Genomic DNA, 57,671 nt, shown 5'->3' with positions numbered 1-57,671 from the left:
GCTCCAGTCGGCGGTTCTGGCCTTCCATGGGGTAGAGCACCAGGCTGCCGTCGGCATGGCTGCTCCACCAGTTGTTGGGGAAGATCGAGTCGGGCGTATGAGGCGCCGGCGTGTCCTGCACCACCAGCACCTCCACGCCATGCTGGCGCAGGGTGTCGACATAACCGTCGAACTCCTCCAGCGCTTTGTGCTGTGCACTGAGCGGGTCCAGCGACGGGCGTTGGAAACGGTTGTTGATCGCGGTATCCGGGTTGAAGGCAAAGCGCGCCGGGCGGATCATCAGGACGGTGTTGGTGGTTTGCATGGGGGCACGGGTCCGTTGGGGATCTTGTGCCGCTATTGTGTGCGTTGCGGGGAAAGGATCCCGGCTGAAACGGCGGGGTGGCTCAGCCAAGAAAGCTGAAAACGGGGGTGGCGCAGCCGAATCGGCTGCCAGATTGAAATACGATCAACCTGTGGGAGCAGGCAAGCCAGCTCCCACATTGGTATTGTGGTGATTGTTATCGTTGTGTCAGCCAGGAGGAACCATGTCTACCGCTGTTCGCCTTGCCCAACCTTCAGATGCCGAGGGCATCAGCCAGGTCATCCTGGCTGCGCTGCACAGCAGCAACGCACGTGATTACCCAGCAGATGTGATTGCGCGGGTTGCCAGCAATTTCACCCCCGACGCGGTAATGGCGTTACTCCAGCGGCGTGTGGTGTTGGTGGCGACTCAGGATCAACTGATCGCTGCTACGGCCGCACTGGACGGCAACGTGGTGCGCTCGGTGTTCGTCAACCCGGCGCTGCAAGGGCAGGGCATTGGCCGATTGTTGATGATCGAGATCGAGCTGCGCGCCCGTGAAGCCGGCGTGACGGTGCTGAGCGTGCCGTCCTCGCTGACGGCGCAAGCCTTCTACGCCAAGCTGGGTTTTCACAACGTGCGTGACGTGTACCACGGCAACGAGCGCACGTTGGTGATGGAAAAGGCGCTGTTGTCCCGCCACCCCATCGGGCCGTATCGCGACCGTCAACACCGTGCCCAGGTGATTGAGTTATGGCAGCAGGCGTTTGGCTATGACACCGCGCATAACCTGCCGAGCCTGGCGATTGATAAGAAACTGGCGGTCAATGACGGGTTGTTCTTCGTTGCCACCGACAACAAAGCCGTGATCGGTACCATCCTCGCCGGCTATGACGGGCATCGTGGCTGGTTGTATTCGGTGGCGGTGCATACCGACTATCGGCGCCATGGCCTGGGGTCGTCGCTGGTGCGCTATGCCGAACAGGCGTTGACAGCGCTGGGTTGCATGAAAATTAACCTGCAGATCACCGGCGGCAATGACCTGGTGGTGGGGTTTTATGAGGCGTTGGGGTATGGGGTGGAGCCGAGGATCAGTATGGGCAAGAAGATTGCCGAGAATATTACGCCACGCTCATGAAGGTGCAGAAACCAGTGTGGGAGCTGGCTTGCCTGCGATAGCGATAGGCCTTTGATCGTTCCCACGCTCTGCGTGGGAATGCCGCCTGGGATGCCCCGCGTCCCGCCGGACAACAGGTGACGCGGAGCGTCAGGGGATGCATTGCATTCCCACGCGGAGCGTGGGAACGATCAAGCGGAGCGTGGGAACGATCAACCAGCCAGCTCCCACAGGGTTTTGTGGTGTCGCTGGCTTTTGTGGCTGTCAGACCTTGACGATCCAACCCGCTGGCGCTTCCACGTCACCGGTCTGCACACCGGTCAGCTCTTTGTAGAGCTTCTGGGTGATCGGGCCGACTTCGGTCTCGCTGTGGAACACGTGCAGCTTGCCGTTGTACTGGATGCCGCCGATAGGCGAGATCACCGCAGCGGTACCGCAGGCGCCTGCTTCCTTGAATTGGTCCAGCTTGTCGATGAACACTTCGCCTTCAACCACTTCCAGGCCCAGGCGGGTCTGCGCCAGTTCGATCAGCGACAGGCGTGTGATGCCTGGCAATACCGAAGGCGACTTCGGCGTGATGAACTGGTTGTCGTGGGTGATCCCGAAGAAGTTGGCGGAGCCGACTTCTTCGATTTTCGAATGGGTCATCGGGTCCAGGTAGATCGCGTCGGCGAAGCCGGATTTCTTCGCTTCCGAACCCGGCATCAGGCTGGCGGCGTAGTTGCCACCGACCTTGGCGGCACCGGTGCCTTGCGGCGCGGCGCGGTCGTAGCCGGAGATCTGGAAGTTGTGCGGCACCAGGCCGCCCTTGAAGTAGGCACCGACCGGGATGCAGAACACCGAGAAGATGAACTCCGGCGCGGTACGCACGCCGATGTTGTCACCGGTGCCGATCACGAACGGGCGCAGGTACAGCGCGCCGCCACTGCCGTACGGCGGGATGAAGCGCTCGTTGGCCTTGACCACTTGTTTGCAGGCGTCGATGAACGCGTCGGTCGGCACTTGTGGCATCAGCAGGCGGCCACAGCTGCGCTGCATGCGGGCGGCGTTCTGGTCCGGGCGGAACAGGTTGATCGAACCGTCCTTGCAACGGTAGGCCTTCAGGCCCTCGAAGCATTGCTGGCCATAATGCAGGGCAGTGGAGCCCTCGCTGATGTGCAGCACATTGTCGTCGGTCAGGGTGCCAGCTTGCCATTCGCCGTTCTTCCAGACCTGGAGAAACCGCTTGTCGGTCTTGATGTAGTCAAAACCCAGCTTGTCCCAATTGATGCTCTCGTTACCCATGACACCCTCTATCTCTGGTCAAGTCGGATTTTTTTCTGGATGGCGCAACAATACTGCATTCTTGGCCGGTGTGGGAGCAGGGCGGTGGACCATTCAACTCTGCATTGGCTGATCCACCGCTATCGCGGGCAAGCCCGGCTCCCACATTGGAATGCATTCCAAGTGTGGGAGCTGGCTTGCCTGCGATAGCCACGCCACGGTTTTACAGGTGCAACGCGTGCCCCAATGCCCGCAGCGCGGCTTCCTGCACCGCTTCACCCAGGGTCGGATGGGCATGAATGGTGCCGGCCACATCCTCCAGGCGCGCGCCCATTTCCAGGCTCAGGCCAAACGCAGTGGAGAGTTCCGAAACCCCAGCCCCCACCGCTTGCCAGCCAACAATCAAGTGATTGTCACGCCGCGCCACCACCCGCACGAAGCCGGCCTTGGACTCCAGCGTCATGGCCCGGCCATTGGCGGCGAACGGGAAGCTCGACACAATGCAATCCAGGCCAGCAGCCTTGGCCTCGTCCGGGGTCTTGCCGACCACCACCAGTTCCGGGTCGGTAAAGCACACCGCCGGAATTGCCGCCGGGTTGAATTCGCGGGCCTTGCCGCTGATCAGTTCGGCAACCATTTCGCCCTGGGCCATGGCCCGGTGCGCCAGCATCGGCTCGCCACTGAGGTCGCCAATGGCGTACACGTTGCGCATGCTGGTCTGGCAGCGGCTGTCGATCTTGATCGCCGCGCCGTTCATGTCCAGGTTCAGCGCTTCGAGGTTCCAGCCTTGGGTGTTGGGTTTGCGCCCCACGGCGACCAGCACCTGGTCGGTGTCCAGCGCCAGGGTGTCGCCATTGGGTGCACGTATTTGCAGCTTGTTGTCGGCAAAGCCGGTGACGCTGTGTTCCAGGTACAGCTTCACGCCGAGTTTCTTCAGGGATTCAGCCACCGGCAGGGTCAGCTCGGCGTCGTAGGCCGGCAGGATGTGCGCCTGGGCCTCGACCACGCTGACGTCGGCACCCAGCTTGCGGTAGGCAATCCCCAGTTCCAGGCCGATATAACCACCGCCCACCACGATCAAACGTTTGGGTACATGGGTCGGTGCCAGGGCTTCGGTGGACGAGATAATCGGCCCGCCAATCGGCAGCATCGGCAGGTTGACGCTTGTCGAGCCGGTGGCCAACAGCAGGTGTTCGCACTGGATGCGTTGCTCGCCCACCTCGACGGTCTTGCCGTCGATGACTTTGGCCCAGCCATGGATCACCTGCACCTTGTGTTTTTTCAGCAGTGCGGCGACGCCGGTGGTCAGGCGGTCAACGATGCCGTCTTTCCATTCCACGCTCTTGCGGATGTCCAAAGTCGGTACATCCACCTCAATGCCCAACTGCGAGCCCTGGCTATGGTGCACGGTTTGCTGGAACTGCTCGGCCACATGGATCAGCGCCTTAGAGGGAATGCAGCCAATGTTCAGGCAGGTGCCGCCCAGTGCTTGGCCTTCCACCAGAATGGTGGGGATGCCCAGTTGGCCTGCGCGAATCGCCGCGACATAACCGCCGGGGCCGCCGCCGATAATCAGCAGCGTGGTGTGCAATGTCTGAGTCATGCCCTTACTCCAGGAACAGGCTGGCGGGTTGTTCGAGCAGGCCGCGAATGGCCTGGATGAATTGCGCCGCGTCCATGCCATCGACCACGCGGTGATCGAAAGAGCTGGAGAGGTTCATCATCTTGCGCACCACAATCTGGCCCTTGATCACCATCGGCCGCTCAACGATGCGGTTGACGCCGACGATGGCCACTTCCGGCAGGTTCAGCACTGGCGTACTGACGATGCCGCCCAGGGCGCCAAGGCTGGTCAGGGTAATGGTCGAACCGGACAGCTCTTCACGGCTGGCCTTGCCTGTGCGTGCGGCATTGGCCAAACGCGCGATTTCTTCGGCAGTGCCCCACAGGCTGCGGGCTTCGGCGTGGCGCACCACCGGCACCATCAGGCCCACGTCGCTCTGGGTGGCGACGCCCACGTGCACGGCACCAAGGCGAGTGATGACCTGGGCTTCGTCGTCGTAACGCGCATTGATCTGCGGGAAGTCGCGCAAGGCTACCACCATGGCCCGCACGATAAACGGCAGCAGGGTCAGCTTGCCGCGTGTCGCACCGTGCTTCTCGTTGAGGTGCACGCGCAACTCGTCGAGGGAGGTGACGTCGATCTCTTCCACGTAGCTGAAATGCGCGGCGCGGCGGGTGGCGTCCTGCATGCGCTGGGCGATCTTGCGGCGCATGCCGATCACCGGGATCTGGTGTTCGTCAGTGCGCTCGGCATACGGGTTGGCGGCGCTGGCGCCCGTTGTCGGGCCCTGGCGCAAGTAAGCCTCCAGGTCTTCATGCAGAATCCGGCCCGCAGGCCCTGTGCCCTGGACCAGGCGCAGTTGAATCCCGGCATCCAGCGCGTGTTTGCGCACGGCAGGCGAGGCCAACGGGCGTTCGCTGGCTTCACGGGCCACGGGCGCTTGCGGCGCTTTCACTACTGCAGCGGGCTTGCTTTCTACCGGCGCCTGTACCGGTTTGGCTTCGGCCACAGGTGGCGCGGCCTTCGCCGGCTCGGCAACCTCCGGCATATCCTTGGTATTGCCTGCGCCTTCCACTTCAATGCTGATCAAAATGCTGCCCACTGCCATGACCTCACCCGGCTCGCCGCCGAGGGAAATCACCTTGCCGTGGACCGGCGAGGGAATATCCACCATCGCCTTGTCGGTCATCACATCCGCCAGCACCTGGTCTTCAACCACCAGGTCGCCGACCTTTACATGCCATACCGATAATTCAACTTCCGCGATGCCTTCGCCAATGTCCGGCATCTTGATAACGTGCGTGCCCATTCAGACCTCCATGACCCGTTTCAACGCCGCGCCCACTCGGGACGGCCCTGGGAAATACGCCCACTCCTGCGCGTGCGGGTAGGGAGTGTCCCAACCAGTGACGCGTTCGATCGGCGCTTCCAGGTGGTGGAAGCAATGCTCTTGCACCAGCGAGACCAACTCGGCACCAAAGCCGCAGGTGCGCGTGGCTTCATGCACCACCACGCAACGGCCGGTCTTTTTCACCGACTTGACGATGGTCTCCAGGTCCAGCGGCCACAGGCTGCGCAGGTCAATGACCTCGGCGTCGATGCCGGTTTCTTCAGCGGCGACTTGCGACACATACACGGTGGTGCCATAGGTCAGCACGGTCACGGCCGAGCCTGGGCGCACGATGGCGGCTACGTCCAGGGGCACGGTGTAGTAACCGTCCGGCACCTGGGCTTGGGGGTGTTTGGACCACGGCGTTACCGGGCGGTCGTGGTGGCCGTCGAACGGGCCGTTGTACAGGCGCTTGGGCTCCAGGAAGATTACCGGGTCATCGTTCTCGATGGAGGCGATCAGCAGGCCCTTGGCGTCATAGGGGTTGGACGGCATCACCGTGCGCAGGCCGCAGACCTGGGTGAACACCGCTTCGATACTCTGGCTGTGGGTCTGGCCGCCATAGATGCCGCCGCCGCAGGGCATGCGCATGGTCAAGGGCGCAGTGAACTGGCCGGCCGAGCGATAACGCAGGCGTGCCGCTTCGGAAATGATCTGGTCGGTGGCGGGGTAGACGTAGTCGGCGAACTGGATTTCCGCTACCGGGCGCAGGCCGTAAGCGCCCATGCCCACGGCCACGCCGACGATGCCGCTTTCCGAGATCGGCGCGTCAAACACCCGCGAGCTACCGTACTTGGTCTGCAAGCCTTCGGTGCAACGGAACACGCCGCCGAAGTAGCCGACGTCCTGGCCGAACACCACCACGTTGTCGTCACGCTCAAGCATCACATCCATGGCCGAGCGCAGGGCCTGGATCATGGTCATGGTGGTGGTGGTCATGGCGGTTTCCAGTTCGATGCTGTTGTTGTGGTCGTTCATGTCACACCCCCAACTCTTGACGCTGGCGCTTCAAGTGCTCCGGCATCTCTTTATAGACATCCTCGAACATGGTCGCGGCGCTTGGAATCTGGCCACCGGCCAGGGTGCCGTACTGTTCGGCTTCTTTCTGCGCCTTGACCACTTCGGCTTCAAGTTCTGCACTAACCGCCGCGTGTTCCTCTTCGGACCACTGGCCAATCTTGATCAGGTGCTGCTTGAGGCGGGCAATCGGGTCGCCCAGGGGGAAGTGGCTCCAGTCGTCGGCGGGACGGTACTTGGATGGGTCATCGGAGGTGGAATGCGGGCCGGCGCGGTAGGTGACCCACTCGATCAGGGTGGGCCCCAGGTTACGGCGCGCACGTTCGGCGGCCCAGGCCGAGGCGGCGTACACGGCGATAAAGTCATTGCCGTCCACGCGCAGGGAAGCGATGCCGCACCCGACGCCGCGTCCGGCGAAGGTGGTGGCTTCACCGCCAGCGATGGCCTGGAAGGTGGAAATCGCCCACTGGTTGTTGACCACGTTGAGGATCACTGGCGCGCGGTACACGTGGGCGAAGGTGAGGGCGGTGTGGAAGTCCGATTCAGCAGTGGCGCCGTCGCCGATCCAGGCCGAGGCGATCTTGGTATCGCCCTTGATCGCCGAGGCCATGCCCCAACCCACGCCCTGCACGAATTGGGTGGCAAGGTTGCCGGAAATAGTGAAGAAGCCCGCCTCCTTGACCGAATACATGATCGGCAATTGGCGGCCCTTGAGCGGGTCGCGCTCGTTGGACAGCAGTTGGCAGATCAGGTCCACCAGCGGCACCTCGCGGGCCATCAGGATGCTTTGCTGGCGATAGGTGGGGAAGCACATGTCGTCGATATTCAAGGCCAGGGCCTGGGCGCTGCCGATGGCTTCTTCGCCAAGGCTTTGCATGTAGAACGACATTTTTTTCTGACGCTGGGCGACCACCATGCGGTTGTCGAAAATGCGCGTCTTGAGCATGGCGCGCATGCCTTTGCGCATGATCTCGGTGGAGACGCCTTCGGCCCACGGGCCCAGGGCCTGGCCCTGATCGTCGAGCACGCGGATCAGGCCCTTGGCCAGGTCGGCGGTGTCGGCCGGTTCTACGTCGATGGCGGGTTTGCGTACCAGGCCGGCGTCGGTCAAACGCAGGTAGGTGAAGTCGGTCTTGCAGCCTGGGCGGCCCGAGGGTTCGGGAACGTGCAGGCGCAGCGGTGCATACGGCTGGGTCATGGCTTTCTACGCTCTATCTTGTGAATTTCTTGTAGTGGGCGCGCTAGCTGACAGTCAGTCTTCGGGTAGAAGAAATCTTGTCCTACAACAATCATAGGCGTGGCGTAGAAGAATATTTATCTCTGTTTCATTGCGTCGCCGGCCATTTGCGGATAAAAAAACTGCATAAACATAATAAACAGGTGATTTTGTCTCATGCGCAAACTGGACCGTACCGATATCGGCATTCTCAACGCCCTGCAGGAGAATGCCCGGATCACCAATGCCGACCTGGCCCGCTCGGTCAACCTGTCGCCCACTCCGTGTTTCAACCGGGTCAAGGCGATGGAAGAACTGGGGCTGATTCGTGAGCAGGTCACGCTGCTGGATGCTGATCTGCTGGGGCTGCACGTCAATGTGTTCATCCACGTGAGCCTGGAAAAACAGAACGAGCTGGCGCTGCAGCAATTCGAAGGGGCGATCTCGGATCGGCCTGAGGTGATGGAGTGCTACCTGATGGCCGGCGACCCGGACTATTTGATCCGCGTGTTGGTGCCGACGATCCAGTCGCTGGAGCGTTTCATGATGGACTTTCTGACCAAGGTGCCGGGGGTGGCGAACATTCGCTCCAGCTTTGCCTTGAAGCAAGTGCGCTACAAAACCGCGCTGCCGTTGCCGGCCAACGGCATCAGCCTCGGTTCCTGATTCAACGCGGAACAATGTGGGGCTTGCCTGGGATGACGGCCTGCCAGCCGACGCCAATCTACCTGACACCCAACGATCCAACTGTGGGAGCTGGCTTGCCTGCGATGGCGGCCTGACAGCCGACGATTACCTACCTGACACCCTAACGATCCAACTGTGGGAGCTGGCTTGCCTGCGAAGACGGCCTCACAGTCAACGTAGCTGGATTGTGTACATATCCATTCCTGCGGTAACGGCCACTTAGGGTTCCGCTTTTACAGCGGCTTACTTTTGAAAAGAGCCCAAAAGTAAGCAAAACGCTCTTGCCCCACCACTCGGCACCTCGCTTGGGCTCGGTGTGCCCGTAATCCGCCAGTGATTTGGGGGGCCGCCGCCACGCGCCATCCATGGCGCGGGGCGGCTAAACCGGCATCCCTGCCGGTTTACCCCCCAAATCCCTGTCGAATTCCGGCCAGCGTGGTTTAACGGGGCGCCTGAGATCAAGATCACAAGCAGAGCAAGAGCAAGAGCAAGAGCAAGAGCAAGAGCAAGAGCAAGAGCAAGAGCGGCTCGCTTCGCATCGTGGTTACTGTTGGTCGTTATAGAGCTGTATATCGGGCGAATGGGCCAACTGACCCACCGCTATCGCAGCCAGCTCCCACAGGGGATCGGTGCTTCTAAAGTTGGTTGAGGGGGATTTTCAGGTACGTCACGCCGTTCTCTTCCGCCGGCGGCATATTCCCCGCCCGCACATTCACCTGGATCGCCGGCAGCAACAAGGTCGGCATTCCCAACCCGGCATCACGCTGGGTGCGCATCTCTACAAACGCCGCTTCATCCACGCCGTCATGCACATGGATATTGCCCGCCCGCTGTTCCGCCACGGTGGTCTGGCATTTGGCTTCTCGACCCTCGGGCGGGTAGTCATGACACACGTACAACTTGGTGTCCGAAGGGAACGCCAACAGCTTGCGCATCGATGCGTACAACTGCCGCGCATCGCCGCCGGGGAAGTCGCAGCGCGCGGTGCCGACGTCGGGCATGAACAGGGTGTCGCCCACCAGGATCAAGCGGCCGTCGATCAAATAGGCCATGTCGGCGGGGGTGTGTCCAGGCACATGCAACGCCTGGGCCTTCAAGTTGCCGATATGAAAGACTTCATCCGGCGCAAACAGGTGATCGAACTGCGAGCCGTCCACGCGAAATTCCGGCTCCAGGTTGAACAGGTTCTTGAACACGCCCTGCACCTTGCTGATCGATTCGCCTATCGCGATCTTGCCGCCCAAGGTGCGGCGCAGGTAGGGCGCGGCGGACAGGTGGTCGGCATGGGCGTGGGTTTCCAGCAGCCACTGCACGTGCAGGCCATGCTCGCGCACAAAGGCAATCACCTTGTCGGCTTGTGCCGTATCGGTGCGCCCCGAAGCCGGGTCGTAATTGAGCACCGAGTCGACGATGGCGCAGGGGCCGCCATCGGCCTCATAGACGATATAGGTGTAGGTCGACGATGCGTCATCCAGAAAGGCTTGAATCAACGCTGGCATGGCGGCTGTCTCTGCTGAAGAAAAAAGTGGTTACAATCAGTTTACGTTTACACATAATGTTTTGAGCTTAAGTGACATAAAGGACCCGAGGCAAATGGAATCTACGTTGAGTGAGGGCGAGGTCGCCCAGTTGCGTGCATCGGCGTCCAAGGCCTGTGCCTTGCTCAAGGCCCTGGCCAACGAAGATCGCTTGTTGATCCTGTGCCAGTTGACCCAGGGCGAGCGCAACGTCGGCGAGCTGGAAGCCCTGACCGGCGTACGCCAGCCCACCCTGTCACAACAGTTGGGCATCCTGCGCGATGAAGGGCTGGTCGCCACCCGTCGGGAAGGCAAATACATTTTCTACGGGCTGGCCAGCCACGAAGTGATTCAAGTGATGAAAACCCTGTCCGGGCTGTATTGCGGCGCGGTCATAAAAAGCTGGGCGTGACGCCATCCGGCAGCGACCCTTGTGTGCATTGACTCAAAAAGGCAGTAGACAATGACCGAACAACACTGGGGACCCACCATCAGTGGCGATATCGTAGTCATCGGCGGCGGCTCGGCAGGCATCGGCCTGCTGGCCAGCCTGCTCAAGCGTGACCCGCAACTGAACATCATCCTGATTGAACCCAACGACTACCACTGCTACCAACCGGCCTGGACCCTGGTCGGCGGCGGCGCCTACGACCTGCACAAGACCCGCCGGCCCCTGGCCGATGTGCTGCCCAATGGCGTCAGCTGGGTGCAGGCCGCCGTCAGCGAACTGTTGCCCGATGAAAACACCCTGGTGCTCGACAGCGGCCAGCGCGTCACCTGGAAGAACCTTATCGTCTGCCCTGGCCTGCGCCTGGCCTGGGAAAAAATCGAAGGCCTGCAAGACACCCTTGGCCAGCACGGTGTCACGTCCAACTACAGCTACGAGCATGCCGCGTACACCTGGCAGTTGGTGCAGCAGCTCAAGGGTGGCAAGGCGTTGTTCACCCAGCCGGCGATGCCGATCAAATGTGCCGGCGCGCCGCAAAAAGCCATGTACCTGTCCTGCGACCACTGGCTCAAGCAGGGCGACCTCAAACACATCGACGTCGAGTTCAACCTGGCCGGTGCGGCGTTGTTCGGTGTGCCAACCTTTGTGCCGCCGCTGATGAAGTACGTCGAAAAATACAACGCTCGCCTGGCGTTCAACTCCAACCTGGTGAAAGTCGACGGCCCGGCGCGCAAAGCCTGGTTTGAAGTCAAAGACGCCGAAGGCAACGCGACGGTCGAAGAGAAAACCTTCGACATGCTCCACGTCGTACCGCCGCAGTTATCCCCGGACTTTATCCGCCAGAGCCCGCTGGCCGACGCCGCCGGCTGGTGCGAAGTGAACCCCCATAGCCTGCAACACCTGCGCTACCCGCATATCTTCGGCCTGGGCGATGTGTGCGGCACCACCAACGCCAAGACAGCGGCAGCGGTGCGCAAGCAAATTGTGGTGGTGGCCGAAAACCTGCTGGCCCTGCGCAAGCAGGCACCTTTGCCGCTCAAATATGACGGCTATGGTTCCTGCCCACTGACGGTGGAGAAGGGCAAGGTGGTGCTGGCCGAGTTCGGCTATGGCGGCAAGTTGCTGCCGACCTTTCCCCTTGATCCCACGCAGGCACGCCGTTCGATGTGGTTCCTCAAGGCCACGCTGCTGCCGTGGTTCTACTGGAATGGCATGCTCAAGGGCCGCGAGTGGCTGACCCGTCTGAGCAAGGTGGACTGAATGCTGCTGGCCAGTGTGTTAGGTGTATTGATGGGCCTGGTCATGGGCCTGACTGGCGCGGGCGGCGGCATCCTTGGGGTGCCGGCGCTGGTGCTGGGGCTGGGCTTGACCATGACCCAGGCAGCGCCGGTGTCGTTGCTGGCGGTGGGCGCAGCGGCAGCGGTGGGTGCCATTGATGGCTTGCGTCATGGCTTGGTGCGTTACCGTGCGGCGTTACTGATCGCCTTGCTCGGCGCGCTGTTTTCGCCGTTGGGCGTGTTTGTCGCCCACCAACTGTCGGAACCGGTGCTAATGGGGCTGTTCAGTGCGCTGATGGTGCTGGTGGCCTGGCGCATGCTGCAACGGGAAAAGCGCGAGGCTGGGCCGAGTGACCATGGTGCGGCGTCGTGGGGCCAGAAAAACTGCATGCTCAACCAGCAGACCGGTCGCCTGGCCTGGACCGCCAAATGCAGCGCCACCCTGGCGGCGTTGGGAGCGGTGACCGGCGCCGTTTCAGGTTTGCTGGGCGTGGGCGGCGGCTTCCTGATCGTGCCGGCGTTCAAGCAACTGACCGACGTGCAGATGCGCGGGATCGTCGCCACGTCGTTAATGGTGGTCAGCCTGCTGTCGCTGATCGGCGTGGCCGGTGCGTTTCATGCGGGCGTGAGCATCGAGCCGGTGGGCTGGGTGTTTATTGGTGCGAGCGTCGTCGGCATGTTGGCGGGAAGGCGGTTGTGTTCGGTGATCCCCGCGCGGGTGTTGCAAGTGGGGTTCGCCAGCCTGTGTGGGTTGGTGGCGATTGGGATGCTAGCCAGCGCGTTGCTCTGACGCTGTACCTGTGCGCTGTCACGAAATCTTGTACTTGGTCAGGAACCTCCTCATTGAGCGCTGACACTCAGTGAACGGCCGCAAGCGCCGAAACGCGCTTTTGCCTGGATGATTCTTCGACTATGCACAGGCGCTTTATGACAATTACCGCAGCACATACGCATTTTTCGCTTCCCTTGGCAGCAGCTGAAAAACGGCCACCGCTTGTGGCCGATGACCTTGAACCGTCGTTGACGCCCCAGCGTCCCAGCCAGAATTTGCCATTGCCCAACAGTCCTGTCTTCTCACTGGGCCATTTGGGCGGGGCATTATCCTGGCCAAATCCCTTGAGTGCAGACGAGCAGCGGCGCTTGCGCCTTGCGACGATGAATTACGCACACCCTTTGGGCGACCAACCGCTGGTGATGCAAACCAAGGGTGGCGTACTGGAGTTTCTGCGGTATCGCCAGCCGCTGCCGGCAGAAGTGGGGAGCGACCCGGCCAAAATACTCGAAGCGCTGGTCAATTCCCCGCAAGGGCAACGGATGGGCAACGCGCTGCAGCAAACAATGCAGGGCATTGACAGCGAAAGCAGCGCGAGCGATTACCTACTGGCCGCTATCGCACTGCAGATGGACCCTGAGTCGATCACCGCACCCGATTGCAACAGCGTCGCCGGGTTTGATCTGGGCGGTGACACGCATGGGGGACACCACGCAGCCACGGTAGTGGCTGGCTTGGCCGAACATTTGAGTCGTACTGGCAAAACCAGCGCTGCACTGGCAAGTGTCGGCGCGTACCTGTTGCTGGCCAAGTCGGCGCCGCAGTTTCTGATCAAAGACATTCCTGCGACGGTGAAAGTCGGCAGCCAGGCATGGGCCAGCCTGGCGATTGCTGCGATGACGATTGAGGCGCAGACGCCGGGCAAAGTCCCCGGCATGACGTTTGCCCAGGTCATGAGCGAGGCGCAAGAAGCACGGCGGGTTGACCCAGGAGTTACCCAAGCGGCAGAGACGGTGGCATTGCTGGACTGGGCCGTGGCCAGTGGCGTTCTCACAAAAAGACAGAATGGCGACTATCCACCCGCGCAACTTGAATCGGCAAGGGCCGCATTCAACGCGCAGATGGACACCCGGCTCACTGCCTCCCATGCACTGGATAAGGCATTGCCCACGCGAAAAGAGATCGCCCTGACCAAGCTCAAGGAGCGATTTGGCGACCTTGGCGCGTTTTTCGAGGAGAAAGTATTTGCTGTCGATCAGCACTACGTGAAGATTGAAGGGGGAGGTATTTCGCTCTTGGATGTCGCCATGGACGACTGGCTGGAGTCCCGGCCTTTCAAGGCGCACGAACCCAGCAGCTCACTCAAGGGCAACGACCTGCAAAGGGTACTAACGAGTTTGAACGCCAATCGGCAATTTGGCGTGCCGGCAGAATTCGAACGGCAGTTCAGCCGTGCAATGGAGGAAAAAAAGGCCGCCGTCAATACAACGGTCAGGCACATGATCTCGCAACTGCCCTTACAGGATCGCAAGCATTTCGAGTTTGGAAAGGTCAGTTTTTTCCAGGAAGGCTCATACGTCATGGATGGGCATTTCAATAATACGTATGCTCAAAATGAACCAGGGCTGCTGGTCAAGACCGAGCTGCAAGGCACGTCGCACGCCTACGTCATCGACTTCAACAAAGGCACGATTGAAAAGACGAGCCTTTACAGTACAAAGGTTAAGGAAGACAGGGATGGCAACAAGGTTTCGACGACCAAAGTATTCACGCCCAGCCATAAAGCCGATGATCTGGGACGTGAGCGACCGCTGAATAACGCGCCTTGGGATAGCTTTACCAGCGCTCGATCCCATGGGATTGCCACGGCGTTTGTCGAACACTTGGACCTCGACGATCCCGCTATCAAACAGCAGGCCCGTGGGCAAACCGCCTTGGACAAGGCGAACACACAGCTGAGCGAGTTTTTGTTGAACCTGATCCCGTTCAGGTCCGCCATTGTCAATTTTCAGAACGGGCAGTATGGCGCGGGTGCTTTTGACCTCTTGCTGGATGTATTCGGTTTTCTTACCGCCGGCACCTCCACCGCAGGAAAGTTGCTCAAGGTCGGCCGTTCTGCGTTGTCTGCCGGGGCCAAGGCATTGCGGGCGGTGAAGGTCATCGGCGTGGCGGCCATTGACGTACTCAACCCCGTCGGCGGGGTGGGCGATTTGCCCAGGTTGGTGGGTAGCGCTGGTCTCTATGTATTGTCCAAAGGCGTCAAGGCCGTCAACAAGCTCAGGGGCGCCACCGGCAGTTATGACGTGTTGAAGGCGATCAGCAAACAGTACGAAGCCGCCGCAACGGGCACCGTGAAGGTGGCAGGCCAGACGGTGGAGGGGGCCGCGGTGCTCAAGGGTGGCAAGTGGTATGCATTCGATGCCGACGCGATGCGGCCTTATGGCGGCCCGCTCGATGAGTTCAAGGCCGCAACCCAGGCTGTCGACGGTGAGGTGGACACTGCAAGCTTCGATGGGCCAAGTGAGCTGAGCCATGAGCTGTTCGGGCACTTCAAAGTGCCTGAATCCAAAATCGCAGGGCTCACACGCAACAGCCAGGGCGTATATGTGGCAGCCGATGGGCACTCCTCGCACATACGCCATACCGACAGCAACGGTGACACAGCGGTGTATGAGGTGCGCCAGGTGTCGCGCACGGAAGACGGCACCGTGCAGGCCCGGGTTTATCACAACAACCGGCAAACCGAGTTGTTGGTCCAGCATGTACAGGGCGACGAATGGCAACGCCTGGGGGCACCCGGCGGCGGGCAGATCACTGCTGAGCACTTGAAGGCCTGGGAGGCCTTGTCGCCGCAGGAGCAGATAAGGCTGACCCGAAAGGGCTTTGCCAAGCAGAATAAACTCACACAGAAAACCTTTGAGTTTTTCGTAAAGCCAGACGGTCAGTTAACCGATAGCGGCGTGCTCGTGCGTGATCGCCCTGCCAACGCATTCACCGCAAAGGTGACCGAAACGCATGTGCGTGATTGGAAAAACATGACCCAGGCGCAGCGTGACGAAATGACCCAGGAGGGGTTTGCTGTTCTTCATAACCTTCGGCCGGGTACGTTCAAAACGTATGCGCGCAAGGACGGTACCCTGATGACCCGCGGGGAAACGCTGATCAACTCCTCTGTTCCCACCAAAAGTAACCAGATTACCGATGATCATTTACGCCAGTGGGATGAGCTTTTCAGGCAACCAGGCAACTCATTGACGTCAGCGCAGTTCGTGAGCCAGCACGGGCTCAGCCAACGTAGCTGGGCGCAGTACGTCAACGCGGATGGCTCATTGAAGGGGGCGGGCGCGCAGCGTCTGGAACGCGCACTGCAAAGCGCCGCACGGGCGTCCGCTGTTCAGGCCCAGACCCCCATGGCCGATCATTTGCGCGCTTGGCAGGCGTTATCATTGGAGCAGCAGCAAAGCCTTACCCCCGCAGGCTTCGCCCGGCAGCAACATCTGCACCCGAAAGTGTTCAATCGCTATGTAAAACCAGATGGTCAGTTGACCGCTATCGGCGTGGCGGTGCGCGACCGTGCACCCAATACGCCATTTTATACCGTGACTGAAACCCATATCCGTGATTGGCAAGACATGCCACAGACGGAGCGTGACGAAATGACGCTCGAGGGGTTTGCCGAGCTTTATCACGTTAATCCAGGCTCGTTCAAAACCCATGTGCGGCGAGACGGTACATTGGGGCCGGTCGGTAGAGAACTGATGGACAGGGTGGTCGGTATTGCCCCTAACAAGATTACCGACGACCACCTTCGCCAGTGGAAAGCCTATTTCGAGGACCCGAATAATGCGATCACGCAAGCGCAGTTCACAAGCGAGAACGGGCTCCATCCAGCCACTTGGAGAGACTGGGTCAACGCTGATGGCTCCTTGAAAAAGACCGCCAGCGAACGCCTTGAGCGCGCCGCACTGGGCCCGATCACCCATGTTCCCAGGGCGCGCATGGAGTTGATCACGGCTGGGCATTTGCGCGAGTGGGAGGCGTTGCCGCCCGCGCAGCAACGAAGCCTTACACGCAGGGGCTTTGCTCGCCAGAAACATCTATCCCCGAGAACCTTTGAGTATTACGTGCAACCTGACGGCAAATTGAGCCCTGCCGGTGTGACGGTGCGCGACCGCTCTGCCAACATGGCGGCGGGCAGGGTGACCGAAACGCATATCGATAGGTGGCAAAAGCTGACGCAGCAGGCGCGTGAGACCATGACCATGGAGGGGTTCGCCGTTCAGCATAACCTGAGTGTGCATTCGTTCAGAGCGTATGTCCGTCCTGATGGTGGCCTGTCGGCGGCCGGCGAAGCCCTGATGAAGAATGTAACCGATGGCGCCTATCGCAGGATTACCGGTGACCTTTTGCGCCAGTGGCAAGCGCTTGCCGAGAGCGCAGACAACTCCGTCACGCAGGCGCAGTTTGTGCAACAGCACAGGCTTAGTCCAGACCTCTGGAGTAAGTACGTGAGAGCGGACGGCTCGTTTACAGCGAACGCCTCGCAACGTCTGGGACGGTTACAGCAAGGCACTGGGCCGCGCCCCGTTCCTGGGCAATCGGTTACGGATAGTCCACGAAAACGCCCCGCATCAGAGCCCTTGGACCCGCCACCATCAAAGGTCGGCGCCGGCACAACGCAAGGCCTGGAGGCCCCAGCCCCCGCTTCGACAGTCCCGCCCGTGGTGATCAAGGTTGAACCCAGCGATTTCCCGACATTGCCTCGTCATCAGATCGACAACACGCTGCCGATTCTGCAGGACCCGGTGAACCCCAGAATCAGCTTGACCCAATCACTCGAAGGCCCGATCGATGACATCCGCATCTCCCACTGGAATGGCGTGCTCGATGGGCTTGATAGCCCGACTAAGGCGAGGGTTTCAGCACAGATCAAGGCGTCGATCAAAGACTGGCTGCGCACCGAAGGCCAGCATCAGACTCGATTTGACGATGCCCTGGAGGTGGTCACGCCGTTGGACGATGGGGGGCCGGCTCGCGGCGCTTCGGTATGGGCGCGGCGCGATATCCCCCAATATGAAGTGCTTGGCCCTTATGCAGGCAAATACCATGCAGACGAAGCGTCACTGTTCGAGGAGCAGCGCAAGCAAGGTTCGCGGGCTGTAATGACTTACCTGTTCGGTACGCGCTCGGGTACCCGGACGGTGAGCGGCCTGCACACTGGCAACACCTTGAGCCTGATCAATACCTCGCAACTGGGCGAGGGGCCTGCGTGGATGTCCAACAATGTCGTGTCCATCGCGGTCGGGAAAAACCTGACGTTCTATGTGGCGCTCAAGGACATCAAGAGAGGCGAGGAGCTACTGCTGGACTATGGACCGTTCTATAAGCCGGTGCCTGATGTAGCGATCAAGCCGGACCCTGATCGCTGAGTTCAAGCGCTGGGCGAAGGGGCAAGACAAATGATGCCGGGCAGTGGGCGCCATTTGACTGTGCCCCATTGACGATCAATTGCGTCCTCAAGATGGCAACATGAACGCCTCTCAGGTTACTGTTCCTCTGTGTAACGGATTCACCGGCCTTGCACCCCGGCTTACCAAGGTCACCGAATGGATAAATACACCCCCCACACCTGGCAACCCCACGAGCGGCCGAGCCTGCCTGGCTCGCCGTCGACGCCGCTGCATCCTACGCGTAAGCGCTGGCTTTTCGCGCTGGTCGGCGTGCTGGTGGCAATCACCGGCGGCTTGGGTAACGCCCTGGTCATCGCCAACCTGCAATACCTGCAAGGCGCCCTGGGCGCGACCACCGCGGAAATGGCCTGGCTGCCCGCCGCCTATGTAATGACCAACGTGTGCATGAACCTGCTGCTGGTAAAGTTTCGCCAGCAGTTCGGCCTGCGCGCGTTTACCGAGGTGTTCCTGGTGCTCTACGCGCTGGTGACCTTCGGCCACTTGTTCGTCAATGACCTCAGTTCGGCGATTGCGGTACGGGCCGCCCATGGCATGGTGGGTGCGGCGCTGAGTTCGTTAGGCTTGTACTACATGATCCAGGCATTCCCGGCCAAGTGGCGGTTGAAAGCTTTGGTGTTGGGGCTGGGTACCGCACAATTGGCGCTGCCCCTGGCGCGGCTGTTCTCCGAAGACTTGCTGCAAATCGCTGAATGGCGCGGGCTGTATTTGTTCGAACTGGGCCTGGCGCTGATCTGCCTGGGCTGCGTGTTCCTGCTCAAGCTGCCGCCGGGCGATCGCTTCAAGACCTTTGAAAAACTCGACTTCCTCACCTTCGCCATCCTCGCCAGCGGCGTGGCGTTGCTCTGTGCGGTGCTGTCCCTTGGGCGCATCGATTGGTGGCTGGAAGCGCCGTGGATCGGCGTGGCCTCCGCCTGTTCCCTGGTGCTGATCATGGCGGGGCTCGCCATCGAGCATAACCGCAGCAACCCGATGCTGATGACGCGCTGGCTGGGCAGCGGCGTGATGATCCGCCTGGCGTTGGCGGTGGTGCTGATTCGCATGGTGCTGTCCGAGCAATCCACCGGTGCGGTGGGGTTCATGCAGATGTTGAACATGAGCTACCAGCAGATGCACACCCTGTACGTGGTGATGCTGGCCGGGGCGATTGCCGGGCTGGTGGTCAGCGCGCTGACGATCAACCCGGCGCATTTGCTGATGCCGCTGATCATTTCCCTGGCGCTGATGGCGACAGGTTCGGTGATGGACAGTTTTTCCAGCAACCTGACCCGTCCGCAGAACCTCTATATCAGCCAGTTCCTGCTAGGCTTCGGCGGTACGTTCTTCCTGGGGCCGACCATGGTGCTGGGCACCAAAAACGTACTGACCAACCCGCGCAACCTGGTGAGCTTCTCGGTGATGTTCGGGATCTGCCAGAACCTTGGCGGCCTGATCGGCGCGGCGTTGCTGGGCACCTTCCAGATCGTGCGCGAGAAGTATCATTCGAGCATGATCGTCGAGCACCTGACCCTGATCGATCCGCTTGTGGCGGCGCGGGTGCAGAGTGGTGGGGCGGCCTATGGCAAGATCGTCGCTGACCCGGAACTGCGCAACCTCATGGGCATCCGCAGCCTGGCCACGGCGGCCACCCGTGAGGCGAACGTCATGGCTTACAACGATGTCTTCATGCTGATCGCGATTATCGCGATCCTGACCATGCTGTGGATCTTCACCCGCAGCCTGTGGCTGATGAGCACGACCAAGGCAACTCCTCCTGTTCAACCCAGCGGCGCGACTTCATGACTGAACCTTCAACCACCACCACGACTGCCATTGCCGCCACGCCGGAAGGCAGCACGCCACCGGGCGCGGTGCCCACCCAATTGCGGCCCTTGCGCGTGCGGATCATCTCGTCCCTGGGCTTTGCCGCCATCGCCATCATCGGTGTGCTGATCGTGTTGTACGCCTGGCAACTGCCGCCGTTCAGCAGCGCGGTGGAAACCACCGAAAACGCCCTGGTGCGTGGGCAGGTGACGATTATCGGCCCGCAACTCAGCGGCTATGTGTTCGAAGTGCCGGTGCAGGACTTCCAGTACGTCAAGACCGGCGACCTGCTGGTGCGCCTGGATGACCGTATCTACAAGCAACGCCTCGACCAGGCCCTGGCGCAACTGGCGGTGCAGAAGGCCTCGTTGGCCAACGTGGTGCAGCAACGCAACAGCGCCGAAGCGACCATCAAGCTGCGCCAGGCCGCGCTGGTCGACAGTCAGGCCCAGGCACGCAAGAGCACTGCGGATTTGCGCCGCAATGAAGAACTGATCAGCGATGGCTCGGTGTCCAAACGCGAACTGGACGTGACCCGTGCGGCCAACGCACAGACCATCGCTGCCGTGGCCCAGGCCCAGGCCAGCCTGGAAATCGCCCGCCAGGATTTGCAGACGGTAATCGTCAACCGCGGCTCCCTGGAGGCAGCTGTCGCGAGTGCCGAGGCGGCGGTGGAGTTGGCGCGCATTGACCTGTCCAATACACGCATCACGGCACCACGGGATGGTCAGCTCGGGCAGATCGGCGTGCGCCTGGGCGCCTACGTCAATTCCGGCGCGCAACTGATGGCGCTGGTGCCCAAGCAGTTGTGGGTGATTGCCAATATGAAAGAAACCCAGATGGACAATGTGCAGGTCGGCCAGCCGGTGACGTTCACCGTGGATGCGCTGAACCACCGCAAGTTCCATGGCACGGTGCAGCATATTTCCCCGGCCACTGGTTCCGAGTTCAGCCTGTTGCAGGCGGACAACGCCACCGGCAACTTCGTCAAGATCGCCCAGCGGGTGCCGGTGCGCATCATCGTGGACCCGGACCAGGCCGAGAGTGAGCGCTTGCGACCGGGGTTGTCGGTGGTGGTGAGTATCGATACGGCAGGGCGCCTGAAAAACAGCCCACCCTGACGTTGACGCATCCTCTGACTGTAGGAGCGAGCTTGCTCGCGAAAAACGTCAACGATAACGCGTGTTTTCTGAATGAACGCGGCGCCTGTGAGTTTTTCGCGAGCAAGCTCGCTCCTACAGTTCAGGCATTTGGAGTGCATTTCAGGTTGAATGCCAGGTGGGTTGACTGGCCTTGCTCCAGCAGCTTAAGGCCAGGCTTGCCCGCCAGGTGATGGGCATTCACCGGATGGCTCACCGGCTCGATGCAGAAAAACTCCAACCCCGGCGGGCAGTACAGCAGGAAGTAATCGGCGCCGCTGGCCTGGCATTCGAGGCAGTAGCCAAGCTCCGGTTGTTCGATCACGCAGTGCCCATCCCAGCCGCAAAAGCCGTTGTCCACCAGCCCCTCTGGCAATCCTTTGAGTTGCCGGAAATCCCAGGCTTCGGTAACAGGTTCCAGCCTTGTGGGCAGCTTGGCTGCATCACTCATCCACACTTGCCTAGCCTTGGCCTGCAGCCGCGTACCCGGCCGGCGCGGCAAGTACGGATGCAAGCCCAGCCCATGCCAGGCGGGTTGCTCGGCCAAGTGAGTTACACACAATTGGATATTCAACTCACCGCTGTTCAAGCGAAACCGCTGGCGGGCGTGATAGGCGAAGGGCGTTTCGCAGCGCAGCTCCAACACCACTTCATGTTCTGACTGGCTTGTCACCTGCCATGCCTGCTGCCAGGCCGAACCGTGAATCGGAAAAGGGTCAGTGAGGCTATTGGGTGCCAGTGCCAGCCAGCCATCGGGGTTGTCGAAGCCGCCGTGGGCGATGCGGTTGGACCAGGGCGCTAATGGATAGCAGCCTAGCTTGCCCGGCAGCCCGGTATTGATCGCGTGCTTGTCGCTGTGCCGCAACAGCGGTTGCCCGGTGTCGCGTACCGTCCAGTTGACGAGGCTGCCGCCGATGGCGGGGGCGAGCACCAGATGGGTGAATTGATCCGAAAGCTCAATCACGATTGACCTGCCTAGTGAAGTCAAAACAAACACTGAGGATTCAACTGTGGGAGCTGGCTTGCCTGCGATAGCGGTGTATCAGTCACGAATGCGTTCACTGACAGATCGCTATCGCAGGCAAGCCAGCTCCCACATTGGTTTGCCTTTACAGCACCAAGTGGGGCAACCACAGCGACAACGCCGGAACGTAGGTCACCGCAATCAGCACCAGGAACAACACCGCATAAAACGGCAGCAGGGCCTTTACGGTTTTCTCGATGCTGGTCTTGCCCACCGCCGCGCCGACAAACAGCACCGCGCCCACCGGCGGGGTAATCAGGCCGATGCCCAGGTTCACCAGCATGATCATGCCGAAGTGGACCGGGTCGACGCCGATGCCCAGGATCACCGGCATCAGGATAGGCGTGAGGATAAGAATCAGCGGCGCCATGTCCATCACCGTGCCGAGCAACAACAGCATGACGTTGATGCACATCAGGATCACGTAGCGGTTGTCCGACAGGGTCAGGAACAGCGTGGTGATCTTCGCCGGGATCTGCATCAGGGTCATGATGTAGCCGAAGCTGGCGGCGAAGGCGATCAGGATCATCACGATGGAAATGGTGCGCACCGTGCGATGCATCAGCTTGGGCAGCTCGCGCCATTTGTAGTCGCGGTAGATGAACATGGTCACGAAGAATGCCCACAACACCGCAATCGCCGCCGACTCGGTGGCGGTGAAGATGCCCGAGAGGATGCCGCCCAGGATGATCACCATGGCCATCAAGCCCCAGAGCGCATCGGCGGCGATCTTCAGCGCCTGCTTCAAGGGGATGACTTCGCCTTTGGGGTAGTCGCGCTTTTTCGCGAAGATCAGGCAGAGCACCATCAGGCACGCGCTCATTAACAGGCCTGGCACCACACCGGCCATGAACAGCGAGGCGATGGAGACGGTACCGCCTGCCGCCAGGGAGTACAGCACCGAGTTATGGCTGGGCGGCGTCAGCAGCGCCTGCACCGAACCGCTGACGGTCACGGCGGTGGCGAATTCGCGCGGATAACCCCGCCGTTCCATTTCCGGAATCAGCACCGAGCCGACCGAGGCGGTATCGGCCACGGATGAGCCGGAAATCGCGCCAAAAAACGTCGAAGCCATGATGTTGACCAGGGACAACCCGCCACGCACAAAGCCCACCAGCACCCCGGCAAAGGCCACCAGGCGCCGCGACATACCGCCCTCGGCCATGATCGCCCCGGCCAGCACGAAGAACGGAATCGCCATCAGCGAAAACTTGTTCACCCCACCGGCAATCTGAATCATCAGGGCCTGGAACGGGATGTCGATCCACCACGCGCCAATCAGTGCCGACAGCCCCAATGCATAGGCCACCGGCATGCCGATCAGAATCAATACAACAAAGCTGCCCAACAGAATCAATGCGTCCATATCAGGCGGCCCCTTCGTTTTCTTCAACCAGATCGAAACGCACCACCTTGCGGTTGCTCTGATCACCGAGCAGCAGCTTTTCGACCACGAACACCAGGGTCAGCACGCCGCCAATCGGGATCGGCATATAGGTGATGCCTACGCGCAGGGTAGGGATGGCGCTCATGAATTGGTTCCAGGTGGACAGGCACAGCTTGGTGCCCCAAATCGTCATGAACACGCAGATGGTGCCCATCAGCAGTTGCGAGAGGATGCCGACGAGGCGGCGTTGGACAGGCGGCAAGCGGTCAGTGATCATCGCTACCGACATGTGCGCACCGGCACGATAACTGGCAGCGGCGCCGATAAAGGTGAACACCAGCATCAGCAGGATGGCGGTGGGCTCCGGCCAGCTGGAACCGGTGCCGAGGGCGTAGCGGGTGAAGATACCCCAGGGAATGATCAAGGCGACCCCCAGGACGGAAAGACCGGCTACCCAGATGCAGGTCATGTAAAGGCGGTCATTGAAGCGCAGCAGTAAAGTCTTCATGGCGTTCACCGTGACCGGGCGCGTCGATGCCGACCGCGCCGGGCCTTATGCAGGGGCAGGGGAGGTTATTGAACCGCGTCGATGCGCTTGATCATGTCCGCATACGGCGCACCGTATTTGGCACGCACCGCCGCAGTGGCCTCATAGAAGGGCTTTTTGTCGACAGTGATGAACTCCACGCCGGCCTTCTTGAGTTTCTCTTCACTGCTGGCGGACTTGGCGTCCCAGAGCACGCGCTCATCAGCCTGGGCGGCCTTGGCGGCGGCCTTGACCATGTTCTGCTGGGCGGGGTCGAGCTTGTTCCAGGTGATTTTCGACATCACGATGGGTTCAGGCAGGATCAGGTGTTCGGTGAGGGTGTAGTACTTGGCGTTCTGGAAGTGGTTGTGTTCCAGCAAGGTCGGCGGGTTGTTTTCCGCGCCGTCGATGACCCCGGTCTGCAGGGCGCTGAAGATCTCGCCGGTGTCCATGGCAATGCCGTTGGCGCCCATGGCGTTGAAGGCTTCGATGAAAATCGGGTTGCCTTGCACGCGGATCTTCATGCCCTTGAGGTCTTCGATCTTGCGCACCGGTTTCTTGGTATAGAGATTGCGCGTGCCGCCATCCATCCAGGCCAGGGCCACCAGGCCGAACTCGGAGTTGGTGATCTTGGCGAGGATCTCGTCGCCAATCTCGCCATCGATGACCTTGCGCATATGCGCCTGGTCGCGGAATACGAACGGCAGGTTGAACACGTTCACGTCCGGCACCACCGGGCCGACGATGCCGAGGCTGACGCGGGTCATTTGCACGGCGCCGACCTGGGCCTGTTCGACCACTTCCTTCTCGGAGCCCAGCACACCGCCGGGGAAATACTTGAAGGTCAGCTCGCCGTTGCTCGCCTTGGTCAGGGCCTTGCCCATGTTTTCTTCTGCGACAACGGTGGGGTAGCCAGCGGGGTGGATGTCGGCGAACTTGATTTCCAGCGCGTGGGCTGCGCTGCTGAGGGTGAAGATTGCAGCGGCGAGCAAGGTGCGTTTGAAGTCCATGGAAGTCACTCCTGTCTTGTTATTGTTGTATTCAAGGCACAGCGATTAAACGATGAAGCGGGGTTCGGGCAGTCCTTGGACGCCGGGGTTGAGGGCGAACACGCCACCAGACAGCGACTGTTCACTCGGGTCGTCGCGGATGGAGGTGACGTACAGAGTGTCCAGGCGGCTGCCACCGAAGGCGCACATGGTGGGTTTTTTCACGGGCACGCTCAGGGAGCGGTCCAGGCGACCGTCGGGGGTGAAACGGTGGACCAACCCGGCGTCGTTGGCGCAGATCCAGTAACCGCCCTCGGCGTCCACCGCTGCACCGTCGGGACGTCCGGGGAAGTCGTTCATATCAATGAACAGGCGGCGATTGGACGGCGTGCCGGTCTCGATGTCGTAGTCGAACGCCCAGACCTTTTGTACCTTCGGGTGCGAATCGGAAGCGTACATCGTGCGACCATCGGGGCTGAAAGCCAGGCCGTTGAGGGTGATGAACCCCTCCAGTAGCGCGTGGGGCGCAGCCCCGGACCCATAGCGATAAAGGACGCCCTCGGCGGCGTTCAAGCCCATGTCCAGCACCATGCTGCCGGCCCAGAAACGGCCCTGGCGATCGCAGCGGCCATCGTTCAAACGCATGTCCTTGCGTGAATGCTCGATGCTGGCCAGCGGCACGGTGTCGAGGCTGCCGTCGTTGTGGGGCGTGAGTTGGAAGAAGCCGGTTTGCATGCCAGCGACCCAATTGCCTGCCTGGGTGCGCGCAATACAGGCGAGCATCTCTGGGGCTTTCCACGCCGCCAGATGGCCGGTGGCGGCGTTCCAGCGTTGCAGGCCGCCGTTGGGGATATCTACCCAATACAGGGCGTTTTCTTCGGGCACCCACACCGGGCATTCGCCCACCGCATTGCGGGCATCGACAATCAGTTCAGCAGTCATGGTCATTCCCTTGGGTTGCGGGGCACTCAGTCACCGAACGGCCCCGCCGCGCAGAACGCACCGCCCTGGTAGACCTTGGCCGGGTCATCGGCGGCCACGGGCGGTTGGGTTTCGACCTGGGCGCGGAACACTTCGGAGCTGTCTTTGGGGGCAAAGCCCAGGTGCGCGGCGTAGCGGTTGTCCCACCAGGTGTCGAGGTTGGCCGACATGCCGTACACCACGGTATGGCCGACGTTGGGCGTGTACAGCGCGCGTTCGAGCAGTTGGGTCAGGTCGTCGAAACTCAGCCAGGTGTGCATCATCCGGCGGTTCTGCGGTTGCGGGAACGAAGAGCCGATACGGATGCTCACGGTCTCGATGCCATAACGGTCGAAGTAGAAACTGGCCATGTCTTCGCCGTAGGACTTGGACAGGCCGTAGTAACTGTCCGGGCGGCGCGGGGAATGGGCGTCGAGTTGCACGCCCTGTTTGTAGAAACCAATCACGTGATTGGAACTGGCGAAGATCACCCGCTTGACCCCGTGGCGGCGGGCCGCTTCGTAGATATGGAAAATGCCGCTGATGTTCGCGCCCAGCACCTCTTCGAACGAGCGCTCCACCGAAACGCCGCCAAAGTGCAGGATGGCGTCGACGCCCTCTACCAACTGATGCACGGCGTGTTTGTCGGCCAGGTCGCAGATGTGTACCTCTTCGCGAGCGTCAGTGGCGGGGGCCATTTCAGCGATATCCGAAAGGCGCAGCACCTGGGCATAAGGACGCATGCGTTCACGCAGGACCTTGCCCAGGCCGCCGGCGGCACCAGTGAGCAACAGACGGTTGAAGGGAGCGGGGGTGGTGGTGGTCATGGGCCTTCCAGATTTTTGTTGTAGGTTGTCGTATGACTATGGGGAAATAGTGTTAGGGATTCCTGGTGTTGTCAACGTCCTTCCAGGCACATGAGATCAAAGGTGGGAGCTGGCTTGCCTGCGATAGCGGTGAGTCTGAAAAGGATGTGGTAACTGACCCACCGCTATCGCAGGCAAGCCAGCTCCCACATGGATAGGTGGCACCTTAGAGATCGGATTTGCCTTTGGAACTACAACAACGAAATCGGATAGCTGATAAAAATCCGGTTCTCATCGAACTCGTTATTGCTGAAATCCCGACGCATGGTCGAGTTGCGCCACTTCACATTGAGGTTCTTCAGCGCACCGCTCTGCACCGTGTAGGCCAACTCCGACTCACGCCCCCACTCCTTGCCGTCGGTGATCGCCCCGGTGTGTACATTGCTGCCGCTGATATAGCGGTTCATCAGGGTCAGCCCCGGAACGCCGAGCACCACAAAGTTGAAGTCGTGGCGCACCTGCCAGGACTTTTCCTTGGCGTTGTCGTAGCTGGCGTTGTAGCTGTCGTTGGCCAGAGTGCCGCCGCTGGTGCCGTTGATGCGCATCCAGGCGCTGTCGCCGCTGAGTTTTTGCAGGCCAACATAGAAGGTATGGCCGTTGTATCTGGCCGAGAGCAGGGCGAACAGGGTCTTGTTATCGAGGTCGCCGGCCAGGGCGCTGCCGTCTTCCTTGCCGTTGAAGAACCCGAGGTTGGCGCCCAGGGTCCAGTCTCCCAGCGGCTGGCTGTGGGTGAGGTTGAGGTACTGCTGTTGGTAGATATCAGTCAGTTCGGCGTACCACAGGCCGACCTGGGTACGTTTGTCGTTGAAAGTGTATTCGCCGCCGCCGAAGTTGAAACGGTCCGAAGTGAACGCGGCTTTACCGTTCATGAACATGTCTTCCATGCTCGCGTCGTTGCGTGGGCTGTTGCCCCGAAACTGGCCACCGTAGAGCGTCAGGCCGGCGATTTCATTGGAGGTGACCTGGCCGCCACGAAAGGTCTGGGGCAGGGAGCGGCCATCATCGGAACGCAAGATCGGCAGCACCGGCATCCATTCGCCAACCTTCAACTCGGTCTTCGACAGCCTGGTTTTCAGCGCGACACCCAGACGCCCGAAATTGTCGGCGGGGCGGCCATCGTCATGCACCGGCAACAGTTGGGTACCGGCGGTGCCTTTGCCGCCATCAAGCTTTTGCGAATACAGGCCCAGCACGTCAATCCCGAAACCGACCGTGCCCTGGGTAAAGCCGGACTTGGCATCAAGGATAAAATTCTGCGTCCACTCTTCGGCCTTGCCCTGGGGGTTGGTCGGGTTGGTGAAGTTGCGATTGAAGTAGGCATTACGCAGGTTGAGCGTGGCCTTGGCGTCGTCGATAAAGCCTTCGGCGTTGGCACCCAGCGGCAGAGTGACGGCCAGGCTGCCGAGACCGAGAAGGCCCAGGCGAGTGCAGGAATGACGGGCGGATTGACTCACAGTGAGGCTCCCTTTGTTTTGTTGTTTTTATTATTTGTCATACGTTGTCGTACAACATTGAGCGCGATATTTGCGAGGTTTTGAGGGCATGTCAAGCAGAAGTTATACGATGACTTGGGTGAAACGATTCAACGCAGCGGCACGGTCGCCCCCTGTAGGAGCGAGCTTGCTCGCGAAAACGTCAACGATAACGCGTGCTTCCTGAATGAACGCGGCGTCTGTGAGTTTTTCGCGAGCAAGCTCGCTCCTACATGGATTGCATTGCAACGCAGGTTTCAGCCAGCCATGACCATCGGCGGCAGGGTGCCAAGCAGGGAAACCGCAGCCACTGCTGCAACGCCCAACAGCCACTCCATCATCACACTGGCTCTCAAACTGCCCAGGCGTTGTTCGCAGCGCTTGATACGCAACCGGTTCAACAGCGCCAACCCCAGCATGCCCAGCACCAGCCCCACCTTGATCAGCAGGATCAAGGCGAAGCCCTCGAACAGCGGCGTGGGCCACAGTTGCCCGGTGAGCACGCGCACGTTGATCAGACCGGTTACCAGCAGGCCGCCGACCAAGCCATATCCCACACCACTGAAGCGACGCAGAATCGGCTCCAGGTGGTGGTCTTGCGCCTGCCGGAGGATCAGCACCAACACCAGCAACCCACCGAGCCAGGCCCCAACGCACAGCAGGTGCACTACCTGGTTAAGGATCAGCAACCGCCCACTCAGCCCGTCGAGCATGGCGCCATGGCCTACGGGGGCCAGGGTCGCCAGCAGCAGGGCGAGCAGCGGCAAGCGCAAGGCCGGCCAGGGCTTGATCAGCACGATCACCAGCAGCAGGTTCAGCAGCAGATGCCAGGCCCATACCTGGCCAAAAAAGGTCTTGCCCAGCACCAACTGCACCGTGGCCGGTTGCAGCGCCGAATCCCAACTGCCGGCCATGCTGGCGGTGATCAACAGCAACCACACAACCCCGGTGAACAGCCCCAAGCCGGCCAGGCCACGGGTGATGCGCAGCAATTGCCGGTCCAGTGTCGGCTGCACATGAGCGCCGAGCAGCCAGGGCCTGAATACCCAGGCCCCGAACATTAGCAACACGACGCAAAAGTGCAGGAAGCGGCACAGCACCAGCAGGGTTGCCATGGGTTATTGGCCGACCTTGAAGCTGTAAGTGCCTTCGCTTTTGTGAGTGTCGACGGACACTGCATGCCATTCGACTTTATAGGTGCCGTTTGCCAGCGCAGCGGCAGGCGTGACCACCAGTGTCTTCTTGTCGGCGTCCGGAGTTTCCAGGCCCTTGATGGCGATTTCGGTGCCGTCCTTGCTCAGGGAGACCTTGGTGAAGGTGGCTTCGACGCCTTCGCTGAAGGTCAGGCGCAGGTCTTTGGGTGCGGCGACTTTGCTGTCAGCCGCAGGCTCCGCGCTCTTGAGGTGGGCGTGGGCAAACGCCGTGGAGGCGCCCAGCAGGGCAGTGAACAGGACAGCAGCGGTCAGGGACTTCTTGAGCAACATTGTTCAATACCGATCAGAGGATAGGAGCCGGCAGTGTACGAAGTTTCGGCTTGGCCTGTCGCCCCGATCTAGAGCCGGTGGTAGTCTTTAGGCCGTGTTGTTGTCAGGGAGCCCTTATGGGCAATCACAAGATCGGAATTCGTCGGGTCAACGTCGAGAAAATCCTGCTGGCGGCGGAGAAGGTCTTCGCCAACAAAGGCTATGGCAGCACCGCCATGGCCGACATCGCCGAAGAAGCGCAACTGCCGCGCTCCAACCTGCATTACTACTTCACCACCAAAAGCGAGCTGTACAGCGCGGTGCTGTTCGACCTGCTGGAGTTGTGGAAGCAGGACGCCCTGAGCTTTGAAACCTTCGACGACCCTCGGGTGGTGCTCAGCAGCTACATCCGCGCCAAGATGCAGCGCTCGCGCACGCGCCCATATGGCTCCAAGGTCTGGGCCAATGAAATCATTCACGGCGCGCCCACACTCGGCGAGGCCCTGGATGAAAGCCTGTACGACTGGGCCAAGATGAAGGAAGCGAAGATTCGCCAATGGGTGCAAGACAAACGCATCCTGCCGGTGGAGCCCTCGAGCTTGCTGTACATGATCTGGGCCTCGACCCAGCACTACGCCGACTTCGATCACCAGGTGAAGATTCTGAATGATCACCAGCCGTTGTCGGACAGGCAGTTCGAGAAGGCCATTCAGACCGTGACCGGTGTGATTTTGCGCGGGATTGGGTTGGAGCCTTGAGCTGATCGTTCCCACGCTCCGCGTGGGAATGCCACCCTCGACGCTCCGCGTCCGCTCTTGCCAGCGTGACGCGGAGCGTCACAGGATGCGTTCCCACGCGGAGCGTGGGAACGAGGGGCTAGGGTTACACGGCCTCCCGGTAAGGATTGCGCGGGTCCTGCGTCCAGTTCAAAAACGGCTTGCCGGTATCGATCGGCACCATCTCGATGCAGTCGGCCACCGGGCAGGTGATCTGGCACAGGTTGCAGCCCACGCACTCATCGTCGATCACCTCATACAGATGCGTGCCATCGGCCTGCTTCAAGCTGGCAATGGCCTGGTGCGAGGTGTCCTCGCAGGCAATATGACAACGCCCACAGCCAATGCACGCCGCTTGATCAATCTTGGCGATGACCTGGTAGTTGATGTCCAGGTACTTCCAGTCTGTGGTATTGCCCACCGCCCGCCCGGAAAACGCCTGCAGGTTGGCATGGCCTTGGGTGTCCATCCAGCGCGACAAGCCATCCTTCATTTCTTCAACGATGCGAAACCCATGCAGCATCGCCGCCGTGCACACCTGCACCGCGCCGCAGCCCAGGGCGACGAATTCCGCGGCGTCGCGCCAGGTGCCGATACCGCCGATGCCGCAGATCGGCAGGCCGTTGGTCTGTGGGTCACGGGCGATTTCGGCGACCATGTTCAACGCAATCGGCTTGACCGCCGAGCCGCAGTAACCACCATGGGTGCTCTGGGTACCGACCACTGGCAGGGCGACCATGCGCTCCAGGTCCACGCTGGTGATGGAGTTGATGGTGTTGATCAGCGACACCGCATCGGCGCCGCCGCGATAGGCCGCCCGCGCCGCCACGCGGATGTCGGTGATGTTCGGCGTGAGCTTGACGATCACCGGCAGCGAACAATACGTCTTGCACCAGCGCGTCACTTGCTCCACGTACTCCGGCACCTGGCCGACGGCGGCGCCCATGCCCCGTTCGGGCATGCCATGAGGGCAGCCGAAGTTCAGTTCGATGCCGTCGCAGCCGGTCGCCTCCACCAAGGGCAGGATGTTTTTCCAGGACGCTTCGACACAAGGCACCATGAGCGAGACGATCAGTGCGCGGTCCGGCCAGTCCTTTTTCACCTGGGTGATTTCCCGTAGGTTGATCTCCAGGGAACGGTCGGTGATCAGTTCGATATTGTTGATGCCCAGCACTTCGCGGTTGGCGCCATAGTGCGCGGAGTAACGCGACGACACGTTCACCGCCGCCGGGTCTTCCCCCAGGGTTTTCCACACGACGCCACCCCAGCCGGCCTCGAAGGCGCGCACCACGTTGTAGGCTTTGTCGGTGGGCGGCGCGGAGGCCAGCCAGAACGGATTGGGCGCTTTGATACCGGCGAATACAATCGAGAGATCGGCCATTACGCAGCCTCCACAGTCAGCATGAGTTGGGCATGCATGGCTTCGGCGGCCCGCTTGCCATGTTGTACCGCCTGAACGGTGAGGTCCTGGCCGAGGCTGACGCAATCGCCGCCGGCATACACCCCTGGGATGCTGGTGCGCAGTTGCTCATCGACGAAGATGCGCTCGCCGACGCGATGCAGTTGCTGGGCCAGCGGATCGTGCAGGGCGTCGTTGTCGAAGCCTTGCCCGATCGCCTTGAAGATCGCGTCGGCGGCCAGTTCGAAGGTTTCCCCGGTAGGCAGCAGGCGACCGTTTTCCAGGCAGGTGCGGGCAAAGCGCATGCCGCGTACGCGGCCTTGGTCATCGAGCAGGACCTCGTCGGGTTGCGCCCAGGTCAACAGCCGTACTTGATTGGCCTTGGCGATGTCCTGTTCGTGGTGGGTTGCGCCCATGTCGGCCAGGCCACGGCGGTATACCAGGTTGACATCGCGGGCACCGAGGCGGGCCATCTGCACGGCCATGTCGATGGCGGTGTTGCCGGCGCCGAGCACGATGCAGCGGTCGGCCAGGGGCAGTTGGCTGAGGTCATCGGCCTGGCGCAGTTCGTGGATATAGTCGGTGGCGGCGAGCAGGCCGGGGGCGTCCTCAAAGGGCAGGCCCAGCTGTTTGCTGGCAGCGAGACCCAGGCCGAGGAACACCGAATCGAATTGCTGGTGCAGTTCGCTCAAGGTCAGGTTGTCGCCCAGGCGCTGGCCGTGGCGAACCTCGATGCCGCCAATCTGCAGGAGGAAATCCAGTTCCTTCTGGGCGAAGTCGTCCACCAGTTTGTATTTGGCGATTCCGTATTCATTCAGTCCGCCGGCTTTTTCCCGCGCTTCGAAAATCACCACGTCATGACCGTGCAAGGCGGCGCGGTGAGCGCAGGCCAAACCGGCAGGCCCGGCACCGACCACGGCGATGCGCTTGCCAGTGGGCGCGGCGCGTTGGAACGGGTGTTCGCTGAAGTGCGCGTTGTCGATGGCATAGCGTTGCAACAGGCCGATCAGCACGGGGGCGCATTCTTCGGCGTTATTGCGTACGCAGGCTTGCTGGCAGAGGATTTCCGTCGGGCACACCCGTGCGCAACTGCCACCGAGGATGTTGGCCGAGAGGATTTTCTGCGCGGCCCCTTGCACGTTCTCGGTGTGGATATTGCGAATGAACGAAGGGATGTCGATCTCGCTGGGGCACGCATTCACACAAGGCGCGTCGTAGCAGTACAGGCAGCACGAGGCTTCCAGTTGGGCCTGGCGGGCGTTGAGGGGCGGTGCCAGGTCGGTGAACTGGCTGGCGAGGGTGGCCCCGTCTTCGCGGGGGTGGGGGAGGTGGGTCAGGGTCTGGATCACGGTGTTGGCCTCACGGTTATTGAGGTGCTGCCTCTGATGGGCGATCGTTCCCACGCTCTGCGTGGGAAAGCCTCACTGGACGCTCCGCGTCCGCTTTTTTTGGACTCAGCGGTTCACGGCCACTGGCTTGCAAAGCGCTGCCCGCTTGCTCAACTGCTCGAACACCGAGGGATACGCCGGCCGCTGCACATACCGCCCGGCCCCTCGCTCGGCGCGCAGGTCACCATCGGCCCACACCAGCTTGCCCTGGCTGATGGTGTGGCTGGGCACGCCGCGCACGGTCTTGCCTTCGAAGATGTTGAAGTCCACCTGCTGATGGTGGGTCTTGGCGGAAATGGTCCGCGTGCCCTCGGGGTCCCATAGCACCAGGTCGGCATCGGCGCCTACGCGTATCGCGCCTTTGCGCGGGTAGAGGTTGAAGATCTTCGCGGTGTTGGTGGAGGTCAGCGCGACAAATTCCTGCATCGACAAACGCCCGGTATTGACGCCTTCATGCCACAGCAGCGCCATGCGGTCTTCAATGCCGGCGGTACCGTTGGGGATCTTGCTGAAGTCGTCACGCCCGGCGGCTTTTTGCTCGGCGCAGAAACAGCAGTGATCGGTGGCGGTGGTGTGCAGGTTGCCCGCTTGCAGGCCGTGCCACAGCGCCTCTTGGTGCCCGCGTGGGCGGAATGGCGGGCTCATCACATAGCCGGCGGCGGTCTGCCAGTCGGGGTGCTGGTACACGCTGTCATCGAGCAACAGGTGGCCGGCGAGCACCTCACCGTACACCGCCTGGCCCTTGCCACGGGCATAAGTGATTTCATCCAGGGCTTCCTTTGTCGACACATGCACCAGGTACAGCGGCGTGCCGATGGTCTCGGCAATCCGGATGGCACGGCTGGCCGCTTCGCCTTCCACCTGGGACGGGCGCGACAGCGGATGGGCTTCCGGCCCGGTGATACCCTGGGCCATCAGCTTGCGTTGCAGGTGGTACACCAGCTCGCCATTTTCGGCATGCACCGTGGGCACCGCGCCGAGTTCCAGGCAGCGTTCGAAACTGGCGACCAAGGTGTCATCGGCAGCCATGATCGCGTTCTTGTAGGCCATGAAATGCTTGAAGCTGTTGATGCCGTGATGGCTGACCAGCTCGGCCATTTCCTCGCGTACCTGCTCGCTCCACCAAGTGATCGCTACATGAAACCCGTAGTCGGCGGCAGACTTTTCGGCCCAGCCGCGCCACTGGTGGAAAGCTTCCATCAGCGATTGCTGTGGGTTGGGAATCACGAAGTCGATGATCGACGTGGTACCACCGGCCAAGCCTGCCGCCGTGCCACTGAAAAAGTCTTCACTGGCCACGGTGCCCATGAAGGGCAGTTGCATATGGGTATGGGGGTCAATGCCGCCTGGCATCAAGTATTGGCCGCTGCCATCGAGTATTTCGCAGCCTGCGGGAATATCCAGATTCGTGCCAATGGCGCGAATTAGACCCTCTGCGCATAACACATCGGCGCGGTAACTTTCATCATGGGTAATAACGGTGGCGCCACGGATCAACAGCGACATGTCGAGTTCCTCACAGGCTTGACCGGCTTGTGCCAGTTCTAAGTGTTGTAATGCTGCGTACCGAGGGTCGGTTAATTCCTGTCATCGGTGACAGGAATAGAAACTAGCCCGAGTTTTTCGAATGAGCAAGAAGATTTTTATCAAGCCTTTAATGTTTTTATCTAATTGATTTATAAGGTAAAAATACTATTTTCACCAAAATGAAGCACGCCCACCCTGTTTTGACGCACTTGACAGGTTCTTGATCTGTTCAATATTTCTTATTGCAAATCAGGCGCTTGAGATATGCCGCTTGACGGCGTCGAGAAATAAAAATAATTGTGATGCACCAGTTTGAGACCTGCAGGTTCTGGCAACTTGCGTATTGTTTAGCCTGACGCGTGCGGCAAGTAGCGCAGGCTCAATTGGAAAGCTGATAAACATCAGCAAGTTATACAAGCGGTGCGGGTTCAGAGGGGGGTGTCGGCACGGTTATTGAGTGCACGGGCAGTTGGCCGGAACCCTGGATGTCATGTTGTTGATGCGGTACTCCGGCCACCTGAACCTAGCGTGCAGGTGAGCAACAATAATTTTAAAAAAACCGTGGAGCGGCCATGCAACAGAACAGATCGCAAGTCATCGAGCGCAACGGCCTGTACGAACTCGACGCCGGTCCCGACGTCCTCGACAGCCCTCGCTACAACCACGATATGGCACCTACCAAAGTGCACGAGCGCACCTGGAACAAATGGCACATCACCGCGCTGTGGGTCGGCATGTCGATCTGCGTGCCCACCTACACCCTGGGCGGGGTGCTCACGGCGTATTTCGGGCTGTCGGTGGGGGAGGCGCTGATGGCGATCCTGCTGGCCAATATCGTGGTGTTGATCCCGCTGACCCTCAACGCGTTTCCCGGCACCAAGTACGGCATTCCGTTTCCGGTGCTGTTGCGTTCGTCCTTTGGCATCCTCGGTTCCAACGTACCGTGCCTGATCCGCGCGCTGGTGGCCTGCGGCTGGTTTGGTATCCAGACGATGTTTGGCGGTCTGGCGATCCACCTGTTCCTGGGCTCGATTTTCGACGGCTGGAAAGCCCTCGGCGGTACCGGTGAGGTGATCGGTTTCATGCTGTTCTGGTGCTTGAACCTGTGGGTAGTGCTGCGTGGCGCCGAGTCGATCAAGCGCCTGGAAACCTTGTCGGCGCCGCTGTTGGTCGCCGTAGGAGTTGGTCTGCTGGTATGGGCGATGCCGAACGTGTCCCTCAGCGAGCTCATGGCTATTCCACCCAAGCGCCCCGAAGGCGCCAGCCTCACCGGTTACTTCATGGCGGGGCTTACGGCGATGGTGGGCTTCTGGGCCACCTTGTCACTGAACATTCCCGACTTCAGCCGCTACGCCAACAGCCAGAAAGACCAGATTCTGGGGCAGATCTTCGGCTTGCCGCTGACCATGTTCCTGTTCGCCGCCCTCGGCGTGGTCATGACCGCCGCCTCGGTGAAACTGGTGGGGGTGAGCGTCTCCGATCCGGTGAGCCTGATTGGTCATATCCAGAGCCCGGTGTGGGTGGCCATCGCCATGGCGCTGATCATCGTCGCCACCTTGTCCACCAACACTGCGGCGAACATCGTCTCGCCCACCAACGACTTCCAGAACATCGCGCCCAAGCTGATCAACCGCACTACGGCGGTGATCCTCACCGGCCTGGTAGGGCTGGCGCTGATGGCCCACGAACTGCTGAAAAAACTCGGGCTGATTGTCTCGGACGTCAGCCTGGAAACCGTGTATTCCAATTGGCTGCTGGGCTATTCAAGCCTGCTGGGGCCGATTGCCGGGATCATGGTGGTGGACTATTTCATCACCCGCAGACAACAGTTGGACCTGGCCGGCCTGTACCGCGACGACGTGTACCCGGCCTGGAACTGGAGCGGCTTTGTCGCCTTTGGCGTACCGGTGGTGCTGACGCTGCTGTCGCTGGGCAGCGATGCGTTCAGCTGGTTCTACAGCTACGGCTGGTTCACCGGCTCGGCGTTGGGCGGGGTCTTGTATTACGGGCTCAATGCCAAGCGCGCTAGCAGTCCACTCACCGCCAAATCCCCGTTGTAAACACGGTCCAGGTGGGAGCTGGCTTGCCTGCGATAGCGGACTATCAGTTAAAGCCGTGTCGCCTGACACACCGCTATCGCAGGCAAGCCAGCTCCCACAGTTGACCGCGTTAATTCATAAGAACCTGTAGCCTGAGGAGACCCCCATGAACGCTGCCCTCGACGTTCTGCAATCGACCCATCAGCACATCAACCGCGACCGTCTGTGGCAGTCGCTGATGGACCTGGCCAAACTCGGCGCCACCCCCAAAGGCGGAGTGTGTCGCCTGGCCCTTACCGACCTCGACCGCAAGGCTCGCGATCTCTTCGTGCAGTGGTGTGAAGCGGCGGGTTGCACCGTGACCATCGACGGCATCGGCAATATCTTTGCGCGCCGTCCCGGCCGCAATCCCGACCTGCCACCGGTGATGACCGGCAGCCATATCGACACCCAGCCCACCGGCGGCAAGTTCGACGGTTGCTTCGGCGTGCTGGCCGGTGTGGAAGTGCTGCGCACCCTTAACGACCTGAATGTGGAAACCGAGGCGCCGCTGGAAGTGGTGGTATGGACCAACGAAGAAGGCTCGCGTTTCCCGCCGTGCATGATGGGCTCAGGGGTGTTTGCCGAGAAGTTCACCCTGGCCGATACTCTGGCCAAGGTCGATACGGACGGCGTCAGCGTGGGGGAGGCGTTGAACGCGATTGGTTATGCCGGAACACGGTCGGTCAGCGGGCATAAGGTCGGCGCGTATTTCGAGGCCCATATCGAACAAGGGCCGATTCTGGAGGATGAACACAAAACCATCGGCGTGGTGCTCGGCGCCCTCGGGCAAAAGTGGTTTGACCTGAAGCTGCGCGGTGTTGAAGCCCATGCCGGCCCTACACCCATGCACTTGCGCAAGGATGCCCTGGTAGGCGCGGCAGCGGTGGTGGCCGCCGTGAACGCTGCGGCCTTGGCGCACCAGCCCCATGCATGCGGCACGGTGGGGTGCCTGCAAGCGTATCCGGGATCGCGCAACGTGATTCCCGGTGAGGTGCGCATGACCCTGGATTTTCGTCATCTGGAACCGGCACGGCTGGACTCGATGATTGCCCAGGTGCGTCAGGTGATCGAGGACACCTGCGCCAAACATGGCTTGAGTTTCGACATGCAGCCCACGGCGGACTTCCCGCCGCTGTACTTCGACAAAGGCTGCGTGGAGGCGGTGCGCGATGCCGCCAATGGCTTGGGCTTGTCGAACATGGACATCGTCAGCGGGGCAGGGCACGACGCGATTTTCGTGGCTGAGCTTGGCCCGGCGGGGATGATCTTTGTACCGTGTGAAGGCGGCATCAGCCACAACGAAATCGAAAATGCCGCGCCGGATGACCTGGCGGCAGGGTGTGCGGTGTTGTTGCGCGCGATGGTGGCCGCTTCAGCGGCCATTGCCAGCGGCCAGCTCGCGGCCTGATCGTTCCCACGCTCCGCGTGGGAATGCACCCTGTGACGCTCCGCGTCACGATTTTAGAGGCAGACGCAGAGCGTCCTGAGCGGCGTTCCCACGCAGAGCGTGGGAACGATCAGTGGCTATTAACCCGGCTGCCAGCCGCCGCCGAGTGCGGTCAAAAGTCCCACGCTCGCCTGCAACTGCCGGGTCTGCACCGCCTGCAACGTTCTCTGTGCCTGCAACGCGGCGGTTTGGGCGGTGACCACGTCCAGGTAACTCACCGCCCCGGCCTGATAGCTGTTCATCGCCAAGGCCTGGGTATGTTGCGCCGCCTCTGCGGCCGCTTGTTCGTCCTCGGCTTGCTGCTGCAAATCCCGCAGTTGTGCGAGGTTATCTTCCACCTCGCGCACGGCTTTCAATACGTGGCTACGGTACTGTGCCGAGGCTTCCTCGAATTCGGCCTTGGCCTGGCGCTCGTTGGCGCTCAAGCGTCCGCCATCGAAGATCGGCAGGTTCATCAGCGGCCCCAGTGCCCAATACCGGTTGCCGGCGGACAGCAGGTTGCCAACGCCTTGGGTCTGTCCGCCCAGCACACCGGTCAAACTGAAATCCGGGAACCACGCCGCCTTGGCCACGCCGATCGTTGCGTTGGCCGCAAACACACGACGTTCAGCTGCGGCAATGTCTGGACGACGCTGCAGCAAGTGGCTGGGCAACTGCGCCGGAATGCTTGGCAACGCCATTAGCTGCGGGCTGGGCGGCAATGAAAAATCACTGGCCGTCACGCCCACCAATTCGCCGATGGCATGCTCGGCGAGGTTGCGCTGGCCACGCACTTCGTCCAGCTGCGCCTTGGCTTCGGCCAGTTGGTTTTGCGCGCGGGTCAGGTCCAGTTCCGACGCAATCTGGCCTTCATAACGGCTGCGGGTCAGTTGCAACGCTTGGCTGAAGTCCTGCAACGACGTGTTGAGGATTCGGCCCTGTGCATCCAGCCCATTGAGCTGCACATACAGGCTCGCCAACTGCTGTTGCAGGCTCAGGCGCACCACCGCCAGATCATCAAAGGACGCTTGCGCCTGGGCATCGCCCGCAGCGACCTGGTTGCGGATTCTGCCCCACAGGTCGAGGTCGTAACCCAGGGAGAACCCAGCGGTATTGCTGTTGTACACCGACGGCTGTGTAGTACCGCGTAGCGGTCGTGAATCCGATTGACGTTGGCGCAGCGGTTGCGCGCTGGCGGTGATTTGCGGGAAAAGGCCCGCGTGCAGTTGACTGGCGTAGGCCTGGGACGCATCGAAATGCGCCAGCGCCGCGGCCAGGTCCGGGTTGGCCTTGAGCAGTTGCTGCTGCAGCCCGTTCAGGCGCGAATCGTTGTAAAGCTGCCACCACTGGGGCGCCAGTTGATCCGACGGTTGCGCGCTGTGCCAGGGGCCATCGCTGGTTTGTTCGCGGTAGTGGGCGGGCAGGTCAATCGATGGCACCGTATAGGTGGGCGCCATCGAGCAACCCTGCAACGCCAGCACCATCAGTGCCGCCAGCGGCTTAAGCCTTGGGCGCATGCGTACCTCCCGAGGCGTCGGCCAGTTGCACCGGGTCGCCTTCGCGCAGGGCGTCGGGCGGGTTGTCGATGATGCGGTCAGCAGGCTTCAGGCCTTGGTCGATCACCAGGCGCTCGCCGAGGTCCAGGCCAATATGAATGTCTTGCAGGTGCACATGGTTGCGACCGTCCAGTACCGCAACCTGGGTGCCCTGGGCGCGGAAGATCAAGGCGCTGGCCGGGATGCTCACGCCATGGGTATCGGCCGGAATCGGCAGGGTGACTTCGGCGTAATCGCCTGGCAGCAGTTCGCCGTTGGGGTTGTCGGCAACGAACTGGGCGAGCAGGGTGCCAGAGCGGCGGTCGATGGCAGTGGAGTCACCGATCAGGCGTGCCTTGAAGTGCTCGCCGGGGTGCTCGGGGACGGTCAGTTCGGCCTCAAGGCCCGTATGAATGACCGCTGCATAGTTCTGCGGCACCGGCACGTACAAGCGCAATTGGTGGGTGTCGGCAATGTTGAACAGTTCCGGATCGCTGGCGTTATCGGCCTTGATCAACTGGCCGATGTCCGTGTTGCGGGCAGTGATGGTGCCAGCGAATGGCGCTCGAAGGGTCTTGTAGCTTTCCAGGGCGCACAGTCGTGCGTAGTCGGCTGCCGCGGCTTCGGTGTTGGCCTTGGCGGCTGCGGCGTTGGAGGTTTTCTCATCGGCGTCCTGGCGCGATACCGAATGGCTGGCCAGCAGGTTTTGCCAGCGGGTCGCCGTGGTGGCTGCCAGGCGTGCATTGGCTTGTTGCTGGATCAGGCGGGCATGGGCCTGGGCCAGTTGTTGGTCGAGGTCTGGGCTGTCGATTTCGGCGAGGATTTGCCCGGCCTTGACCTGGGCACCGATGTCGACTTTCCAGTCCTTCAAGTAGCCGCTGACACGCGCATGGATCGCCGCTTTGCTCCATGCCTCCAGGTGGGCGGGCAGGCGCAGGGTTTCACCGCCGGCGTTTGGCTTGGGTTGGAACACCATTACCTGGGGGACGGCGGCGGCTTCGGTCCAGGCGGTGACCGACTGCTCGTGCAGCGTACGCGCGTGCAGGCCGCTGGCGACTAACAGGGCAGCCAACGTCAGGCCACCGACACCCAGGAGCATCAGACGCTTGCGCGAGGGTTTTTGATCAGGCGACATGGGGCGTTTCTCCAGCAGTTGCGCGAGTAGGATGACGACCGTGGACCAGGCTGAAGACCACGGGAACAAACAACAAAGTGGCGATGGTGGCGAAGACCAGGCCACCGATGACCGCCCGGCCGAGCGGGGCGTTCTGCTCCTCGGAAATGGCCAGGGGCAACATGCCGATGATCATTGCCAGGGCAGTCATGCACACCGGGCGAAAGCGCGTATAGCCGGCTTCCAGCGCGGCTTTCAACGCATCGCCATGTTCGGCCAGGCGCTCACGGCAGAAGCTCACCACCAGGATCGAGTTGGCGGTGGCCACGCCCATGCACAAGATGGCGCCGGTGAGTGCTGGCACCGACAACGAGGTGCCACTGAGAAACAGCATCCACACGATGCCCGCCAATGCTGCCGGCAACGCCGTGATGATCACAAAAGGGTCGGCCCACGACTGGAAGTTGACCACGATCAGCAAGTAGATCAGCACCACCGCGCCGAGCAGTCCGAAGCTCAAACCACTGAACGCCTCATGCAGCGCATCGATCTGCCCGTGCAGGCTGATGGTCGCACCTTTGGGGCGCAGGGACGCAGTGTCATCCAGCACCTTTTGCACATCGCGGGCGACGCCGCCCAGGTCGCGGCCTTGCACGTTGGCGTACAGGTCCAGGGTAGGCTCGATGTTGTAGTGAGTCACCACGGCAGGGCTCTGTACCCGGGAGATGGTTGCCACGCCGCCGAGAATTTGCGCCTGCCCATCGGCACCGGTCACTGGCAGCGCTTCCAGGGACGGCAGGCTGTCGAGGCGGTATTGCGGGGTGGCGGCGACGATGGAGTAAGACACGCCGTTGGCCGGGTTGAGCCAGAAGGTCGGCGCGGTTTGCGAGCTGCCGGCGAGGGAGGCGACCATGCTGTTGGTGACGTCACGCTCGGTGATGCCCAGGCCATTGGCGCGCATACGGTCCACGTTTACTTGCAGCGAGGGGTAGCCGGTGGACTGCTGGATGCGCAGGTCGGCAATCCCCGGTACATGTTGCAAGCGCCGTTCAAGCTCGACGGCATAGGCGCGGTTTTCTGCGTCATTGCGCCCGGAGATTTTGACGTCCAGAGGGGCGGGAGCGCCGAAGTTGAGGATCTGGCTGCTGATGTCGGCGGGCAGGAACGCAAAGTGGCTGCCGGGGAAACTTTGCGGCAGGGCTTCACGCAGTTTTTTCACATAGTCGGCGGTGGGCGCGTGGTGCGTTTTCAAGCTGACCTGGATGTCACCGTCCTGCGGGCCGATGGTGCCGCTGCTGCTGTAGGCCATGTCGATGCCGCTGAGCGGAATGCCAATATTGTCGACGATGGTGTCCAGTTCTTCGGCCGGGATAACCTCGCGAATCCGTGCTTCGATGCGATCGAACGCCGCGGCGCTTTCTTCGATGCGCGTGCCCAGTGGCAAGCGCACATGCAGGGCCAAGGCACCCGCATCGGTGGCCGGGAAAAAGTCCTGGCCCAGGCTCGGCAACAGCAGGAACGACGCGAGTACGCAGGCCAGGAACCCGACAATGAAGCGCTTGCGTGCGCCCAGCGCCAGCGTCAGCAGGCCATGGTAGGTGTCGCGGATATTGGAAAAGTGCCGTTCGAATCCCTGTTGAAAATTCAGCACCGATTGCAGCAACGCATTGCGCGGCCTCAAGTGCTGTTCACCCTCGTGGTGATTGATGAATGCATCTTCCGGATGATGCCCCGCGCCTGCCTCCGGCCTATGTGGTTTGAGCAAATACATCGCCAGCGTCGGCACCAGGGTACGCGAGAGAATGAACGAACTGGCCATGGCAAAGATCACCGCCAGCGCCATTGGCCGGAACAGGTAACCGGCGATGCCTTGCAGCAAAAACATCGGCACGAACACGATGCAGATGCACAACAGCGAGACGAAAGCCGGGCCGACGATTTGCGCGGCGCCGTCGAGAATCGCGGCCTTCACCGCCTTGCCTTGCTCCAGGTGCCAGTTGATGTTCTCGATGGTCACCGTGGCGTCGTCCACCAGGATGCCCACCGCCAACGCCAGCCCGCCCAATGTCATCACGTTGAGGGTTTGCCCACTGACGGCCAACAGCGCGATGGCCGACAGCACTGCCAGGGGAATCGACGCGGCGATGATCAAGGTCGAGCGCCAACTGCCGAGAAACAGCAGGATCATCGCACTGGTGAGCAGTGCGGCAATGATGCCTTCCTGGGCCACGCTGCCCACCGACTGCTTGACGAACACCGAGGCATCGCCCAGCAGCGAGGTTTTCAGCGACGGTGGCAAGGTTTCGTTGATGCGCGGCAGCATCTGCCGGATACCGTCGATGATCGACAGCGTGGAGATGCTGCCGTTTTTCAGCGCCGGCATCAGCACGGCGCGATGGCCGTCGACCCGCACGATATTCGTTTGCGGTGGTGAACCGTCGCGCACATGGGCCACTTGGCCGATGGTGATCAGCGCACCGTCGACGGTCTTGATCGGCAAGTCGTTGAGCTCATCAATCGCCTTGGGGCTGTTGTTGAGCAGGATCGTGTATTCGTTGGGGCCGAGCTTGGCGGTGCCCACCGGGATGATCTGGTTCTGCAGCGCCAGGGCGGTGCCCACGTCCTGGGCCGACAAGCCTTTGGCGGCCAGGGCTTGAGGGTCGAGGTCGAGGGTGATCTGCCGTTGCTTGCCACCCATTGGGGTGGGCATGGCCAGGCCGGGCAGGGCGCTCAAGGGCAGGCGGATATTGTTCTGCACCAGGTCGCGAATTTTGGCTTCCGAAAGGCTGGGGCTGGAGAACGCCATTTGCAGGATCGGCACCGTGGAGGCGCTGTAGTTGAGGATCAGCGGCGGGGTGATGCCCGGTGGCATTTGCTTGAGCACGGTTTGTGACACCGCCGTGACCTGGGCATTGGCGGTACGGATATCGACGCCAGGCTGGAAGAAGATCTTGACGATGCCCATGCCGGGCAACGATTGCGACTCGATATGTTCGATGTCGTTGACGGTGGTGCTCAGGGAGCGTTCGTAGGTGTAGATCACCCGGCCGGCCATGGCGTCCGGAGACAGGCCGTTGTACTGCCACACCACGGCGACCACGGGAATGCCGATATCGGGAAAAACATCCGTGGGCGTACGCAGGGCCGCCATCGGCCCGATGATGCAGATGAATATAGCCAGCACGATGAAGGTGTACGGCTTGTGCAGTGCGGTCTTTACCAGCCCGAGCATGCGTGAGTCTCCGAGAAGAGCAGGATTGCAAACCCCGGCAGTCTTGACCGACCCACCTAACACGCACCTTTCAGCCAGGTGAAGGAAGTTTTAGTCAAGGGCTGAAGATACTTTCATAGGGATTCATTTGTTCCAGGAAGGGCGGCTCATCAAGCTTGTCAGCCATCGGATACGAGCTTTTCATTCATGCCCTTTGGAGCCCTGTCATGTCACTCAAACCACTGTTGTTAGTTCCCGTCCTTGGCTTTGTCTGTTTACTGTCGGCCTGCGCCGGCCCGATCCCCAAGGCGGACCCCAGCGAAGCCTGGATCGGCTTGCAGGAAGAAGCGCCGAATGACCTGATGGCCGAGCGTGTCGATGGCAAGCGGGTGGACGATGGGCGCTATTTTGAGGTGACCCCGGGTGACCATCGCCTGGACGTGACTTTATTTGAAGACGAGCCGGGTGATGACAACCAGCAGGACTGCCAGGGCCGCATCGAGTACAAGCATTTCAAGGCAGGTGAGCACTACACCCTGGTGGAGTCGAGCCTGGGCACCACGGTGCGTGCGTCTCTTGAGGACGGCCACGGCAAGGAAATTGCCGCGACCCAGGACTTCAATTGCATGCCTGGCTAGGCGTGATGCGCCGTCGCCTTGTGCGGTTCTGCGGGTGCAGCAGGTTTGACGTGGGGGTGATGATGCCGGCGCGTCACGCGCATGACTCCCCACAGCATGGCGGCGGCGACGGCCAGCCAACCACAGATCAACAGGAAAATCGTTGTCGCAAGGCTCATTCGGGCCTCCTTTCGCCCACTTGGGGCACACACAGTCTTCTCAATGGACAGTCTAGTCAGCTGGCGGTTGCCTGCTATTGACCAATGGTCGAGTCGGTCCAACTTCTTTGCTCTATCAGCGCCGCTTTACTGAGCCAGTGGGCTATACCGGCGGGGCGGGGCGCCCTATGATCGGAGGCCTTTACCGGCAGTTGATCAAGAGAGTGAAAAAATTGCGCTTACGGTCGAACCTTAAAACCTCCTTGCTGCTCGCCGCTGCCCTTGGGCTGGCGGCCTGTGCCAGCAGCACACCATCGAAACTGCCAGGCTTGCCGGAGCGCGTTGAACTCACTGGCGTGCCGACCTTTCGCAGCGAGGCTTATCAGAGCGGTCCTACGGCACTTGCCAGCATGCTGTCGCAACAAGGCATTGTCATGACACCGGGTTTGCTTGATAAACCGCTGCACCTGCCCGGCGCCGAGGCGGACCTTGAGCGCAACATGCAAGTGTTGGCACGTGAATACGGGCTGATGGTGTATCCACTGGAGGCCAAGCTGACCGCCGTGCTGGCGCAGGTGGCGGCGGGTTACCCAGTGATGGCGCGGATCAACGCCAGTTATTGGTCCGGGGCGCGCTATGTCGTGGTGGTGGGGTTCAACCAACAGAAGAGTACGGTGCTGTTGCGCTCTGGCAACGAGCGCCGGCTGATCATGCGCTTCAGCGACTTCGAGTCGGCGTGGGCGAGCGCGGGCCATTGGGCCATTCTGACCCAGCGCCCGAGCCAGTTGCCGGCCAATGTGGACGTGCAGCGCTGGCGCGAAGCGGCCAATGCCACGGGGCAGGCGGGGCAGGAGCAAGCGGCGGCCCAAGCGCTCAAGGTGTTGGCAGAGAAGAAGTGAAGCTCAAATAATGTGGGAGCGGGCAAGCCCGCTCCCACACTAAAACCGTTGCTTATCGACGTACTTCCGTAGCGGTCGCTCGGTTCTTGAGGTTTTTATCGGCCTTGTAACGCAGCGCTACATCAGGCACTGCGCCGCCTTTGCCGGTCTCGACCCAGCTACGAATACGGCTGGCATCGGCAAAATGGGTGAACTTGCCAAAGGCATCCAGAATCACCAGCGACACCGGGCGATTGCCCATGCTCGTCACCAACACCAGGCAATGGCCGGCCTGGTTGGTGAAGCCGGTCTTGGTCAGCTTGATATCCCAGTTGGCGCGGTTGATCAGGTGATCGGTGTTGGAGAAGCCCAAGGTGTAATTAGGCTTGCGGAACGACACGTTCTTTTCCTTGGTGGTGCTCAACTGGCTCAGCATCGGAAACTTGCGCGCATAGGCCAGCAGCTTGCTCAGGTCGCGGGCGGTCGACACGTTATGGATCGACAGGCCGGTGGGCTCCACGTAGTGGGTGCTGGTCATGCCCAGGGACTTGGCCTTGGCGTTCATCGCGGCAATGAAGGCCGCGTAACCGCCTGGATAGTGGTGGGCGAGGCTGGCGGCGGCGCGGTTTTCCGAAGACATCAGCGCGATCAGCAGCATTTCCTTGCGTGGCATCTGGCTGCCGATCTTCACCCGGGAGAACACGCCTTTCATCTCGGGCGTGTCGGTGATGTTGATGTCGATGTACTCGTCCATATTCTGCTTGGCTTCGAGGACGATCAGGCCAGTCATCAGCTTGCTCACCGAGGCGATAGGTACCACCACGTCAGGGTTGCTGGAATAAATGACTTTATTGGTCTGCAAGTCGACCAGCATGGCGCTGCCGGAGGCGATCTGCAGCTTGGAGGCGTCACGCGGGGCCAGGGTGGATTCGGCAGCGTGGGCGAAGGTGCCTGTTATCGCAAAAAACAGGCTGACAATAGAAAGACGAATTTTCACGCGGATGAACTCGCTAAAAAGTAAGGAAATGCCGTTGTAGAACGGGACTTAAGACAAATGACGTTACATTTTAGGAGTATGGATGAAGAACTGTCGAATGTTCTTCTAGAACCAGACGAAAGTGCCTAAAAACTAAGAAAAAACGGTTTTTTTACGGGCAATAAAAAGCCCTGCGCTAAGGCAGGGCTTTTTCATCACCTCTGGTTATTAACCGTGCAGCGTTTCCGCTGCATATAAGGTGTTTTCCAGCAAGCAGGCCCGGGTCATCGGCCCGACACCGCCGGGGACCGGCGTGATCCAGCCTGCTCGGGGCAGGGCGGTTTCATACACCACGTCGCCCACCAACTTGCCGTCTTCCTGGCGGTTGATACCCACGTCAATAACGATGGCGCCTTCCTTGATCCACTCACCCTTGACCAGGCCCGGCTTGCCGGCGGCGACTACCACCAGGTCGGCACGGCCGACGTGGCCGGCGAGGTCCTTGGTGAAGCGATGGGTGACGGTCACGGTGCAGCCGGCCAGCAGCAGCTCCATGGCCATCGGGCGACCGACGATGTTCGATGCGCCCACCACCACAGCGTCAAGGCCGTACAGGTCGACACCGGTGCTTTCCAGCAGCGTCATGATGCCTTTAGGCGTGCATGGGCGCAGCAGGGGAATGCGTTGGGCCAGGCGGCCGACGTTATAAGGGTGGAAACCGTCGACGTCTTTGTCCGGGCGGATGCGCTCAAGCAGTTTGGAGGCGTCCAAATGCTCTGGCAGCGGCAGTTGCAGGAGGATGCCGTCCATGCCCGGGTCATCGTTGAGGCTGTCAATCAGGTCGGTCAGGGCCTGTTGAGTAGTGTCCGAAGGCAAGTCGTAGGCCTTGGAAATAAAGCCGACCTCTTCACAGTCTTTACGCTTGTGCGAGACATAAACCTGAGAGGCAGGATCGCTGCCGACCAGGATCACCGCGAGGCCAGGCGTGCGCAGGCCTTGCTGGCTGCGCTCGGTGACTCGTTTGGCGATCTGCTGGCGCAGGCTGGCGGCGATTGATTTGCCGTCGATAAGTTGTGCAGTCATTACGCGTGATTAACCATCGAGAGGGGGAAGAAAAGTGCGCGCATTCTCGCATGCCAAGGCGCGAGGGCAAAGGCGCTTGGTCTGCAAATTGCCCTAACCCCTTAAATAAAATCAGTTTTTTTCAAAAAAGATTTGACGGGTTTCCAGGGCATCTATACTATTCGTCGCACTTGTCGGGCACAGCCTAGCACTGGTTAAGAAGGTCGAGCAGAATAGTTGTACTGCAAGGCTGGAAGCACTTAGTTTGTAATCCTCCAAGAGTACAGATTAATAAGGCGCCCGTAGCTCAGCTGGATAGAGCATCCGCCTTCTAAGCGGATGGTCGCAGGTTCGAGTCCTGCCGGGTGCGCCATTAGGCAGCTTTGGCACAAGTAGCGCTATATGGTGGGCGTAGCTCAGTTGGTAGAGCACGGGATTGTGACTCCCGTTGTCGAGGGTTCGATCCCCTTCGTCCACCCCATATTCTGAAAGGCGCCAGATTTAACAGTCTGGCGCCTTTGCTTTAAGAGCTTCAAGCGCGGATGTGGTGGAATTGGTAGACACACTGGATTTAGGTTCCAGCGCCGCGAGGCGTAAGAGTTCGAGTCTCTTCATCCGCACCAATTAAAGCTTTTCCCGGTCGTCAGGCGGGGCAGGGCTCAACAAAGAAGTGGTTTGGTTTCTTTGTTAACGCAATATGGTGGGCGTAGCTCAGTTGGTAGAGCACGGGATTGTGACTCCCGTTGTCGAGGGTTCGATCCCCTTCGTCCACCCCATATTCGAAAGGCGCCAGATTTAACAGTCTGGCGCCTTTTTTGGTTTTGGCGGTTTGAGATTGGGTGGTTGCAGGTGCTGGGCTGCCCCGGCAGGGCGTGTCGTCGTATTTATGTATCTCGATGATGCCGCGTTGCTTGCTCGCCTTGTTCGCAGGGCGGGCCGTCAGGGAGATGAATGGTTGTTCCTTCTATATATAGAGAGGGGCGGCGCAGAGCCCTGGCGCAATTTGGCTGTATTTGTCACCGGGGCGAGGTACTTCAGTGCTTTCGTACCGATAAATTGCCGGCTGTTTTTCGCGGTGTTTTCAGTAGGGTGACTTCTTGAGTTTGACCCACTAGAATGCATGCCCTTGATTGGGGTCGGAAATGGCCGGCTAATGTCTGTGCAACGAGGAATATCCATGCAAGTTTCTGTTGAAAATACTACTGCTCTCGAGCGCCGCCTGAGCATCACCGTGCCGGCAGAGCGTATCGAGACTGCGGTCAACAAGCGTCTGCAGCAGACTGCCCAAAAGGCCAAGATCGCTGGTTTCCGTCCAGGCAAAGTGCCTATGAGCGAAATCAAGCGTCGTTTTGGTGCCGATGCGCGCCAGGAAGCTGTAGGTGACGTGATCCAGGCTTCCTTCTACGAAGCCGTTGTCGAGCAGAAGCTGAACCCGGCTGGCTCGCCTTCGATCGAGCCCAAGTCCCTGGAAGCGGGCAAGGACCTGGAATACGTTGCCGTATTCGAAGTGTTCCCGGAATTTGAAGTGGCCGGTTTCGACGGTATCGAAATCGAGCGTCTGAGCGCCGAAGTGGCTGATTCGGACCTGGACAACATGCTGGAAATCCTGCGCAAGCAGAACACTCGTTTTGAAGTGGCCGACCGTGCCGCCCAGAACGAAGACCAACTGAACATCGATTTCGTTGGCAAGGTTGACGGCGAAGTCTTCGCTGGCGGCTCCTCCAAGGGCACTCAGCTGGTGCTGGGTTCCAACCGCATGATCCCTGGTTTCGAAGACGGCCTGGTTGGCGCCAAAGCCGGCGAAGAGCGCGTTCTGAACCTGACTTTCCCTGCTGACTACCAGAACCTGGACCTGGCTGGCAAAGCCGCCGAGTTCACCGTTACCGTCAACAGCGTTTCCGAGCCTAAGCTGCCAGAGCTGAACGAAGAGTTCTTCGCCCAGTTCGGCATCAAGGAAACCGGCATCGAAGGCTTCCGCACCGAAGTTCGCAAGAACATGGAGCGTGAGCTGCGCCAGGCTATCAAGTCCAAGGTCAAGAACCAGGTCATGGACGGTCTGCTGGCCGCCAACCCGATCGAAGTGCCTAAGGCCCTGCTGTCCAACGAAGTGGATCGCCTGCGCGTTCAAGCGGTTCAGCAGTTTGGTGGCAACATCAAGCCTGACCAACTGCCGGCCGAGCTGTTCGAAGAGCAAGCCAAGCGCCGCGTTGTGCTGGGCCTGATCGTGGCCGAGGTGGTCAAGCAGTTTGACCTCAAGCCAGACGAAGACCGCGTTCGCGAAATGATCCAGGAAATGGCTTCGGCCTACCAGGAGCCTGAGCAGGTCGTGGCTTGGTACTACAAGAACGAGCAGCAGATGAACGAAGTACGTTCGGTTGTGCTGGAAGAACAAGTTGTGGATACTGTTCTGCAGAAGGCTAAGGTGACCGATAAAGCGGTCTCTTACGAAGAAGCAGTCAAACCGGCGGAAGCAGCACAAGCCGACTGATTGTCCAACTCGTTGGAAATTCAACCATAAGCCAGCCTCGCGCTGGCTTATGCGTTTTCAAGACATGACTATTTGGGAGTAACTGCAGAGCATGTTCCGTAATTCCTATATTCAGCAGAACTCTGATATCCAGGCCGCAGGCGGCCTGGTCCCGATGGTTGTCGAGCAGTCCGCTCGTGGCGAACGCGCCTACGACATCTACTCGCGCCTGCTCAAGGAGCGAGTGATCTTTCTGGTTGGCCCGGTAGAGGACTACATGGCCAACCTGATTTGTGCGCAATTGCTGTTCCTTGAAGCGGAAAACCCGGACAAGGACATCCATCTCTACATCAACTCACCGGGCGGTTCGGTGACTGCGGGCATGTCGATCTACGACACCATGCAGTTCATCAAGCCAAACGTGTCGACCACCTGTATTGGCCAGGCGTGCAGCATGGGCGCCTTCCTGCTGACCGCGGGTGCCGAAGGCAAGCGTTTCTGCCTGCCGAACTCGCGTGTGATGATTCACCAGCCACTGGGCGGTTTCCAGGGCCAGGCGTCGGACATCGAAATCCACGCCAAGGAAATCCTCTTCATTCGTGAGCGTCTCAACACGCTGATGGCCAAGCACAGCGGGCGCACCCTGGAAGAAATCGAGCGCGATACCAACCGTGACAATTTCATGAGCGCTGAAGCCGCCAAGGAATACGGGTTGATCGACGCAGTGATCGACAAGCGCCCCGCTTAATATAAGCCGCTCAAAATAGGGCTGGTCGGCATGTCCGACCACTGGCGGGCTTGAAAAAGCCCGCATAAGCCTTCATCTTGTGTTGCAAGCCTATCGGATTTGGATCGAACGAATGACTGACACCCGCAACGGCGAGGACAACGGCAAGCTGCTCTATTGCTCCTTCTGTGGCAAAAGCCAGCATGAAGTACGCAAATTGATTGCCGGCCCCTCGGTGTTTATCTGCGACGAATGCGTCGACCTGTGCAATGACATCATCCGTGAGGAGGTGCAGGAAGCCCAGGCCGAGAGCAGTGCGCATAAATTACCTTCGCCTAAAGAAATCAGCGGCATCCTTGACCAGTACGTCATTGGTCAAGAGCGTGCAAAGAAGGTTCTGGCCGTAGCGGTGTACAACCACTACAAGCGCTTGAACCAGCGTGACAAGAAAGGTGACGAGGTTGAACTTGGCAAGAGCAACATCTTGCTGATCGGTCCTACAGGCTCGGGTAAAACCCTGCTTGCAGAAACCCTCGCTCGCCTGTTGAACGTTCCGTTCACCATCGCCGACGCCACCACCCTCACCGAGGCTGGCTACGTGGGTGAAGATGTCGAGAACATCATTCAGAAACTGCTGCAGAAGTGCGACTACGACGTAGAGAAGGCCCAGATGGGTATTGTCTACATCGACGAGATCGACAAGATCTCGCGCAAGTCGGACAACCCGTCGATCACCCGGGACGTTTCCGGTGAAGGCGTGCAGCAGGCCCTGTTGAAACTGATCGAAGGCACGGTTGCTTCCGTTCCGCCACAAGGCGGCCGCAAGCACCCGCAGCAGGAATTCCTTCAGGTTGATACGCGCAACATCCTGTTCATTTGTGGCGGTGCGTTCTCCGGTCTGGAGAAGGTGATTCAGCAGCGTTCCACCCGTGGCGGCATTGGTTTCAGTGCGGAAGTGCGTAGCAAGGAAGAAGGCAAGAAGGTGGGCGAGTCCCTGCGTGAAGTCGAGCCTGACGATCTGGTCAAGTTCGGTCTGATCCCGGAATTCGTTGGCCGTCTGCCGGTCCTGGCGACGTTGGACGAGTTGGATGAGGCGGCTTTGATCCAGATCCTCACCGAGCCGAAAAACGCCCTGACCAAGCAATACGGCAAATTGTTCGAGATGGAAGGTGTAGACCTCGAGTTCCGTACCGATGCGCTGAAATCGGTGGCCAAGCGGGCACTGGAGCGCAAGACCGGTGCACGTGGCCTGCGTTCTATTCTCGAAGGCGTGTTGCTCGACACCATGTACGAAATCCCCTCGCAGTCCGAGGTGAGTAAAGTGGTGATCGACGAAAGCGTGATCGAAGGCAAATCCAAGCCACTGTATATCTACGAAAACAGTGAGCCGGCTGCCAAGGCTGCACCCGACGCGTAAGCGTTCAGCAGTTGCGGTACAAGCAAGGGGCCTCTAGGGGCCCCTTGTTTTTTGGGGGCTTTTCTCGGAGCGGTGGTTAAATTCGCGTGTATTCATGCGTTTAACTACTGGCATTGAGCTTGTTTTTTTTGCATGTAACCCCCATCTTGGTTTCAAGCTTATTTTTGAACTGTCATAGAGGCGAAATCATGAAGACAACCATCGAATTGCCTCTCCTGCCGTTGCGTGATGTCGTCGTCTATCCGCACATGGTTATCCCGCTGTTCGTGGGGCGCGAGAAGTCTATCGAAGCCCTCGAGGCCGCGATGACGGGCGACAAGCAAATCCTGCTGTTGGCCCAGAAGAATCCTGCTGATGATGATCCAGGTGAAGATGCCCTGTATCGCGTCGGCACCATTGCCACTGTCCTGCAATTGCTCAAACTGCCCGATGGCACCGTCAAGGTGTTAGTCGAAGGTGAGCAGCGCGGCGCCGTAGAGCGTTTCATGGAGGTGGATGGCCACCTGCGTGCAGAAGTGGCGCTGATCGACGAAGTCGAAGCCCCGGAGCGTGAGTCCGAGGTGTTCGTGCGCAGCCTGCTCTCGCAGTTCGAGCAGTATGTGCAACTGGGCAAAAAAGTTCCGGCTGAAGTCCTGTCGTCCCTCAACAGCATTGATGAGCCAAGCCGCCTGGTCGACACCATGGCCGCCCACATGGCGCTGAAGATCGAGCAGAAGCAAGACATCCTCGAAATCATCGACCTGTCGGCCCGTGTCGAACACGTGCTGGCGTTGCTGGATGGCGAAATCGACCTGCTGCAGGTTGAGAAACGCATCCGTGGCCGTGTGAAGAAGCAGATGGAGCGTAGCCAGCGCGAGTACTATCTGAATGAGCAGATGAAGGCCATTCAGAAAGAACTCGGTGACGGCGAGGAGGGCCACAACGAAATCGAAGAGCTGAAGAAGCGTATCGATGCCGCTGGCCTGCCCAAAGACGCCCTGACCAAGGCCACCGCGGAGCTGAACAAGCTCAAGCAGATGTCGCCGATGTCGGCCGAAGCCACCGTGGTGCGCTCGTATATCGACTGGTTGGTGCAAGTGCCGTGGAAAGCCCAGACCAAGGTGCGCCTGGACCTGGCCCGTGCTGAAGAGATCCTCGACGCTGACCATTACGGCCTGGAAGAGGTCAAGGAGCGCATCCTTGAGTACCTCGCCGTGCAAAAGCGTGTGAAAAAAATCCGCGGGCCGGTGCTGTGCCTGGTCGGGCCTCCAGGTGTGGGTAAAACATCCCTGGCGGAATCGATTGCCAGCGCGACTAACCGCAAGTTCGTGCGCATGGCCTTGGGTGGCGTGCGTGACGAAGCGGAAATCCGTGGTCATCGCCGTACCTACATCGGTTCGATGCCAGGAAGATTGATTCAAAAGATGACAAAGGTGGGTGTACGCAACCCGCTGTTCCTGCTCGATGAAATCGACAAAATGGGCAGCGATATGCGTGGCGATCCGGCGTCGGCCTTGCTCGAAGTGCTTGATCCCGAGCAAAACCATAATTTCAACGACCATTACCTGGAAGTCGACTACGACTTGTCTGACGTAATGTTCTTGTGCACCTCCAACTCCATGAACATTCCGCCAGCCTTGCTGGATCGGATGGAGGTGATTCGTCTGCCGGGCTACACCGAAGACGAGAAGATCAACATCGCAGTCAAGTACCTGGCGCCCAAGCAGATTTCGGCGAACGGCCTGAAGAAGGGCGAGATCGAATTCGAGGTCGAGGCGATCCGTGACATCGTGCGCTACTACACCCGCGAGGCCGGTGTACGGGGCCTTGAGCGCCAGATCGCGAAGATCTGCCGCAAGGCGGTGAAGGAGCACGCGCTGGAAAAACGCTTCTCTGTGAAGGTAGTTGCCGATTCCCTGGAACACTTCCTGGGCGTGAAGAAATTCCGCTACGGCCTGGCCGAGCAACAGGATCAGGTCGGCCAGGTGACTGGTTTGGCGTGGACTCAGGTGGGTGGCGAATTGCTCACCATCGAAGCTGCGGTGATTCCGGGCAAAGGCCAATTGATCAAGACCGGTTCCCTGGGGGACGTGATGGTCGAATCCATTACCGCCGCGCAGACCGTGGTGCGCAGCCGCGCCCGCAGCCTGGGCATCCCGCTGGACTTCCACGAGAAGCACGACACCCATATCCACATGCCGGAAGGGGCGACCCCTAAAGACGGCCCTAGCGCTGGCGTAGGCATGTGCACGGCGCTGGTATCAGCGTTGACCGGCATTCCTGTACGCGCCGATGTGGCGATGACCGGGGAAATTACCCTGCGTGGTCAGGTATTGGCGATCGGTGGTCTGAAAGAGAAATTACTCGCTGCGCACCGGGGTGGAATCAAGACCGTGATCATTCCTGAAGAGAATGTTCGCGACTTGAAGGAAATTCCTGACAATATCAAGCAGGATCTTCAGATTAAACCGGTTAAATGGATTGACGAGGTCCTGCAAATTGCGCTGCAATACGCGCCGGAGCCCTTGCCGGATGTGGTCCCGGAGATAGTCGCGAAGGACGAAAAACGCGAGTCCGATTCCAAGGAAAGAATTAGCACGCATTAATGTGTTGGAGCCTGGGGGGCTTCCTTGACAGCTTTTTAGAGCCCTTGTTATAAAGCGGCTCTTAAGTGTCTGTAGGCCATTCAGCACTGGTTTTGCTTTTTACCAAAAAACTTAGAATCATACTCAATAGATATATAAGGGGACTTAGAGTGAACAAGTCGGAACTGATTGATGCTATCGCTGCATCCGCTGATATCCCGAAAGCTGCTGCTGGCCGTGCGCTGGACGCAGTAATCGAATCCGTCACTGGCGCTCTGAAGGCCGGCGACTCCGTGGTACTGGTAGGCTTCGGTACTTTCTCTGTGACTGACCGCCCAGCTCGCACTGGCCGTAACCCACAGACCGGCAAAGCACTGCAAATCGCTGCTGCCAAGAAACCAGGTTTCAAAGCCGGTAAAGCCCTGAAAGAAGCCGTTAACTAAGCTTCGTTCAAGCCTTTGCTTACCCGGGTCGGACGCAGGTCTGGCCTGGCAGCGGAGCGGTAGCTGACCCACGTATCGGGTCGCCACGCCGGGGGTGCAGATTCGAACCCCCGTCCGCTCCGCCAGTTACGAGAAGGCGCATCCTCGGATGCGCCTTTCTTCTATCCGGACTCTACCCACGCTCCACGGTTGCCTAATTTTTGAAGTTCAACCGTTTCTGGGGGACGCATGCTGCAAAATATCAGGGACAATTCACAAGGCTGGATTGCCAAGACCATTATCGGGATCATCGTCGCTTTGATGGCGTTCACCGGTATCGAAGCCATTTTCCAGGCTTCGGGTAATAACAAGCAGGACGTGGCCAAGGTCAATGGTGAAGAAATCACCCAGACCGAACTGAGCCAGGCCGTCGATATGCAACGGCGCCAGCTGATGCAACAGTTGGGCAAGGATTTCGATGCTTCCCTGCTGGACGAAAAACTGCTGCGCGATGCTGCCCTCAAGGGCCTGATCGACCGCAAGCTGCTGCTGCAAGGTGCTGCCGATTCCAAGTTCGGCTTCTCGGAAGCGGCGCTGGACCAGGTGATCCTGCAGACGCCGGAATTCCAGGTGGACGGCAAGTTCAACGCCGAACGCTTTGACCAGGTGATCCGTCAGCTGGGCTATAGCCGCATGCAATTCCGTCAAATGCTGACCCAGGAAATGCTGATCGGCCAGGTTCGCGCAGGCATCGCCGGCAGCGGTTTTGTGACCGACGCCGAGGTGCTGGCATTTGCCCGTCTGGAAAAACAGACCCGCGACTTCGCTACCGTCAACATCAAGGCTGACCCTGCGGCGGTGAAACTCACCGACGACGAGGTCAAGGCCTACTACGACCAGCACGCCAAAGAGTTCATGACCCCGGACCAGGTGGTCATCGACTATCTGGAGTTGAAGAAGTCTTCCTTCTTCGACCAGGTCAGCGTCAAGGACGATGAGCTGCAGGCTGCCTACGAGAAGGAAACCGCCAACCTCGCTGAACAGCGTCGTGCCGCGCATATCCTGATTGAAGTCAACGACAAGGTCACCGAGGCGCAAGCCAAGGCCAAGATCGAAGACATCCAGGCGCGCCTGGCCAAGGGTGAGAAGTTCGAAGCCCTGGCCAAGGAGTTCTCCCAGGACCCAGGTTCGGCCAACAATGGCGGTGACCTCGGCTTTGCCGGCCCTGGCGTTTATGACCCGGACTTCGAAACCGCGCTGTACGGCTTGAAGCAAGACCAGGTGTCGGCGCCAGTGCGCACTACCTTCGGTTGGCATCTGATCAAGTTGCTGGGCGTTGAAGCGCCTGAGGTGCCATCGTTCGCCAGCCTGAAAGACAAGCTGACCCGCGAGCTCAAGGCACAGCAGGTTGAACAGCGTTTTGTCGAAGCGACCAAGCAATTGGAAGATGCGGCATTCGAAGCCTCTGACCTGGCCCAGCCGGCGTCTGACCTGAAGCTGACCGTCCACACTTCCGCGCCGTTTGGCCGTGAAGGTGGCGAAGGTGTTGCGGCCAACCGTGCCGTGGTCACTGCAGCCTTCAGCCCGGAAGTGCTGGATGAAGGTGCAAACAGCAGCGCTATCGAGCTGGACCCGGAAACCATCATCGTGCTGCGTGCCAAAGAGCATCTCAAGCCGGCCCAGTTGCCGCTGGAGAACGTCGCTGCGGCCATTCGCACCCAGATGACCAAGGAGCGCGCGAGCGCTGCCGCCAAAGCCCATGCCGACGAGTTGATCGCCAGCCTGCGTGATGGCAAGACCGCGCTGGACCAGCCGGTTGACGGCCAGGCCTGGAAGGTGACTGAGGCAGCTACCCGTGGTCAGGACTCCATCGACCCGGCCGTGCTGCAAGCCTTGTTCCGCATGCCCAAGCCTGCGGCCAAGGACAAGCCGACCTTCACCACCGTGACCCTGCGCGATGGCAGCCTGGTGATCGTGCGCTTGAACGGCGTGAACGAAGCAGCGGCCCCTACGGACGAAGAAAAAGCGCAATACCGCCGCTTCCTCGCTTCCCGTATTGGCCAGCAGGACTTCGCGGCCTACCGCAAGCAGCTGGAAACCCAGGCAGACATCAAGAAGTATTGATGCCGGCCTGAATAAAAAGACCCCGACCTGAAAAGGCCGGGGTCTTTTTTTGCCCTTGATAAAGCGGCTACTCAGTTAAATGGGACTGTCACTGTGGCGAGGGAGCTTGCTCCCGTTGACTGCGCAGCAGTCCCGGCTTTTTAGGGCCGCTTCG

General features: G+C 60.3%; 44 protein-coding genes and 4 tRNA genes (1 of these 48 running past the window's edge). 23 read left to right on the top strand and 25 right to left on the bottom strand.

The features are described from left to right. Positions 1–304, bottom strand: the 5' portion of a protein-coding gene (gene ctlX, locus APH41_RS03375; protein ID WP_054917423.1) for a citrulline utilization hydrolase CtlX. 623 nt of this gene lie to the left of the window's left edge; the window shows 304 of its 927 coding nt (coding positions 1–304); it begins with the start codon at positions 302–304; its stop codon lies beyond the left edge, outside the window. Between the two features lie 223 nt (positions 305–527). Here ctlX and APH41_RS27845 point away from each other — a divergent pair, with 223 nt between their 5' ends. Then, positions 528–1,421 carry a GNAT family acetyltransferase gene (locus APH41_RS27845; RefSeq protein WP_082430411.1) on the top strand — a complete coding sequence of 298 codons (894 nt, stop codon included), beginning with the start codon at positions 528–530 and terminating at the stop codon, positions 1,419–1,421. A gap of 243 nt (positions 1,422–1,664) precedes the next feature. Here the strand turns inward: APH41_RS27845 and APH41_RS03360 are convergent, their stop codons facing one another. The 5 genes from APH41_RS03360 to APH41_RS03340 form a co-directional block, all read right to left on the bottom strand. Further along, positions 1,665–2,684 (bottom strand): branched-chain amino acid aminotransferase, encoded by a 1,020-nt coding sequence (locus APH41_RS03360; protein ID WP_003192309.1) that lies wholly within the window; start codon positions 2,682–2,684, stop codon positions 1,665–1,667. Between the two features lie 202 nt (positions 2,685–2,886). Further along, the gene (gene lpdA / locus APH41_RS03355) at positions 2,887–4,266 is read right to left on the bottom strand and encodes a dihydrolipoyl dehydrogenase (RefSeq protein WP_054917420.1); all 1,380 of its coding nucleotides are present in this window, start codon (positions 4,264–4,266) and stop codon (positions 2,887–2,889) included. 4 nt (positions 4,267–4,270) lie between these two features. Further along, positions 4,271–5,536: a dihydrolipoamide acetyltransferase family protein gene (locus APH41_RS03350; RefSeq protein ID WP_054917414.1), complete on the bottom strand. Its 1,266-nt coding sequence runs from the start codon at positions 5,534–5,536 to the stop codon at positions 4,271–4,273. Next, on the bottom strand, positions 5,537–6,595 hold the full coding sequence (locus APH41_RS03345; RefSeq protein WP_005789444.1) for an alpha-ketoacid dehydrogenase subunit beta: 1,059 nt from the start codon (positions 6,593–6,595) through the stop codon (positions 5,537–5,539). A gap of 1 nt (position 6,596) precedes the next feature. Then, positions 6,597–7,832, bottom strand: a complete 1,236-nt coding sequence (locus APH41_RS03340) for a 3-methyl-2-oxobutanoate dehydrogenase (2-methylpropanoyl-transferring) subunit alpha (RefSeq protein WP_054898243.1) — start codon at positions 7,830–7,832, stop codon at positions 6,597–6,599. Positions 7,833–8,027: 195 nt separating this feature from the next. Here APH41_RS03340 and bkdR point away from each other — a divergent pair, with 195 nt between their 5' ends. Continuing rightward, a complete protein-coding gene (bkdR, locus tag APH41_RS03335) occupies positions 8,028–8,516 on the top strand; it encodes a Bkd operon transcriptional regulator BkdR (RefSeq protein WP_003174877.1) in 489 nt (162 codons plus the stop codon). Between the two features lie 656 nt (positions 8,517–9,172). On the opposite strand, the gene APH41_RS03330 is transcribed toward bkdR, so the two are convergent. After that, entirely contained in the window at positions 9,173–10,036 is an 864-nt protein-coding gene (locus APH41_RS03330) for an MBL fold metallo-hydrolase (protein WP_054917412.1), read from the bottom strand. A gap of 94 nt (positions 10,037–10,130) precedes the next feature. Here APH41_RS03330 and APH41_RS03325 point away from each other — a divergent pair, with 94 nt between their 5' ends. The 6 genes from APH41_RS03325 to APH41_RS03300 all read left to right on the top strand — a co-directional run bounded on the left by APH41_RS03325 (position 10,131) and on the right by APH41_RS03300 (position 20,943). Next, complete coding sequence (locus APH41_RS03325) at positions 10,131–10,466, top strand: helix-turn-helix transcriptional regulator (RefSeq protein WP_003174875.1); 336 nt, start codon at positions 10,131–10,133, stop codon at positions 10,464–10,466. Positions 10,467–10,517: 51 nt separating this feature from the next. Further along, a complete protein-coding gene (locus APH41_RS03320; RefSeq protein WP_054917406.1) occupies positions 10,518–11,762 on the top strand; it encodes an FAD/NAD(P)-binding oxidoreductase in 1,245 nt (414 codons plus the stop codon). Next, positions 11,763–12,569, top strand: a complete 807-nt coding sequence (locus APH41_RS03315; protein WP_054917402.1) for a sulfite exporter TauE/SafE family protein — start codon at positions 11,763–11,765, stop codon at positions 12,567–12,569. A gap of 137 nt (positions 12,570–12,706) precedes the next feature. Next, positions 12,707–17,980 carry an SET domain-containing protein-lysine N-methyltransferase gene (locus APH41_RS03310; protein WP_054917399.1) on the top strand — a complete coding sequence of 1,758 codons (5,274 nt, stop codon included), beginning with the start codon at positions 12,707–12,709 and terminating at the stop codon, positions 17,978–17,980. A gap of 177 nt (positions 17,981–18,157) precedes the next feature. After that, positions 18,158–19,801: an MFS transporter gene (locus tag APH41_RS03305; RefSeq protein WP_054917398.1), complete on the top strand. Its 1,644-nt coding sequence runs from the start codon at positions 18,158–18,160 to the stop codon at positions 19,799–19,801. Beyond that, entirely contained in the window at positions 19,798–20,943 is a 1,146-nt protein-coding gene (locus APH41_RS03300) for an HlyD family secretion protein (RefSeq protein ID WP_054917397.1), read from the top strand. Before APH41_RS03305 ends, APH41_RS03300 begins: the two co-directional genes overlap by 4 nt. Before the next feature lie 121 nt (positions 20,944–21,064). Here the strand turns inward: APH41_RS03300 and APH41_RS03295 are convergent, their stop codons facing one another. From APH41_RS03295 to copC, 9 genes are all read right to left on the bottom strand, one after another. Further along, the gene (locus tag APH41_RS03295; protein ID WP_054898248.1) at positions 21,065–21,925 is read right to left on the bottom strand and encodes an aldose 1-epimerase; all 861 of its coding nucleotides are present in this window, start codon (positions 21,923–21,925) and stop codon (positions 21,065–21,067) included. Between the two features lie 145 nt (positions 21,926–22,070). Then, positions 22,071–23,351 carry a TRAP transporter large permease gene (locus APH41_RS03290; protein WP_032903436.1) on the bottom strand — a complete coding sequence of 427 codons (1,281 nt, stop codon included), beginning with the start codon at positions 23,349–23,351 and terminating at the stop codon, positions 22,071–22,073. Between the two features lies 1 nt (position 23,352). After that, positions 23,353–23,880 carry a TRAP transporter small permease gene (locus APH41_RS03285; RefSeq protein ID WP_054898249.1) on the bottom strand — a complete coding sequence of 176 codons (528 nt, stop codon included), beginning with the start codon at positions 23,878–23,880 and terminating at the stop codon, positions 23,353–23,355. Positions 23,881–23,945: 65 nt separating this feature from the next. Beyond that, positions 23,946–24,908, bottom strand: coding sequence for a TRAP transporter substrate-binding protein (locus APH41_RS03280; protein WP_054917396.1), 963 nt, complete (start codon positions 24,906–24,908; stop codon positions 23,946–23,948). Between the two features lie 45 nt (positions 24,909–24,953). Next, positions 24,954–25,829, bottom strand: coding sequence for an SMP-30/gluconolactonase/LRE family protein (locus APH41_RS03275; protein ID WP_054917394.1), 876 nt, complete (start codon positions 25,827–25,829; stop codon positions 24,954–24,956). A 26-nt stretch (positions 25,830–25,855) separates the two neighbouring features. Further along, entirely contained in the window at positions 25,856–26,674 is an 819-nt protein-coding gene (locus tag APH41_RS03270; RefSeq protein WP_054917392.1) for an NAD(P)-dependent oxidoreductase, read from the bottom strand. 230 nt (positions 26,675–26,904) lie between these two features. Beyond that, positions 26,905–28,167, bottom strand: a complete 1,263-nt coding sequence (locus tag APH41_RS03265; RefSeq protein WP_034127961.1) for an OprD family porin — start codon at positions 28,165–28,167, stop codon at positions 26,905–26,907. Between the two features lie 275 nt (positions 28,168–28,442). Next, a complete protein-coding gene (gene copD / locus APH41_RS03260) occupies positions 28,443–29,300 on the bottom strand; it encodes a copper homeostasis membrane protein CopD (RefSeq protein WP_054917390.1) in 858 nt (285 codons plus the stop codon). Between the two features lie 3 nt (positions 29,301–29,303). Further along, on the bottom strand, positions 29,304–29,669 hold the full coding sequence (gene copC / locus APH41_RS03255; RefSeq protein WP_034127959.1) for a copper homeostasis periplasmic binding protein CopC: 366 nt from the start codon (positions 29,667–29,669) through the stop codon (positions 29,304–29,306). 116 nt (positions 29,670–29,785) lie between these two features. Between copC and APH41_RS03250 the strand changes: the two genes are divergently transcribed. Beyond that, positions 29,786–30,406, top strand: a complete 621-nt coding sequence (locus APH41_RS03250; protein ID WP_014719000.1) for a TetR/AcrR family transcriptional regulator — start codon at positions 29,786–29,788, stop codon at positions 30,404–30,406. 124 nt (positions 30,407–30,530) lie between these two features. Here APH41_RS03250 and preA read toward each other — a convergent pair whose 3' ends face one another. The 3 genes from preA to hydA form a co-directional block, all read right to left on the bottom strand. Further along, positions 30,531–31,805: an NAD-dependent dihydropyrimidine dehydrogenase subunit PreA gene (preA, locus tag APH41_RS03245; protein WP_054917387.1), complete on the bottom strand. Its 1,275-nt coding sequence runs from the start codon at positions 31,803–31,805 to the stop codon at positions 30,531–30,533. Further along, positions 31,805–33,172, bottom strand: coding sequence for an NAD(P)-dependent oxidoreductase (locus APH41_RS03240; protein WP_054917429.1), 1,368 nt, complete (start codon positions 33,170–33,172; stop codon positions 31,805–31,807). Before APH41_RS03240 ends, preA begins: the two co-directional genes overlap by 1 nt. A gap of 105 nt (positions 33,173–33,277) precedes the next feature. Next, positions 33,278–34,717, bottom strand: coding sequence for a dihydropyrimidinase (hydA, locus tag APH41_RS03235; RefSeq protein ID WP_034127957.1), 1,440 nt, complete (start codon positions 34,715–34,717; stop codon positions 33,278–33,280). A gap of 593 nt (positions 34,718–35,310) precedes the next feature. Here hydA and APH41_RS03230 point away from each other — a divergent pair. After that, a complete protein-coding gene (locus APH41_RS03230; protein ID WP_054898257.1) occupies positions 35,311–36,798 on the top strand; it encodes an NCS1 family nucleobase:cation symporter-1 in 1,488 nt (495 codons plus the stop codon). Between the two features lie 145 nt (positions 36,799–36,943). Continuing rightward, positions 36,944–38,227 (top strand): Zn-dependent hydrolase, encoded by a 1,284-nt coding sequence (locus tag APH41_RS03225; protein ID WP_054917386.1) that lies wholly within the window; start codon positions 36,944–36,946, stop codon positions 38,225–38,227. Positions 38,228–38,346: 119 nt separating this feature from the next. Here the strand turns inward: APH41_RS03225 and APH41_RS03220 are convergent, their stop codons facing one another. Genes APH41_RS03220 through APH41_RS03210 form a run of 3 tightly spaced genes read right to left on the bottom strand, consistent with a single transcriptional unit; the run spans position 38,347 to position 44,126 of the window. Continuing rightward, positions 38,347–39,762 (bottom strand): efflux transporter outer membrane subunit, encoded by a 1,416-nt coding sequence (locus APH41_RS03220; RefSeq protein WP_054917383.1) that lies wholly within the window; start codon positions 39,760–39,762, stop codon positions 38,347–38,349. Beyond that, complete coding sequence (locus tag APH41_RS03215; RefSeq protein ID WP_054917381.1) at positions 39,746–40,915, bottom strand: efflux RND transporter periplasmic adaptor subunit; 1,170 nt, start codon at positions 40,913–40,915, stop codon at positions 39,746–39,748. The genes APH41_RS03220 and APH41_RS03215 overlap by 17 nt, the downstream gene beginning before the upstream one ends. Then, positions 40,905–44,126: an efflux RND transporter permease subunit gene (locus APH41_RS03210; RefSeq protein WP_054917380.1), complete on the bottom strand. Its 3,222-nt coding sequence runs from the start codon at positions 44,124–44,126 to the stop codon at positions 40,905–40,907. The genes APH41_RS03215 and APH41_RS03210 overlap by 11 nt, the downstream gene beginning before the upstream one ends. A gap of 206 nt (positions 44,127–44,332) precedes the next feature. On the opposite strand from APH41_RS03210, the gene APH41_RS03205 reads away from it, so the two are divergent. Next, entirely contained in the window at positions 44,333–44,743 is a 411-nt protein-coding gene (locus APH41_RS03205; protein ID WP_034127951.1) for a hypothetical protein, read from the top strand. Here APH41_RS03205 and APH41_RS28990 read toward each other — a convergent pair. Continuing rightward, complete coding sequence (locus tag APH41_RS28990) at positions 44,740–44,901, bottom strand: hypothetical protein (protein ID WP_164919344.1); 162 nt, start codon at positions 44,899–44,901, stop codon at positions 44,740–44,742. The two genes, APH41_RS03205 and APH41_RS28990, sit on opposite strands and share 4 nt — an antisense overlap. A gap of 212 nt (positions 44,902–45,113) precedes the next feature. Between APH41_RS28990 and APH41_RS03200 the strand changes: the two genes are divergently transcribed. Further along, positions 45,114–45,779 carry a peptidase C39 family protein gene (locus APH41_RS03200; RefSeq protein ID WP_054917428.1) on the top strand — a complete coding sequence of 222 codons (666 nt, stop codon included), beginning with the start codon at positions 45,114–45,116 and terminating at the stop codon, positions 45,777–45,779. A 52-nt stretch (positions 45,780–45,831) separates the two neighbouring features. On the opposite strand, the gene pbpG is transcribed toward APH41_RS03200, so the two are convergent. Beyond that, positions 45,832–46,755, bottom strand: coding sequence for a D-alanyl-D-alanine endopeptidase (pbpG, locus tag APH41_RS03195; protein ID WP_054917377.1), 924 nt, complete (start codon positions 46,753–46,755; stop codon positions 45,832–45,834). Positions 46,756–46,962: 207 nt separating this feature from the next. Further along, positions 46,963–47,817, bottom strand: coding sequence for a bifunctional methylenetetrahydrofolate dehydrogenase/methenyltetrahydrofolate cyclohydrolase FolD (gene folD / locus APH41_RS03190; protein ID WP_003192259.1), 855 nt, complete (start codon positions 47,815–47,817; stop codon positions 46,963–46,965). A 275-nt stretch (positions 47,818–48,092) separates the two neighbouring features. Between folD and APH41_RS03185 the strand changes: the two genes are divergently transcribed. From APH41_RS03185 to APH41_RS03140, 10 genes are all read left to right on the top strand, one after another. Further along, positions 48,093–48,169, top strand: a tRNA-Arg gene (locus tag APH41_RS03185). A 32-nt stretch (positions 48,170–48,201) separates the two neighbouring features. Then, positions 48,202–48,277, top strand: a tRNA-His gene (locus APH41_RS03180). A gap of 57 nt (positions 48,278–48,334) precedes the next feature. Then, a tRNA-Leu gene (locus tag APH41_RS03175) sits at positions 48,335–48,419 on the top strand. Positions 48,420–48,496: 77 nt separating this feature from the next. Further along, positions 48,497–48,572: transfer RNA gene (locus APH41_RS03170), tRNA-His, on the top strand. 401 nt (positions 48,573–48,973) lie between these two features. After that, positions 48,974–50,284 carry a trigger factor gene (tig, locus tag APH41_RS03165; protein WP_054917375.1) on the top strand — a complete coding sequence of 437 codons (1,311 nt, stop codon included), beginning with the start codon at positions 48,974–48,976 and terminating at the stop codon, positions 50,282–50,284. A 91-nt stretch (positions 50,285–50,375) separates the two neighbouring features. After that, positions 50,376–51,011 carry an ATP-dependent Clp endopeptidase proteolytic subunit ClpP gene (gene clpP / locus APH41_RS03160; protein WP_003192255.1) on the top strand — a complete coding sequence of 212 codons (636 nt, stop codon included), beginning with the start codon at positions 50,376–50,378 and terminating at the stop codon, positions 51,009–51,011. Between the two features lie 112 nt (positions 51,012–51,123). After that, positions 51,124–52,407, top strand: a complete 1,284-nt coding sequence (gene clpX / locus APH41_RS03155) for an ATP-dependent Clp protease ATP-binding subunit ClpX (protein WP_003192254.1) — start codon at positions 51,124–51,126, stop codon at positions 52,405–52,407. A gap of 188 nt (positions 52,408–52,595) precedes the next feature. Next, positions 52,596–54,992, top strand: coding sequence for an endopeptidase La (gene lon, locus APH41_RS03150; protein ID WP_034127948.1), 2,397 nt, complete (start codon positions 52,596–52,598; stop codon positions 54,990–54,992). Between the two features lie 149 nt (positions 54,993–55,141). Continuing rightward, positions 55,142–55,414: an HU family DNA-binding protein gene (locus APH41_RS03145; protein ID WP_003174819.1), complete on the top strand. Its 273-nt coding sequence runs from the start codon at positions 55,142–55,144 to the stop codon at positions 55,412–55,414. Positions 55,415–55,642: 228 nt separating this feature from the next. Further along, positions 55,643–57,517, top strand: coding sequence for a SurA N-terminal domain-containing protein (locus tag APH41_RS03140; protein ID WP_034127947.1), 1,875 nt, complete (start codon positions 55,643–55,645; stop codon positions 57,515–57,517). Positions 57,518–57,671: the final 154 nt, after the last annotated feature.

The organism is Pseudomonas sp. NBRC 111138 (assembly GCF_001320835.1).
GTDB lineage: Bacteria > Pseudomonadota > Gammaproteobacteria > Pseudomonadales > Pseudomonadaceae > Aquipseudomonas > Aquipseudomonas paracarnis.
Note: the sequence above shows the minus strand (reverse complement) of the source record. Positions and strands in the feature narration are given on the sequence as shown.

Bases quoted from the DNA above. Each gene is read 5' to 3' on its own strand.
- APH41_RS03215 (WP_054917381.1), bottom strand. From the start codon at position 40,915: ATGTCGCCTGATCAAAAACCCTCGCGCAAGCGTCTGATGCTCCTGGGT.
- lon (WP_034127948.1), top strand. From the start codon at position 52,596: ATGAAGACAACCATCGAATTGCCTCTCCTGCCGTTGCGTGATGTCGTC.
- APH41_RS03360 (WP_003192309.1), bottom strand. From the start codon at position 2,684: ATGGGTAACGAGAGCATCAATTGGGACAAGCTGGGTTTTGACTACATC.
- APH41_RS03250 (WP_014719000.1), top strand. From the start codon at position 29,786: ATGGGCAATCACAAGATCGGAATTCGTCGGGTCAACGTCGAGAAAATC.
- APH41_RS03270 (WP_054917392.1), bottom strand. From the start codon at position 26,674: ATGACCACCACCACCCCCGCTCCCTTCAACCGTCTGTTGCTCACTGGT.
- APH41_RS03350 (WP_054917414.1), bottom strand. From the start codon at position 5,536: ATGGGCACGCACGTTATCAAGATGCCGGACATTGGCGAAGGCATCGCG.
- APH41_RS03140 (WP_034127947.1), top strand. From the start codon at position 55,643: ATGCTGCAAAATATCAGGGACAATTCACAAGGCTGGATTGCCAAGACC.
- APH41_RS03305 (WP_054917398.1), top strand. From the start codon at position 18,158: ATGGATAAATACACCCCCCACACCTGGCAACCCCACGAGCGGCCGAGC.
- APH41_RS03205 (WP_034127951.1), top strand. From the start codon at position 44,333: ATGTCACTCAAACCACTGTTGTTAGTTCCCGTCCTTGGCTTTGTCTGT.
- tig (WP_054917375.1), top strand. From the start codon at position 48,974: ATGCAAGTTTCTGTTGAAAATACTACTGCTCTCGAGCGCCGCCTGAGC.
- APH41_RS03340 (WP_054898243.1), bottom strand. From the start codon at position 7,832: ATGACCCAGCCGTATGCACCGCTGCGCCTGCACGTTCCCGAACCCTCG.
- APH41_RS03325 (WP_003174875.1), top strand. From the start codon at position 10,131: ATGGAATCTACGTTGAGTGAGGGCGAGGTCGCCCAGTTGCGTGCATCG.
- APH41_RS03285 (WP_054898249.1), bottom strand. From the start codon at position 23,880: ATGAAGACTTTACTGCTGCGCTTCAATGACCGCCTTTACATGACCTGC.
- folD (WP_003192259.1), bottom strand. From the start codon at position 47,817: ATGACTGCACAACTTATCGACGGCAAATCAATCGCCGCCAGCCTGCGC.
- APH41_RS03220 (WP_054917383.1), bottom strand. From the start codon at position 39,762: ATGCGCCCAAGGCTTAAGCCGCTGGCGGCACTGATGGTGCTGGCGTTG.
- APH41_RS03320 (WP_054917406.1), top strand. From the start codon at position 10,518: ATGACCGAACAACACTGGGGACCCACCATCAGTGGCGATATCGTAGTC.
- APH41_RS03225 (WP_054917386.1), top strand. From the start codon at position 36,944: ATGAACGCTGCCCTCGACGTTCTGCAATCGACCCATCAGCACATCAAC.
- preA (WP_054917387.1), bottom strand. From the start codon at position 31,805: ATGGCCGATCTCTCGATTGTATTCGCCGGTATCAAAGCGCCCAATCCG.
- APH41_RS27845 (WP_082430411.1), top strand. From the start codon at position 528: ATGTCTACCGCTGTTCGCCTTGCCCAACCTTCAGATGCCGAGGGCATC.
- clpX (WP_003192254.1), top strand. From the start codon at position 51,124: ATGACTGACACCCGCAACGGCGAGGACAACGGCAAGCTGCTCTATTGC.
- APH41_RS03275 (WP_054917394.1), bottom strand. From the start codon at position 25,829: ATGACTGCTGAACTGATTGTCGATGCCCGCAATGCGGTGGGCGAATGC.
- APH41_RS03230 (WP_054898257.1), top strand. From the start codon at position 35,311: ATGCAACAGAACAGATCGCAAGTCATCGAGCGCAACGGCCTGTACGAA.
- APH41_RS03310 (WP_054917399.1), top strand. From the start codon at position 12,707: ATGACAATTACCGCAGCACATACGCATTTTTCGCTTCCCTTGGCAGCA.
- APH41_RS03345 (WP_005789444.1), bottom strand. From the start codon at position 6,595: ATGAACGACCACAACAACAGCATCGAACTGGAAACCGCCATGACCACC.
- copD (WP_054917390.1), bottom strand. From the start codon at position 29,300: ATGGCAACCCTGCTGGTGCTGTGCCGCTTCCTGCACTTTTGCGTCGTG.
- APH41_RS28990 (WP_164919344.1), bottom strand. From the start codon at position 44,901: ATGAGCCTTGCGACAACGATTTTCCTGTTGATCTGTGGTTGGCTGGCC.
- copC (WP_034127959.1), bottom strand. From the start codon at position 29,669: ATGTTGCTCAAGAAGTCCCTGACCGCTGCTGTCCTGTTCACTGCCCTG.
- APH41_RS03280 (WP_054917396.1), bottom strand. From the start codon at position 24,908: ATGGACTTCAAACGCACCTTGCTCGCCGCTGCAATCTTCACCCTCAGC.
- APH41_RS03315 (WP_054917402.1), top strand. From the start codon at position 11,763: ATGCTGCTGGCCAGTGTGTTAGGTGTATTGATGGGCCTGGTCATGGGC.
- bkdR (WP_003174877.1), top strand. From the start codon at position 8,028: ATGCGCAAACTGGACCGTACCGATATCGGCATTCTCAACGCCCTGCAG.
- hydA (WP_034127957.1), bottom strand. From the start codon at position 34,717: ATGTCGCTGTTGATCCGTGGCGCCACCGTTATTACCCATGATGAAAGT.
- APH41_RS03300 (WP_054917397.1), top strand. From the start codon at position 19,798: ATGACTGAACCTTCAACCACCACCACGACTGCCATTGCCGCCACGCCG.
- APH41_RS03290 (WP_032903436.1), bottom strand. From the start codon at position 23,351: ATGGACGCATTGATTCTGTTGGGCAGCTTTGTTGTATTGATTCTGATC.
- lpdA (WP_054917420.1), bottom strand. From the start codon at position 4,266: ATGACTCAGACATTGCACACCACGCTGCTGATTATCGGCGGCGGCCCC.
- APH41_RS03330 (WP_054917412.1), bottom strand. From the start codon at position 10,036: ATGCCAGCGTTGATTCAAGCCTTTCTGGATGACGCATCGTCGACCTAC.
- clpP (WP_003192255.1), top strand. From the start codon at position 50,376: ATGTTCCGTAATTCCTATATTCAGCAGAACTCTGATATCCAGGCCGCA.
- APH41_RS03210 (WP_054917380.1), bottom strand. From the start codon at position 44,126: ATGCTCGGGCTGGTAAAGACCGCACTGCACAAGCCGTACACCTTCATC.